Raw genomic sequence first — 42,222 nt, 5'->3', positions numbered from 1 at the left:
TCGCTGTCGGAACGAAGAGCAGTCGACTAACAGTCGACTCTACGCAGTCGACCGCATCCCAGCAGGCGCACCGCCGTCGGCGGTCGCGCCTTCAATACGCCCCCGCCCTTCCGGACGGGGACAGGGGGATCAGTCGACGCTGATCCCGGCCAGGCGCTGCAGCGCCTCGGCGTACTTGGCGCGGGTGCGCTCGATGATCTCGGCCGGGATGTTCGGGCCCGGGGCGGTCTTGCCCCAGTCCAGCGTCTCCAGGTAATCGCGCACGAACTGCTTGTCGTAGCTCGGCGGGCTGGTGCCCACTTCGTACTCGTCGGCCGGCCAGTAACGCGAGGAATCCGGCGTCAGCATCTCGTCCATGATGTACAGGCGGCCATCGGCGTCGGTACCGAACTCGAACTTGGTATCGGCCAGGATGATGCCGCGCTCGCGCGCGTAATCAGCGGCGAACTTGTAGATGCGCAGGGTGGCGTCGCGCACGCGCTCGGCCAGGTCCGCACCGACCTGCTTCACCATCGCATCGAAATCGATGTTCTCGTCATGGTCGCCAACAGCGGCCTTGGTCGAGGGGGTGAAGATCGGCTCGGGCAGCTGCTCGGCCTGGCGCAGGCCGTCGGGCAGGTCGATGCCGCTGACCTTGCCGGTGCGCTGGTAATCCTTCCAACCGCTGCCGATCAGGTAGCCGCGGGCGATCGCCTCCACCGGCACCGGCTTCAGCTTGCGGGTGACCACCGCGCGCTTGGCGTAAAGGGCCGGGTCCACGCCCTCGGGCAGCACGCTGGCCACGTCGATGCCGGTCAGGTGGTTGGGCATCAGGTGCGCAGTCTTGGCGAACCAGAAGTTGGAAACCTGGCAGAGCATCTCGCCCTTGCCCGGAATCGGGTCGGGCAGGACCACGTCGAACGCCGACAGGCGATCGGTGGCTACCATCAGCAGGTAGTCGCCCGGCGGGGTCCCTGCGGGCAGCCGCTCGCGCGGGATATCGAACACATCACGCACCTTGCCGCGGTGGCGCAAGGGCAGGCCGGGGAGATCGGATTGCAACAGCGTGGTTGGCACGGGCACTCCTGGGGCGTTGTCGATACGGCTGCCCAACGGACCCGGCGGGCCCGCTGACCAGCGGGCGGCCTAGTGTAAAGCCGTCCGGGCCCGCTGTGACGTAAAATGAGCGTCCATTTCGTCGGTCGACCCCGGAGCGCCATGCGCTGGTACGGAAAACTGCTCGGATTCATCGCCGGCGCCCTGCTGTTCCGGCCCAATCCGCTGTTTGGTGCAGTGGTCGGCCTGCTGATCGGCCATGCCTTTGACTCGGACTGGTTCCGCCTGAACAAGGAGAACCCATACCGGGAGCTGGGGCTGACCTCCGAGGCTACCGATGCCGAGGTCGAGCGCGCCTACCGCAAGCTGATCTCGCAGTACCACCCCGACAAGCTTGGCGGCGCCGCCCCCGAGCTGCAGCAGCAGGCCGAGCAGAAGTCGCGGCGGATCAATGCCGCCTACGACCGCATCAAGACCCTGCGCAAGCGCTGACCTCTTTCCCCTCGTTGCAAGGCCCGGCCATGTCCCACTGCCTCATTGCCCCCTCCATCCTGTCCGCCAACTTCGCCCGCCTCGGCGAGGAAGTCGACAACGTCCTCGCCGCCGGCGCGGACTGGGTCCACTTCGACGTGATGGACAACCACTACGTGCCGAACCTGACCATCGGCCCGATGGTCTGCCAGGCGCTGCGCAAGCACGGCGTCACCGCCCCGATCGACGTGCACCTGATGGTCGAGCCGGTGGACCGCATCATTCCGGATTTTGCCGAGGCCGGTGCCACCTACATCAGCTTCCACCCGGAGGCCAGCCGCCACGTGCACCGCACCATCCAGCTGATCCGCTCGCTGGGCTGCAAGCCGGGCATCGTGCTGAACCCGGCTACCCCGGTGGATATCCTCGACTGGGTGCTCGACGACCTGGACCTGGTGCTGCTGATGTCGGTCAACCCGGGCTTTGGTGGCCAGGCCTTCATCCCCTCGGCGCTGGACAAGCTGAAGGTGGTGCGCAAGATGATCGATGCCAGCGGCAAGGACATCCGCCTGGAGATCGACGGCGGCGTGAAGGCCGACAACATCGGCGAGATCGCGGCTGCCGGTGCCGACACCTTTGTCGCCGGCTCGGCCATCTTCAACGCCAAGACCAGCTACCAGGACGTGATCGCGCAGATGCGTGCGAACGTCGCCGCGGCACGCTGACAAAAAGGGGACGGAGGGGATTAATCTCGTTTAATTCCCTCCGTCCCCTTTATCTGCGCATGGCACTGTTGAACATCCGTCCGGCCACCGAGGCCGATGCTGGCCTGATCCTGCATTTCATCCGCGAGCTGGCGATCTACGAGAAGGCCGAGCATTCGGTGCAGACCGATGAGATCGGCATCGCCGAGAGCCTGTTTGGTCCCGATGCCACTGCACGCGCACTGATCTGCGAAGCCGACGGCGAGGCCATCGGCTACGCCGTGTATTTCTATAACTACTCGACCTGGCTGGGCCGAAAGGGCATCTACCTGGAAGACCTGTATGTCAGCCAGGAAAAGCGCGGCGCCGGCGCCGGCAAGGCACTGCTGAAGTACATCGCACGCCAGGCCGTGGCCGAGGGCTGCGGTCGTTTCGAATGGTCGGTGCTGGACTGGAATACCCCGGCCATCGAGTTCTACACCGCCGCCGGCGCGAAACCGCAGGATGAGTGGACCGTGTACCGGCTGCAGGGCCAGGCGCTGCACGATTTCGCCAACGGGTGAGATGACGTGCATCCACGCATGGCGTGGATCTACTGCTGGGCAAAAAAAGCCACGCCAATCACTGGCGTGGCCTCGCTGCATGCGTGGGAGGCTGATCCTGCCTCCATCAGTCGTCCCTGCTATGGCCTCCCATTCTCCGGTAGCTGAATGACATCTGCGTGACATTCACTGCGGACAAACAGCGCATTGCTAGCCTGTGCCACCGCATCCTTGGAAGCTCTGCATGACCACCCCGCGCTGGCGCCTGATCCTCAACGGTAAATCCGCCGGCGATGACGCCCTGCGCGACGCCGTCGGCCATTGGCGCGGGCAGGGCGTGCAACTGGAAGTGCGGGTGACGTGGGAGGACGGCGACGCCGAACGCTACGTGGCCGAGGCGATCGATCATGGTGTGGACGTGATCGTGGCCGCCGGTGGCGATGGCACGCTCAGTGCGGTGGCCGAGACCCTGGCGCACCGTGAGGAACCAGCGGATGCGCTGCCATCACTGGCACTGATTCCGATGGGGACCGCCAACGACTTCGCCACGGCCGCCGGCATTCCCACCGAGCCGAGGGAGGCCTTCGCCTTGATCGGGCAGGCGACGCCGCATGCGATCGATCTTCTGCGCGTGGACGCCGATGGCACGCAATGGTGGTGCGCCAATCTCGCCAGCGGTGGCTTCGGCACGCAGGTGACGGTGGAGACCGATGCCGGCTTGAAGAAGATGCTGGGCGGGCTGGCCTACGTGATCACCGGCATCGCCAAGCTGGGGCGGATCGAGCCGATCCACGCGTGCCTGTCGGGCCCGGATTTCGCGTGGGAAGGCGATTTCATCGCGCTCGGCATCGGCAACGGTCGCCAGGCCGGTGGCGGCCAACAACTGTGTCCGCAGGCACTGATCGATGATGGGCTGCTGGATGTGACCGTGCTTCCGGAGCTGGAGGGTGAAGTCACGGCCACGCTCGGCCAGATGCTGAAGTCCGGCACCCAGGCCGCGCTGGAACAGTTGGCAACGCGCGCGCGGCTGCCGTGGCTGCAGGTGGAGTCCGAGCGCCCGTTGACGCTCAACCTCGACGGTGAACCTGTGCAGGCCCAGCGGTTCCGGATCGAGTGCGTACCGGGCCGGGTACGCATGCACCTGCCGGCCGGTTGCCCGTTGCTGGGTGGGTAGGGAGGTAGAGTCGACTGTTAGTCGACTGCTCTTCGTTCCGACGGCGTAAAACCCCGCGCTACGCGCGCAAGTCGACTAACAGTCGACTCTACCGGTCCGCGTCGTCGGTTCCCGTGGCTGGCCCCGCCCGTCCCGTGGTTCAGTTTCCCAGGGTTCCCCTCCCGCCGATCCTGCGATACAGTCAAGGGGTGTCCAGCCTGACGACCCCGCATACCCTTTCTTCCGCACGCCGTTGGTGGCGATGGTGGCCCGTTGCCGTCGTCCGGCCCCATAACGCTGTGTCCCGGAAGGAAAGTCGTCTTGAACTCGCACGCTCAGTTTCAGCAGCAGGCCGCTGAAGGCCACACCCATATTCCCGTCGTCCGTGAAGTGCTGTCCGACCTGGACACGCCGCTTTCGGTCTATCTGAAGCTCGCCGACGGCCCCAATACCTACCTGTTTGAATCCGTCGAAGGCGGTGAGCGCTTTGGTCGTTACTCGATCATCGGCCTGCCGGCGCGCCGCGTGTATGCCTTCCACGGCCACACCCTGACCGTGCGCGAGGATGGCCAGGTGGTGGAAACCCGCGAGGTGGCCGACCCGTTCGCCGAGGTCGAGGCGCTGCGCAGCGCCCACTCGGTGCCGAAGCTGGAAGGCCTGCCGGGCTTCACCGGTGGCCTGGTCGGCTGGTTCGGTTTCGAGTGCATCGGCTACATCGAACCGCGCCTGGCCCCGCCGGCCGGCCGCGATGAGCTGGGCACGCCGGACATCCTGCTGCTGGACTCCAACGAGCTGGCGGTGTTCGACAACCTCAAGGGCCGCCTGTACCTGATCGTGCACGCCGACCCGCGGGTCGAGGGTGCCTTCGAGCAGGCGCAGGCGCGCCTGGATGCACTGACGGCCAAGCTGCGCGCACCGGGCGCCGGTTATCCCGCACCGCTCAACAGCGACGTGCTGGACGAGTCCGATTTCGTCTCCGGCTTCACCCGCGAAGGCTTCGTCGATGCGGTCCAGCGCAGCAAGGAGTACATCCGCGCCGGCGACATCTTCCAGGTGGTGCTGAGCCAGCGCCTGAGCGTGCCGTTCAAGGCGCGCCCGGTGGATGTGTACCGCGCGCTGCGTGCACTGAACCCGTCGCCGTACATGTATTTCCTGGATGTGGGCGACCTGCAGGTGGTCGGTTCGTCGCCGGAAATCCTGGTGCGCCTGCAGGATGGCGAAGTGACCGTGCGCCCGATCGCCGGTACCCGCCCGCGCGGTGCAACCGTCGAGCAGGACCTGGCGCTGGAAGCCGAGCTGCTGGCCGATCCGAAGGAGCGCGCCGAGCACCTGATGCTGATCGACCTCGGCCGCAACGATGCCGGCCGTGTCTCGAAGGCCGGCACCGTGGAAGTGGGCGAGCAGTTCGTGATCGAGCGCTACAGCCACGTCATGCACATCGTCAGCGAAGTGACCGGGCAGCTGCAGCCGGGCCTGAGCTATGCCGACGTGCTGCGTGCCACGTTCCCGGCAGGTACCGTCAGCGGCGCGCCGAAGATCCGCGCGCTGGAAGTGATCCGCGAGCTGGAACCGATCAAGCGCAACGTCTACGCCGGCAGCATCGGCTACATCGGCTGGCACGGCGACGCCGATACCGCGATCGCGATCCGCACCGCGGTGATCAAGGACGGCCGCCTGTACGTGCAGGCCGGTGCCGGCATCGTCTACGACTCGGACCCGGACAAGGAATGGGACGAGACGATGAACAAGGGCCGCGCGTTGTTCCGCGCCGTCGCCCAGGCCGCCAAGGGCCTGTGATCCTCCCCGTGCCGTGGCCTGCGCCGCGGCACCGTCCGCTGTTCCCATTCAAGACAAGGAGTACCGCATGAAGCTGCTGAGCGCATTGCTGTGGTCGTCACTGCTGGCCACGATGGCGCCGTCTGCGTGGGCGCAGGCCAATACCATTCCCTCGCAGCCGCACCTGCTGGTGAAGGGTGAGGGCGCGCGAACGGTGATGCCGGACCGGTTCGCGGTCGAACTGCTGGTCAAGTCCACCGATCTTCAGCCGGATACAGCGCGCTCGCGCGTGCAGGGCAATGTCGATGCAGTGTTGAGTGCGTTCAAGCGAAACCATGCACTGCCGGAAAGCGTGGTAGCCGACAACCTGACCATCCAGCCGGACTACCGCTATAGCGTGCAGGGCAAGCAGGAATACCTGGGCACGCGGGTGAGCCGGCGCCTGAAGGGCAGCTTCGGCACCACCGGTGACCTGCAGGCCTTCCTGCGCGCGGTCGATGCCAGCGAGGACCTGCAGATCAGCAGCATGCGGCCTGGCTACTCCAGGGAAGCCGCACTGCGTGGCGAACTCAAGGCCGAAGCGGCAACGCAGACACGCGCCTCCGCCAAGCACCTTGCCACGGCCTACGGCGCGCGCATCACCGGCCTCTACAGCATCTCCGACGTGGCCCCGAACTTCGCCTACGGCGTGCAGGCAGGCAGCTGGCCCCGCGGTGGTGACATGGTCACGCCGCCCAGCCCGCCGGCTCCGGCGCAGACCAGCATCGAGACAACCGGCGCGCGCGCGCGCGAATCCATCGAAGCCGGCCCCATCACCTACACCGAAAACGTATACGCCATTTTCCTGATAAGCGACGGAACCTGACCATGTTGTGGATGATCGACAACTACGACAGCTTCACCTACAACCTCGTGCAGTACCTGCAGACGCTGGGCGCCGAGGTCAAGGTGGTGCGCAACGATGCGATGAGCGTGGACGAGATCGCCGCGCAGAAGCCCGAGCGCATCGTCATTTCGCCCGGCCCGTGCACGCCCAACGAGGCGGGCGTGTCGCTGGAGCTGATCCAGCGCCTGGGGCCGACCACGCCGATCCTCGGCGTGTGCCTGGGTCACCAGGGCATCGGCCAGGTCTACGGCGGCACCGTCATCCGTGCCGGCAACATCATGCACGGCAAGACCTCGCCCATCCGCCATGAAGGCAAGGGCGTGTTCGCCGGCCTGCCGGACCGTTACCAGGCCACCCGCTACCACTCGCTGGTGGTGGACAAGCACAGCCTGCCCGACGCGCTGGAAGTGACCGCATGGACCGAGAACGAGGATGGCTCGATCGAAGAGATCATGGGCCTGCGCCACCGCCAGTTCCCGGTGGAAGGCGTGCAGTTCCACCCCGAATCCATCCTCACCGAGCATGGCCACGCGCTGCTGCGCAATTTCCTGCAGCGCCCGGCTGCCTGATCCAAGGAGTATTCCGATGAGCTTCTCCCCCCAGGAAGCCCTGCAACGCACCATCGAGCATCGCGAAATCTTCTTCGATGAAATGGTCGACCTGATGCGGCAGATCATGCGCGGCGACGTGTCGCCGATGATGACCGCCGCCATCCTCACCGGCCTGCGCGTGAAGAAGGAAACCATCGACGAGATCGCGGCCGCGGCCACGGTCATGCGCGAATTCGCGCTGGCGGTGCCGGTGGCCGACAGCACCCACCTGGTCGACATCGTCGGTACCGGTGGCGATGGCTCGCATACCTTCAACATCTCCACCTGCGCGATGTTCGTGGCGGCCGCAGCCGGTGCGCGCGTGGCCAAGCACGGCAACCGCAGCGTGTCGTCCAAGTCCGGCAGCGCCGATGCGGTCGAAGCACTGGGTGCGGCCATCGAGCTGCAGCCGGCCCAGGTGGCAGCTGCGATCGAGCAGACCGGTATCGGCTTCATGTTTGCGCCGATCCATCATCCGTCGATGAAGGTCGTCGCGCCGGTCCGCCGCGAGATGGGCGTGCGCACCATCTTCAACATCCTCGGTCCGCTGACCAATCCGGCCAGCGCGCCGTCGGTGCTGATGGGCGTGTTCCATCCCGATCTGGTGGGTATCCAGGCACGCGTGCTGCGCGAGCTGGGTACCGAGCGCGCCATGGTGGTCTGGGGCCGCGACAACATGGATGAGATCTCGCTGGGCGCCGGCACCCTGGTGGGTGAGCTGCGCGACGGCAAGGTGCGCGAATACGAGATCCACCCGGAGGACTTCGGCATCGCCATGTCGGCCAGCCGCAACCTGCGCGTGGACAGCCCGGAGCAGTCCATCCAGATGCTGCGCGCCGTGCTGGACAACGAGCCGGGCCCGGCACTGGACATCGTCGCGCTGAACGCCGGCGCCGCCCTGTACGTGGCCGGCGTGGCCAGCGACATCGGCGATGGCCTGGCCCGGGCCCGGGCCGCCATCGCCAATGGCAGCGCCCGCCAGCGCCTGCAGCAGTATGTGGAGACCACCCGCGCGCTGGTTGCCTGAGCGCGCGGTTCAGCCTGACCCCGTCGATGGCCGATAATGGCCCTCCTCACCGCCCCCGCACCGAACCGAAGACGATGAGCGACATCCTGCAGACGATCCTGGCCCGCAAGGCCGAAGAAGTGGCCCAGCGCCGCGCCCAGCGCCCGCTCGAGGAGCTGCAGGCCGCCCTGGCCAGCGCCCCGCCCGTACGTGGCTTCGTGCGCGCGCTGCAGGCGGCGGTGGCCAACGGCGACCCGGCGGTGATTGCCGAAGTGAAGAAGGCCAGTCCCTCCAAGGGCGTCATCCGCCCGGATTTCCGCCCGGCCGACATCGCCGTCAGCTACGAGTTCGGCGGCGCCAGCTGCCTGTCGGTGCTGACCGACGTGGACTTTTTCCAGGGCGCCGACGCCTATCTGCAGCAGGCCCGCGAGGCGTGCACGCTGCCGGTGCTGCGCAAGGACTTCGTGATCGACGCCTACCAGGTGTACGAGGCGCGCGTGCTGGGCGCCGACTGCATCCTGCTGATCGTCGCCGCGCTGGACGACACCCAGCTGGCCACCCTGTCCGAACTGGCGCTGTCGCTGGGCATGGACGTGCTGGTGGAAGTGCACGACATCGACGAGCTGGAGCGTGCGCTGCAGGTGCCGGCGCCGATGATCGGCATCAACAACCGCAACCTGCGCACCTTCGAGGTGTCGCTGCAGACCACGCTGGACATGCAGAAGGCGGTGCCGCGTGACCGCCTGCTGGTGACCGAGAGCGGCATTCTCGGCCCGCAGGACGTGGCGCTGATGCGCGACGCCGGCATCCATGCGTTCCTGGTCGGCGAGGCCTTCATGCGCGTGGAAGAACCGGGCGAGGGCCTGCGTCAGCTATTCTTCGCGGCATGAAAACGCACTATCCGACGCCGCGCGATGATGCGCCGCTGGTGGTCTTCGATTTCGACCACACCCTCTATGACGGCGATTCGGGCACCCATCTGTTCGCCTCGCTGATCAAGCGCAACCCGTTGCGGATGCTGGCCGCGCTGCTGGTCACGCCGATCGCCGGGCCGCTGGTGGCGATGCTGCCGACCCGTCGTACCGGCATTTCGGTCTATGTGTGGATCGGCAGCTTCGGCCTGCACCGCGCGCGTGATTTCAACAAGGTCATCGACGCCTATGTGCTGCGCAACGAGGCGCAGATGCGTGCCAAGCTGCTGCCGCAGGCGCTGGAGGTGTTCGCCGCGCACCGAGCCAAGGGCGACCGCGTGGTGGTCGCCACCGGCGCGCCGCCGGAGCTTGCACGCGCGATCCTGACCTTCGTTGCCCATCAGGACGTGCCGGTGATCGGCACCGAGGTCGGCCCACGGCTGGGCGGCGTCGGCCCGACCCGCCACTGCCACAATGAAGAGAAGATGCGCATGCTGCGCGAGCGCGGCTACGGCGACATCGACATCGCCTATTCCGACAGCACCGCCGACCTGCCGCTGCTGCTGGCTGCCAAGGCGCCGGTGGTGGTGAACCCGAAGCCGGGCAGGGTGGACTTCTTCCGCCGCGTGCTGCCGGCGGGCACCCGCATCCTCAACTGGGGCTGCGTGGACCGCGGTGGCGACAAGGCCTGATTCGAGCCTGTTGTAGAGTCGGGCCATGCTCGGCTGCCTTTGTAGAGTCGAGCCGTGCTCGACTGCTTTCCCGCCAGGAGCAGCCGAGCATGGCTCGGCTCTACAGGTCCTTGCGCTCAGCGGTACAGGTGCCCGTACACCGCGTGGCCGATCTGGAACAGGCTGATACCCAGCACCAGCACACCAACGGCCACCAGTACCCAGCGCTCCTTCACCCGCTTGACCAGGATCGCCGCCACCGGCGCGGCCATCATGCCGCCGATCAGCAGGCCGGCGACGATCTGCAGGTGCTGCACGCCCATCGACAGCAGGAAGGTCGCCGACACCGTCAACGTGACCACGAACTCGGCCGCATTGACCGTACCGATGGTGGTACGCGCCTGGCCGCCACGGGCGAGCAGGGTGGACGTGGCGATCGGCCCCCAGCCGCCACCGCCGCTGGCGTCGAGCAGGCCCGCGAAGAAGCCCAGCACCGGTACCCGGCGGATCTCGCCCCTGGGCATCCAGCGCCCCGCGGCGCGGGCCAGGATGATGATCGCCAGCACCAGCAGGTACAGATAAATGAGCGGGCGGATGATGTCACCGGGGATCTGGGTGAGCACGTACGCGCCCAGGGCGCCGCCCACCGCACCGGGCAGGGCCAGCCGCAGGAACAGGCGTTTATCGACATTCCCGGCTGCAAGGTGCGACACACCCGAGGCACCGGTGGTGAACACTTCAGCGGTGTGGATGCTGGCGCTGACCTGGGCCGGGGGCAGGCCCATGCTCAGCATCACCGACGAGGAGACCAGGCCGAAGGCCATGCCCAGTGCGCCGTCAACCAGCTGTGCGCCCAGGCCGATGAGGATGAACCACCAGTATTCGCTGCTCAGTTCCATGCACCGAGCCTAGCGCGCGAAGGAGTGCGGACCAAGGTCCGCACCCACCAGGTGGTCAACGGTCAACGGGTGCCGTACAAAACCACAGTCTTGCCGCGGGCGTGCAGCAGGCCGTCGGTCTGCAGCTTCTTCAGCACGCGGCCGGCCATTTCGCGCGAGCAGCCGACCAGGCGGGCCAGTTCCTGGCGCGAGACGCGCAGCTGGCTGCCCTGCGGATGGCTCATCGCCTCCGGCTCCTGCGCCAGGTCGTGCAGGGTGCGCACGATCCGGTCGGTAACGTCCAGGAATGCCAGGCGGCTGGCCTTGCGGCTGGTGTCGAGCAGGCGCTTGGAAATCTGCTGTCCCAGCGCGTACAGCAGGCGCGGGGCATCGGCCGACAGCGGGCCGAGGAACAGCTGATGCAGGCGCTCGTAGCTGATCTCGGCCAGTTCGCAGGCGGTACGGGTCCGCAGGATCACCTCGCGGCGGTCCGATTCGACGAACAGACCCATCTCACCCACGAACTCGCCGGCGCCGAAGTAACCCAGCACCAGCTCGCGATCGTCATCTTCCTCGGCCATGATCGAAACCGAGCCGCTGATGACGTAATACAGGGTTCCCGCCGGGTCACCGGGTCGGAAGACGTCGGTACGGGTGGGGTATCGCCGCCTGTGGCTGTGCGCCAGGAAACGATCGATTGTGGCGATATCCAGGGCCAGTGGACTGCTAGCTAGGCGCACGGTTGACACGATAGGAGCGCTCCCTCTGCGCATGAACGGATTCACGGGGTCGATAGCGGAGCTTAACCAGCGCAATTGTTAAGGGCAAACAGTGTGCCAGATGTGAGCGATCTTCACGTTCCCCCCGGGGACAGTTTGCCCCATAATTCCCCCTTTCTCTTCTCACACAGGAATCGACCGCCGTGGTCAAGCCGTTGCCTCGCCTGAGGCTGCAGGGTTTCAACAACCTCACCAAGGCGCTGAGCTTCAACATCTATGACGTGTGTTACGCGCGCACCGAAGAGGAGCGTCAGCGTTACATTGAATACATCGATGAAGAGTACAACGCCGACAGGCTGACTCAAATCTTGACCGATGTCGCCGAGATCATCGGCGCCAACATCCTGAACGTGGCCCGCCAGGACTACGATCCGCAGGGTGCCTCGGTGACCATCCTGATCTCCGAAGAACCGGTGATCGACAAGAAGCAGGCCGGCAAGGAGCTGATTCCCGACGCAGTGGTCGCGCACATGGACAAGTCGCACATCACCGTGCACACCTATCCGGAAACGCACCCGCAGGAAGGTATCGCGACCTTCCGCGCCGACATCGATGTGGCTACCTGTGGCGTCATTTCGCCGCTGAAGGCGCTGAACTACCTGATCGAGAGTCTGGAGTCGGACATCGTGATCATGGACTACCGCGTCCGTGGCTTCACCCGCGATGTGAAGGGCAAGAAGCACTACATCGATCACAAGATCAACTCGATCCAGAACTTCCTGGCCAAGAACATCAAGTCGCGTTACGAGATGTTCGACGTCAACGTCTACCAGGAGAACATCTTCCACACGAAGATGCACCTGAAGGACTTCGACCTGGACCAGTACCTGTTCGAGGAAAAGGCCAAGAACCTGTCGTTCAAGGAACGCATGAAGATCGAAGCGCTGCTCAAGCGCGAGATCGAAGAGCTGTTCCACGGCCGGAACCTGTCCGAGTAAGCCCCATGCGCGATGCCCGCAGGCATCGCCGCCCAGGCGGGACGACCCGCCCCGTGGAACTGGTGTCGCGCAGGCGACATGGTTCCACGGTGATGTACCGACCCACGGCCCGGTGTGAAAACACCGGGCCGTTTCGTTTTTCTCAAAAAAGGTAAGGAGCCCCCACCCATGCCCTGGATCTACCTGCTGCTGGCCGGTCTGTTCGAGATCGGTTTTGCCCTCGGAATGAAGTACTCCGAAGGCTTCAGCAAACCCCTTCCCACCGTTGCCACGGTGGTGTCCGCGCTGATCAGCCTGTACCTGATGAGCCAGGCGATGAAGAGCATCCCGGTCGGCACGGCCTACGCGATCTGGACCGGTATCGGCGCCATGGGCGTGGCGGTGCTGGGCATCTACCTGTTCAACGACAGCGCATCGCCGGCCCGCCTGGCCTGCGTGGGCCTGATCGTGGCGGGTGTGATCGGCCTGAAGCTGGTCTCGCCGAACTGATTGATGGCCCGACCAACGGTCGGGCCCCACCGCACCTCTTGGTAGGCCCGCACCGTTGGTGCGGGCAACCCTTCAAATGCGGTAGGCGATGGTCTTCATCACCTTGGAGGCCACTGCCATCACGCCGGGGATCGGGAATGGCAGGCGGCGTGCGCCGGCCTGTTCGGCGTGCTCCGCATGGCGGGCCTCGTCGTCCTTCATCACGGCGATGACCGCGCGGCTGCGCAGGTCACCGGCCGGCAGGTCAACCAGATGCTCGTCCAGGTGCGCCTCCACCTGGCGCTCGGTCTCGACCACGAAGCCCAGGTTCCAGCCGTCGCCACGCAGCCCGGCCAGGGTGCCGATGGTGTAGCTGCCGGCATACCAGAGCGGGTTGAACAGGCTGGGCCGGCTGTCCAGTTCGCCCAGCCGGGCGGCGCACCAGGCCAGGTGGTCGGTCTCTTCCTGGGCCGCTTCCAGCAGGTGTTCACGCGTGGCCGGGTCGCGGGCCACGGCGGCCTGGCCGAAGTACAGGCCCTGCGCGCAGACCTCGCCGACGTGGTTGATCCGCATCAGCCCGGCCGCGTGGCGACGTTCGGCGCTGTCCATGCCCGGCTCACCCGTGTCCGCGGCCGGGTAGGGGCGGGCCGCCGGCGGGTTGCCGAACACCGTGTCCAGGGCGCGCTGCGCCTCGGTCAGCAGGTGGTCCAGCGGGGTGATCTGGCGGGGCACGGTCATGGCGGTACACGGTGGGGCGGAAGACCCCCGATTCTCGCCCGGCCCCGCGCCCCTGCCAACCCGGCCTTGGGTGCGGGTTGCGCGAGCCCTGCAAGGTGAGTACAATCCCACCTCTTACGCTTCACCTTTTCACAACGCGTGGCAGAGTTCCGGCGAGCCTTTCGCCGCAATGAGCCCGACCTAACCTAGAGTTCTTCATGAGCACTTTCACTGCCAAGAACGAGACCGTCCAGCGCGACTGGTACCTCGTCGACGCCGAGGGCAAGACCCTGGGCCGTCTCGCCACCGAGCTGGCCCGCCGTCTGCGTGGCAAGCACAAGCCGGTCTACACCCCGCACGTTGATACCGGCGACTACCTGGTCGTCATCAATGCAGAAAAGATTGCCGTCACCGGCAAGAAGCTGCAGGACAAGATGTATCACCGTTTCACCGGTTACATCGGCAACCTGAAGACCGAATCCCTGGCACAGGCGCTGGAGCGCCACCCGGAGCGCGTGATCGAGATCGCCGTCAAGGGCATGCTGCCGAAGGGCCCGCTGGGTCGCCAGATGTACCGCAAGCTCAAGGTCTACGCCGGCACTGAGCATCCGCACGCCGCACAGCAGCCGCAGGTTCTGGATATCTAATCATGGCTATCACTCAAAACTACGGCACTGGCCGCCGCAAGTCCTCCACCGCTCGCGTGTTCCTGCGCAAGGGTTCGGGCAACATCACCGTCAATGGCCGTCCGCTGGACGAGTTCTTCGGTCGTGAGACTGCGCGCATGATCGTGCGCCAGCCGCTCGAGCTGACCAAGAACACCGAAAGCTTCGACATCCTGGTCACCGCCGCTGGCGGCGGCACCACCGGCCAGGCCGGTGCGATCCGTCTGGGCATCGCCCGTGCTCTGGTCGAGTACGACGAAACCCTGAAGTCCGAGCTGCGCAAGGCTGGCTTCATGACCCGTGACGCCCGTGAAGTCGAGCGTAAGAAGGTCGGTCTGCACAAGGCCCGCCGCGCCACCCAGTTCTCCAAGCGCTGATTTACCGCGCCTGGTTGGGCTCCTTCGAGAGCCCGCTGGATGGAAAAGCAAAAGCCCGGCTTCGGCCGGGCTTTTGTCGTTTCGGGGGGATGCATTTCCGGGTTGCCGGCCAGCGGCCGGCACTACCCATGGTTTCGCATCTCGGAAGGGGTGGGGTCAGAGCCCTTTCCTTTGGAAAAGGATCCGACCCCGGGCCTCTCTCTGGAGGGGAGCCCCCTTGATGTTCAAGGGGGTGCGCCGACAGGCGCGGGGATAAGGTGGAATGCGCGACCAGATTAAAAGCAAAAGGCCAGATCTTTCGATCTGGCCTTTTGCTTTTAATTTGGCTGCCCCGGATGGATTCGAACCACCGAATGCCTGAGTCAGAGTCAGGTGCCTTACCGCTTGGCGACGGGGCAAAACGTGCAACTATTTTCTCACTTTTCACACTGGAAAACAACTTGATTTTCAGTGTGGTGGCTATGGGTGGACTCGAACCACCGACCCCAGCATTATGAGTGCTGTGCTCTAACCGGCTGAGCTACATAGCCTTGGTGAGCCCGCTATTCTGCGGATGTGTATCGTCCCTGTCAACACTTTTGTGTCGTGCTTGTGGGCCGACAGAGGGCATGGGATAGTCCCAACCAGTAGATTTTCTTAGGAGTCCGCATCGTGATCGATCCGGACGGCTATCGACCGAACGTCGGCATCGTGCTGATGCGGCAGGACGGCCAGGTGTTCTGGGCACGACGTGTGCGCCGGGACGGTTGGCAGTTCCCGCAGGGTGGCATGAACACCGACGAGACGCCTGTCGAGGCCATGTATCGTGAACTGCAGGAAGAGACCGGCCTGCTGCCTGAGCATGTGGAAGTGCTCGGGGCGACGCCCGGCTGGCTGCGCTACAAGCTGCCGGCGCGCGCCATCCGCCGCAACGAGCGGCAGGTCTGCATCGGCCAGAAGCAGGTCTGGTTCCTGCTGCGCCTGACCGGCGATGAATCGCATGTGCAGCTGGACCATACCGATTCGCCCGAGTTCGACCACTGGCGCTGGGTGGACTTCTGGTACCCGGTGGAGCACGTGGTGATGTTCAAGCGTGGCGTCTATGCGCGTGCCCTGCGACACCTGGCGCCGTTGGCGCGCGGGGTGGCCGGGCAGGGCGTCAGCGCGATGCCCAAGAGCGCTGCCGAGGCCTGGATGCCGGGCCACGCGGCCGGCCACGACAGGCCCCGCAAGCGCACGCCCAAGCGTGGTGGCTACTGGCCGCGCAAGGCCAAGGGTGAGCCGGGGGCGGTTTGATGGGGGCGCCGCGCAGACCACGGGCCGATCCGTTGAAACGCATCCCCTGAAACGCATCCCCGCTGACTATGTCCAGCAGAACCTGGCTGTCCGACTGGTCAGCCTGCCCTGGATGACGATGGGCGTGGTGATGTTCGGTAGCAGCGCAACGATTCCGCTTGAGCTGGGTGTGGTCCTCACCATTGCGAATTGTGCCGCTGCCCTGTACCTCGCGGACTACCTGCTGCGCTTGAGGGCGGCAGGCGGCGGCCTGTACTGGCTGATCATTTTTTTCAGCACGTCGGTGCTGGCGCTGGTATGTGCAGTCGTACTCTGAACGGTATCGAGAATGGTTCAGGTCTCTGATTGACAACCATTCTCGTTTCCATTGGAATAGCCAACAGGCCACTCCTGGCCTGTCAGCCCGGTTCACGCCTGTGTACGTCTGCATCTGCAACGGAGTCACCGACCACCAGATCCGCGAAGCCGCCAGCCATGGCGTCAGCACGGTGGCCGAACTGACCATGCGTACCGGATGTGGCGCTACCTGCGGTTCCTGCCTGGACATGGCTGGCGATCTGCTGGCCAAGGCGCGTGCCACCCACGATCTGCCGTTGCCGGTCCTCGGTCTGGCCCAGGTCGCCTGATCGTCTCTTTCGTGCCGCGTTGACGGCGCGTTTTCGCATCCTTCACGTGCGGCCGCACAGGCCAATGCGCACGATTCGCGTTCCTTCAAGCCCGCACGCAAGGCGTTAAAGTGCCTGCGTTTTCAGCGTGCAGGAGCACCCCCCATGAAGGGCGACACCAAGGTCATCGAATTCCTCAACAAGGTCCTCTACAACGAGCTGACCGCGATCAACCAGTACTTCCTGCACGCCAAGATGCTGAAGAACTGGGGCATCAAGGAACTGGCCGAACACGAGTACAAGGAATCGATCGACGAGATGAAGCATGCCGACATGCTCGCCGACCGGATCCTGTTCCTCGAAGGCCTGCCGAACTTCCAGGCGCTGGGCAAGCTGCGCATTGGCGAGAACCCGACCGAGATCCTGCAGTGCGACCTGTCGCTGGAACGCGACGGCGTGGTGACCCTGCGCGAGGCCGTGGCCTATTCCGATTCGGTCGGCGACTACGTCAGCCGTCAGCTGTTCGTGAAGATTCTGGATTCGGAAGAAGAGCACATCGACTGGCTGGAGACCCAGCTCGACCTGATCGAGCGTATCGGCGAGCCGAAGTACCTGCTGAGCAAGCTGGAAGAGTGATGTAGCGTCGAGCTTGCTCGACTGTGATCAGCATGGCGATAGTCGAGCAAGCTCGACTCTACCGATGCTGTGCCAGGTAGCCCGTCAGTGCCACGCGCGCACGGGCGAATTCGGCCACCAGCAGCGCCACCGCCACCGCGGGGCGCTGCAGGCTTCCGCTGCGGGCCTCGTGCTCGATCCGCTGCGCGATTGCCGACAGCGACAAGGCCCCCACGTTCGCACTCGATGATTTCAGGCTGTGCGCGACCGCCTTCAGGCGTGGTCCGTCGCCGCTCTGCGCAGCCTGCTGCAGCTGCTGCACCATCGCCGGGGCGTCGTCCAGGAACACCGAAAGGATCTGGAGTGCGGAGTCGCCGATCACCGCGTGCAGCTCGTCCAGCACATCGCGGTCGAGTACCGGCTGTGGCTTGGAGCCGACTCGGCTGTCGTCGTCTTGTAGAGCCGAGCCATGCTCGGCTGATGGAGCGCGACTGCTATTGGCCGTCAACCGAGCATGGCCCGGCTCTGCAGAAGGCCGTGCAGGTGATGCAGCCTTACCGTCCCCCCAGCGCTTCAAAAGCGCATGCAACGTGGCGCGTGCGATTGGCTTGGACAGGTAGTCGTCCATGCCGGCCTGCAGGCAGCGCTCGCGATCCCCGGCCATGGCATTGGCGGTCATCGCGATGATCGGCAGCCGCGCGCGCCCGGTTTCTGCTTCTTCCGCACGCCAGTGGCGCGTGGCGGCGTAGCCGTCCAGCACCGGCATCTGGCAATCCATCAGCACCACGTCCACGCCGCCTTCGCGAAGGGCGGTCAGCGCCTGCTCGCCATCGGTGGCGTTGCGCACCTCGCACTGGAACACGCGCAGCAGATGCTCGGCCACCATCCGGTTGACTGTGTTGTCCTCCACCAGCAGCACCCGCAGGTGCAAGGGCGGCAGCGGGGGCGTGGGCTGCCCCTCTTCGACATTGGCCAGCAACGCGGCAGGGCGCGCAGGCGCGGCCGGTGCAGCCAGCAGCGCATGCAGTGCGGCGTCATCAAAGTGCGCGGGTAGCTGACGCTGGCGCGGGCGTGCCGGAAGAGCATCGTCCTGCAGCCACAGGACCTGCAGCGCGTCGTCCTCGCCACGCTCGGCCAACGCCTGCTGCAGGGTCACTTCGCCGATGCGGCGCGCGCGTGCATCGACCAGCAGCCAGGCCGGAGCCGGCTGCGCCGGCCGTGGTGCCGCGCGCAGGCGCTCGACCACGGCGTTGGCCTGCGCCAGCGCATGCACCTGCAGTCCATGATGGGCCGCGATGCGCTCGATGCGCGCCTGCAGGATCGCATCGGTACTGAACAGCAGCAGCGGGGCCGGCGTGCGCGCCATTGCCGGCAGGTCGCCGGGCACCTTCAACAGCGGGATCTCGAACCAGAATGTCGCACCGTGGCCCGGCGTGGACTGCACGCCGATGCGCCCGTGCATCAGGTCGATGATGCGCTTGCAGATGGCCAGGCCCAGGCCGGTGCCGCCGTAGATGCGGGTGGTGGAGGCGTCGGCCTGGCTGAAGGACTGGAACAGGCGAGCCTGCAGGGCCGCATCGATGCCGATGCCGGTGTCGATGATCTCGAAGCGCAGCTGGTGTTGTGCAGGACCTTCGCCCAGCCGTTGCACGCGCAACTGCACCTGGCCGCGCGCGGTGAACTTGATCGCGTTGGCCAGCAGGTTGCTCAGCACCTGGCGCAGGCGCACCGGGTCGCCGCGCACCGGCAGGCGCACGGAGGGATCCAGCTGCAGGTCGAGCGACAGGCCCTTGGAATCGGCCGCGCGCTGCATCAGCTGCACGACGCCATCAAGCAGGTCACGCAGATTGAAACTGGTGATCTCCAGTTCCAGTGCCTGCGCTTCCAGCCGTGAGTAATCGAGGATGTCGTCGACGATGCGCAGCAACTGTTGCGAGCTGGCCGAGGCGGTAGCCAGCATCTGCCGCTGGTCCTCGCCCAGCGGCCCACGCGCGATCAGCTCCAGCATTGGCAGGATGCCGTTGAGCGGCGTGCGGATCTCGTGGCTCATCGTGGCCAGGAACTCGCCCTTGGCCAGCACCGCCGCTTCGGCGGCCTGCTTGGCCTGCAGCAGCTGTTGTTCCAGCTGGCCCTGGCGTTCGGTGGTGTGGCGCAGCTGGTCACGCTCGGCGGCCAGCGCGCTGTGCTCGCGCCGCAGCTGGGCCAGTGCGCGGCTGCGCGTGCGCAGGCGCAGGCCCAACAGCAGCGCCATGGCGGCCGCAGCAAGGGCAACCAGCAGCGCGCCCCACAGCGGCATGTCAGAGCACCGCGTTGTGGAAGTCGAAGTTCAGGTCGCTGCCGGCCGACTGCACCATGTTGCCCTGGATGTAATCGACCCCGCCGACCCACATCGCGGCTGCAGCCTGCGGATCCTCGATCTGCTGGCCGATGATCTGCAACCCTTCTGCATGTGCCCGTTCGATCGCCTTGCGCAGTTCTTCGCGTGTGGCGGGGTTGGCATGGCTGCTGGAGAAGCGTGCGGCCATGCGCACGAATGACAACGGCAGCTGGCCCAGCAACGCGTCAGCCTCGCCCCCGGGCTCGAACTGGCTCAGGCAGAAGCGCACGCCGGCGCCGGCCATGCGCTGGCAGAACTGCTGTAGCGGCACGGCATGGATCAGCGCGTCGGGCAGGCGCACGTCGATCACCAGCGCGCTGCCGGGCAGGTCGCGCTGCTGCAGCGATTCCAGCAGCCAATCCGCGAACGCATCGCGTTGCAGGGTGCGCAGTGACTGCGAAACGAACAGGTTCAGCGGTTGCGTCGCGTGCCGGTACAGGTCCAGCAGGCCCAGCGCATGATCCATCACCTGCTGGTCAAGGTCGGCGATGCGCCCGGCGGCTTCCGCGGCCGGGATCACCTGGCCGGCTGCCAGCACCGTGCCGTCAGCCTGGCGCAGGCGAAGCAGCAGCTGGTACTGCGCGGTGTTGCCACCGGCCACAGCGACGATCGGCTGGTAGGCCAGTTCCAGCTGGCCTTCCAGCAACGCCAGGTGCTCCTGCTCACTGATCACGTCGCGGTGCACGTGGCCTGCCACGCCGGCGCTGAGCAGGCGTGCCTGCAGCGTGGTGCGTTCGACGGCCTCCAGCGCACTGTTGGCATCCTCGAAGCCGGACGACAGCGGCGCGTAGCCGACCACGCCGCGCAGGTGCACGGATTCGTCGTCGCGGATCACGAAGGCGCGCGCCGACAACTGCTCGCGCAGCGTTGCGGCGACGCCTTCCAGGCTGTCCTCGTCGGTATTGCGTACGAGCAGCAGGAAACTGTTGTCATTCAGGCGTGCCAGCAGGTGCGGGTGGCCGGCTTCCGCCAGGCGCTGCCCCGCCTGCACCATCAGGCGCTCGAAGGCTGCATAGCCATAGCGCTCGCGCAGTCCCAGCGCGCTGGACACCTCCACGAACAGCACACCGCCCCGGTCGCGGTGGGCGAGTGCGGCGTTGAGCTGCTGCAGCACGTGATGACGCGTCGGCAACCCCGTTTCCGGGTTGCTGGTGGCCGGTGCGCCGGTGGCACCGGGCAGGGTCGCGGCCTGCGCACGTGCGCGGCGGATGCGGTTGGCCACGGCGGCGATCAGGTGGCGCGGACGGATCGGCTTGCTCAGGTAGTCATCGGCGCCACTGTCGAGCACCTCGAACTGGCGTTCCGGGTCCGGGTCCCCGCTGAGGAACACGATCGGCAGCAGCTGCAGGCCGGGCTGCTGGCGGATCAGCGCGGTCAGACGCATGCCGTCCAGGCCGGGCAGGTGCAGGTCCATCAGGATCAGGTCAGGGCGATGCTCCTTGATCGCCTGCAGCGCACCGTCGGCATCGCTGTGCACGATCGCCTGCATGCCGGCGCCGTGCAGCACGCTCTGTGCGAACAGGGCCTGCGCGCGGTCGTCCTCGACGATCAGCACGCGATACGGTGAATCGGACGGCGGCGGCGCCTGGTCGTTGTTGCCGGCCTCGGCCAGCACCACCGGACCGGGAAGCGGCGGTGGTGCGCTGTGGATGGCCGGGGCATCGGCGGCGGCACCCTGTGGCGTGACTGCTGCGGGTGCGGCCGGAGCGCTGCTGGCCGTCTCGGCGCTCCAGCGTTGCCAATGATCGGCCGGAGGGGTTTCAGCGCGTCCCGGGCGGGCGCCCGCGGGGGATTCGTTTGCGGCCATCGGTGCTCCTGGTGTTCGCGTCCATTATGCGACAAGCCCGGTGCTCAACCGGTACCGGTGTGCCCCGGCGGTGCTGCCGATGCGCCGCGCGCCAGCCAGCGCACGCCTTTCCACAAGGTGCGCCAGACCAGCCACACCAGCAGCGCGCCGGCCAGGCTGCAGGCCAGCACCACGATCAGCGCGATCCACGGGTGCGCCAGCGCCAGTGCCAGGCCGCCGATCACCACGGTGTCTTCGGCAGCGGACGCGACCCAGTTGCTGGCCGGTTCCGGCGAGGTGTTCAGCAGGGCGCGGGTGCCGGCCTTCAGGCCATGACTGGCCAGCGCGACACCGGCGCCGGCGGCAAGCGCACCGGTGCCCAGCTGGCCGTCCGGCGACAGCGTGGCAGCGGCAAGGAAGGCGCCGGCAGGCACGCGCGCGAGTGTCTGTACCAGATCCCAGACCGAGTCCACACCGGGGATCTTGTCGGCAAAGAACTCGGTCACGGCCAGCGCCGCCGAAGTGCCCAGCACCCACCACGACTCAGTGGCCTGCAGGGCCGGCGGCAGGTCGACCCAGCCGAGCAGGCCGGCCAGGCCGACGCCGAACACGGTGAGGTAGACGCGGATGCCGGCCAGCCAGGCCAGCAGGATGCCGATCACGAACAGATGGGCTTCGGTCATGGCGATGCTCCGGCGACGGAACTGTGCAGGGGGCCACACTATCGACGATGGCGTGCCTGAACGCCACAGACGGTGGCTCGCCATTGCGCAGGAAACCCACCCGTCCTGTCATACACTAGCCCGTCGTTTGCCACAGGGGCCGTATCGGTGTCGCCCTCGCGATGCCCCGGAAACCACCCATGACCAACCGTCCTCCCATGCGCGTGCAGGTCCGCCTGCCCGGCGCGCCGCAACCGCCGGCCGACCGTCGCCGCCTGCTGGTGATCGGCGGCATCTGGCTGCTCAGCCTGGTGCTGGCGGTGCTGGGTGGCTGCTGGATGGCCACGCCGCGCGACGCCCAGGGCCAGCGCCTGCAGGCCGCCGAGAAGCGCGCCGAGACGCTGCAGGCGCAGCTGACCGAACTGCGCCAGAAGCAGGCCACGCTGGAAGCCTCCGACCGCATCAGCCGCGCCGCCAACACCGAGGTGCAATCCTCGCTGGCCGAGCGCGATGAAGAGATCGCCGGCCTGCGCGCCGACGTCGCCTTCTATGAGCGACTGGTGGGCTCCACCAGCCAGCGCAAGGGCCTGAATACCCATTCGATCGAGTTCAGCCCGGAAACGGCCGGCACCTGGCAGTACACCGCCGTGCTGACCCAGAACCTCAACCGCGGCGCCATCAGCCAGGGGCAGATGCGTTTCACCGTGGAAGGCGTCAAGAACGGCAAGCTGGCCACGATCAGTTGGGATGATCTGCACCAGCGCAGCAAGGTACCGGGACAGGATTACTCGTTCCGGTACTTCCAGCAGCTCACCGGCAGCGTGATGCTGCCGGCTGACTTCACCCCGCAACGCGTGCGGGTGACATTGGGGAGTGGTACGGGGGGTACCACCCAGGTATTCGACTGGAAACAGGCCGGTGCGCCGGCCGCCAAAGGGGAGTAGGCAGATGTTCGGAAGCAGCAAATCCAACCGTGAAGGCCAGCTGGTGGTGGATGCCCTGATCGGCAACCAGGTGGTGATCCGGGGTGATGTGGAATTCAGTGGGGGCCTGTATGTGGAAGGCCGCATCCACGGCAAGGTGATCGCCGCCGAAGGCGCCAGTGGTGCGACCCTGACGGTCGCCGAGCATGGCGTGATCGAGGGCGAGATCCGCGCCCAGGTGGTGGTCATCAGTGGCCGCCTGGACGGCGACGTGCACGCCACCGAGAAGGTCGAGCTGACCCCGAGCGCACGGGTCAATGGCAACGTCCACTACCAGGTGGTGGAGATGAATGCGGGCGCCCAGCTGAACGGCCGCCTGATCCATGCCAGCGCCCCGATGGCTGCCCTGCCGGCCCCGGAAGGCGATGAGGCCAATGGCAGCAAGGGTGACACCGCCGCACGCCGCAAGCTGGCCGAGGCGATGGCTTGAAAGCCATCGTCGGCACCCCCATGCTGACGGCATGAGCACGCTAGTCTCCCTGCCCGGCGCCACCCCGGTTGCCGCGCCCGATTACCAGTCGCTGGAGCGCCCGCTGAACTTCACCGAGTCGGCGGCCGCCAAGGTCAAATCCCTGATCCAGGAAGAGGGCAACCCCGACTTGGCCCTGCGCGTGTATATCGAAGGCGGTGGCTGTTCGGGCTTCCAGTACGGGTTCGAGTTCGACGAGAACCGCGCCGAGGATGACCTGGCGGTACAGACCAGCGGGGTGACCCTGCTGGTCGACCCGCTGAGCCTGCAGTACCTGATGGGCGCCGAGGTGGACTACACCGAGAGCCTGACCGGTGCCCAGTTCGTGATCCGCAACCCGAACGCGAAGACCACCTGCGGCTGCGGCAGCAGCTTCAGCATGTAAGAGCCCTGTGGCCAGGATGTGCCAACCACGGTTGGCACCTACCAGAGCGGATCAGTAGATCCACGCCATGCGTGGATGCTCTGTGCCTCCATGCCCACAACAGCAGATTGCGCACAGCGCCGACCTTGCCACCCGCATCGATTGGCGGCACGCTTGGCGGATGCCCAATACTCCTTCGCCGCTTTCCGGTTTCGCCTTCGTTGGTGAACCGTTGGAGCGCGCCGATGCCCTGCGCGAAGATGCCGATGCACTGGCGCGCCTGTGGCCGGGCGCGCGCATTCTCGTGCTCGATCAGGACGGCAGCGCCTTCACTGGCGATGACGACCAGCCGCTGGCGCTGACCGGCGCCGACATCGGTGGTGGCCCGGGGGCCGCGATCTTCCTCGGCCTGCGTGGCGAGCAGGCCTGGTTCTCGGTCGAAGCCACCAATGTCACCGTCACCGCTCCGCGCCGCCTCGACCTGCGCCAGGCCGCCCTGCTGTGGTCGATGGCCGATGCGACCGCCTTCAGCTATGCCCGGGGCATGTCCTACTGGCATTCGCGCACCCGCTTCTGCGGCGTGTGCGGTGGTGCTGTGGCATTTGCCCGTGGCGGCTTCGTCGGCCGTTGCGCGCAGTGTTCCACCGAGCACTACCCGCGGGTCGATCCCGCCGTGATCGTCGCCGTGGAAAACCAGGGCCGGCTGCTGCTGGGCCGGCAGTCGAACTGGGCACCGCGTCGTTACTCGGTGCTGGCCGGTTTCGTCGAACCCGGCGAGACCTTCGAGCAGACCGTGGTGCGCGAAGTGCATGAGGAAAGCAAGGTACGCGTGACCGCCTGCCAGTACCTCGGCTCGCAGCCGTGGCCGTTCCCGGGCGCGCTGATGGTCGGCTTCCGTGCCCAGGCGCAGGACGACCTGCCGACCGTGGACGGTGAGCTGGAAGACGCGCGCTGGTTCAGTGCCGACGAGGTTGGCGCGGCGCTGGCCCGCGATGTCGAGGACGATGGCCAGGGCATCCGCCTGTCACCGCCGATCTCGATTTCGCGCGGGCTGATCGAACACTGGTACCGGCAGCAGAAGGGCTGAGCCTGGCCGGCGGCGGCGCCTGTATTGCCGCCACCTGAACACGGCCCGGGTTACAGTGCCGGTCACCGCGGAGGGCGTTGCTGCGACAGGTAAGGTAGCGACGCCGAGCGTTCTGTTTCGTAGGGAGACCTGCCATGTTCACCACTCTGGCCGCCGTGCTGGTGGCACTGGCCCTGGGCCATGTAGCCCCGGCCGCTGCCGCCTCGCTGCGCCGTTTCGACGGCTTCCGGCGATGGCTGGGCTGGCTGGATGCGCGCGGTGGCAAGGCTTGGCAGGGACCGGTAGGGGTGGCGCTGGCGCTGCTGCCGCCGCTGCTGCTGATGGCGCTGCTGGCGTGGTTGCTGCGCGGGGTGCTGTTCGGCCTGCCGTCGCTGTTGCTGGGCGTGGCGGTGCTGGCCTGGTGTTGGGGACCGCGCGACCTGGATCGCGATATCGAAGCGATCATCGACGCCGATGATGCAGCGACGCGGCAGGCAGCGGTGCGCAACCTGCAGGCGGCCGGTGGCAGCCTGCGCGAGGATGTGCCGTCGCTGGTGGAAGCAACGGTGTTCAACGCGCTGCGGCGCTGGTTCGCGGTGCTGTTCTGGTTCCTGCTGCTGGGCCCGGTCGGTGCGCTGGGCTATCGCCTGTTGGCATTGATGGCGAAAAGCCCCATGCGCGCACGCGTGCCGGTGGAGCCGCTTGCGCTGGCACAGCGCCTGCTGGGCTGGATCGAGTGGCCGGTGGCGCAGCTGATGGCGTTTTCGATGGCGCTGGTGGGCAATTTCGATACAGCGTGGAAGGCCTGGCGCCAGGCCCATGGCGAACGCCTGGCCGGTGGCATCGGTTTTCTCGGCGCGGTGGCGCGGGCCAGCGTCAACGCCGAGCTGCGCGAGGACGCGCACGATTACACCGAGGCCGGATTGCTGCCGGTGTGGCAGCGCCTGCCGGACCTGCGCGATGCGATGAGCCTGGTGTGGCGGATGCTGCTGCTGTGGCTGGCGATCCTCGCCCTGCTGGTGATTGCAGGCTGGGTGACGTAGTTGCTTTGCAGGGCTTGCAGCCCTGCACCTGCAGAGTCGACAGCAACAGCAACGGCAGGATTGCTGCGGGTTGGCGGGGTGGGTCGGATGGCGGGGGACGCCGTGAATCCGTCCATGGAGGCTTGGTCGCCGCATCCATGCGGCTCACACCCCCGCTATCCGACCCACCCCGCCTTCGACAGTTTTCCGCGCACTGACGTTCTGTAGAGCCGAGCCATGCTCGGCTCCGAGCGAGCGCCGCGATCCGCTTTTGATCTTCATTTTCTTTTCCGTGGTGGACGCACACGGAAACTGTCCGTGGCCGGGCGGGATGGGTTTGCGGGGGTGTCCGCGGCATGGGCCCGAGGCATGCCTCGGGCGGGTTGGGCAGGAGGCTCAACCCCGGTCTTGCCGTGTGCGCAGGACAGCGCACACGAGCAAGCCGCGGCCAAGCCTCCACGGACGGATTCACGGCATCCCCCGCAAACCCGTCCCGCCCGGCCAACCCCAAGGCTTCTGCCTTCAAACGCCGCCCACCACGAGGGGCTGCGCCGTTGGCTGGAAACCTAGATCGGTGCCAGTGCAGTGAACGGTGCCCACGGCAGGTTGCGCAGCAGCGCATACCCGGGCAGTACCCAGAGCCAGAACACAGGATTGGCCAGCACCCGCATCAGCGGATCGAGCACGCGTGGGCGGATGCCGGCGATGTTCAGCAGCATCAGCAACAGGAACGGCAGGCTGATGACCAGCAGCGGGTTCATCGCCATCGCGCCGGGCAGGTCGAAGTGGACCAGGGAATACAGGCAGCGCGTGCTGCCACAGCCCGGGCAGTACAGGCCGGTCAGGGCGTACAGCGGGCAGCTCGGCAGTGGATTGCCGGCGACATACGGATTGACGTTGCGCAGGACCACCGCGGCACCCACGGCCAGGCCGGCAGAAACCAGCAGCGGCGCCCATCGGGCGAGTCGGGAACGAGCGGGAAGCGCGGACATGCGACAACGGACCCGGCGCAGGCGCCGGATCCGTCCAGGCGTATCAGTAGCCGCTGTTGCTCATCGCGCCCATGCCGCCGAGCACAACGAAGAACAGCACGTACAGCACGACCACGACGACCCAGGCGATGGCGGACCAGATGGCCCACTTCTTGGCCTTGGCGGCCGAATCCTGGGCGCCGGCGATGTCGCCAGCGGCCAGCTTGCCGTTGACCTGGGCGGCGTAGACGATCGACACGATGCCGGCCGGCAGGCAGCAGAACAGGGTGGTCAGGATCGCCCAGACCAGGTTGTTCGGGACCTGCGGAGTCGCAGTATTCATGGGTTCAAGCTCCTTGATGGGTGGTGGTGGTAAATCATTGGTCGGAAAGAGCGCCCAGTACGGCCAAGCCGCCGAACAGCCCGAACCACAACAGCAACAGGACCGGCAGGGCCACGGCCGAAGCCACCGCCCACCAGCCCGCCTTGCGCGACGCACTGTAGGCCCCCGGCAGGTCGCCGGCCGCGCGGCGGCCATCGACCTGGGAGGCATAGACGATCGACACCACGCCCAACGGCAGGCAGCAGAACAGCGTCGTCAGGATCGCCCAGACCAGATGGTTGGGGATGTAAACCGGACGGCTGAGCGGTGGTGGCTGATTCAAAGCAAGACTCCATTCCTTGGTGGCCAGCCGTGATGTATCGGCCGGACCTCCCCCCTGTGGGTGCGTAATCTACCGCAACCAACGTTGCATGTATGCGTTTACAGTCAAGACATGTCGCGTACGTCACCGGACGGTGGCCTATGCGAGGGAGGCTGCCGGGCCCGCCTGGCGGGCCGGGTCCGTCAGGCGTGATCGCCGCGCAGGGCCCGCACCTGGGCCTCCAGCACCGGGGCACTGGTGCTGTGGCCATCCACGGCCGGTGCCGCCACCACCTCGACGGTGGCGCGGAAACGGCGCGGCACGCGCATGCGGCCAAGGCGGCTGTCGCGGCGGCTCCACATGCTGGACCACATGCCGCGCAGCGCCATCGGCACTACCGGCACCGGCCGCCGTTCGAGGATCTTCTCGACACCGGACTTGAACGGCGCCATCGCGCCATCCTTGGTCAGCGCGCCTTCCGGGAAAATGCAGACCAGCTCGCCTTCGGCCAGCGCGGCGTCGATCTCGTCGAACGCGCGCTGCATCAGCGCCGGGTCTTCGCGCGCACCGGCGATCGGGATCGCCTTGGCGGTACGGAAGATCCAGCGCATCACCGGGATGTTGAAGATCCTGTAGTACATGACGAAGCGCACCGGGCGCGGAATCGTCGCCGACAGGATCAGTGCGTCCATGTAGCTGACATGGTTGCAGACCAGCAACGCGGCGCCCTCGTCGGGCACGTTGGCCTCGATGCCGTGTGGGCGCAGCCGGTACAGCGTGCGCACCATCAGCCAGCTGAGGAAGCGCATCAGGAATTCGGGGACGATGGTGAAGATGTAGATCGCCACCAGTGCGTTGGCGATGGCCAGCGCCAGGAACTGCTGCGGGATGCTCCAGTGCAGCAGCTTGTGCGCGGCCAGTGACAACAGGGCTGCGCCGACGATGAAGCCGGAGTTCTGGATGTTCAGTGCGGCGAACACGCGCGAAATCTGCGCCTTCGGTGTGCGGCTCTGGATCAGAGCGAACAGCGGCACCACGAAGATGCCGGTGAACAGACCGATGCCGATCAGGTCGATGACGATGCGGATGCTGCCGGGCTGCTGCAGGAAGGTGCCGATGGTCAGCCCGTGCACCGTCGCCTCGCCGCTGCGGGCGAAGTACAGGTCGAGCAGGAACGCGGTCATGCCGAATGCACCCAGCGGCACCAGGCCGATCTCCACCGTGCGCGCCGATAGCTTCTCGCACAGCAGCGAGCCAACGCCGGTGCCGACCGAGAACAGGGCCAGCGCGAAGATGTACAGGGTCGGTTCGCCGCCGAGGTTGGTCACCGCATAGGCCGGCAGCTGCGAGGTCAGCACGGTGCCGACGAACCAGAACCAGGATACGCCCAGGATTGAATTGCGCACTGCCTTCTGCTGGCGCGCCATGCGCAGCACCGCCAGCGATTCCGGCAGCGGGTTCCAGTTGATTTTCAGGTCCGGGTCGCCGGCGTCGACCTTGGGAATCAGGCGCGCGGCGACGTTGCCGCAGATCGCCAGGCCGATGATCGCGCAGGCCGCCACCACCGTGCCGTGGCTGCCGGCCACGGTGAACACCAGTCCGCCGACGATCATGCCGGACAGGATCGACATTGAAGTGCCCATTTCAACCAGACCGTTGCCGCCGGTCAGCTCTTCGGGCTTGAGCACCGAGGGCAGCACCGAGTACTTCACCGGGCCGAACAGCGTGGATTGCATGCCAGTGCAGAACAGGGCGACCAGCAGCACCGGCAGGCTCTGGGTGAGGAAGCCGGTGGCCGCCAGCGACATGATCACGATCTCCATGGTGGTGGTGATCACGATCAGCCGCGACTTTTCCAGTTTGTCGGCGATCTGCCCGGCCAATGCCGAGAACAGGAAGTACGGCAGGATGAAGATGGCCGGCGCCAGCGTGGCATACAGCCCCAGTTCTTCCTCTGGCACGGCCATGAACAGCAACATGCTGATGATCGCCTGCCGGTACACGTTGTCGTTGAACGCACCGAGCGCCTGCACGACGAAGAACGGCAGGAAACGGCGCTGGCGCAGCAGGGCGAACTGGTTGTGACCGGACATGGGGCCTCCTTGACCGGCGCAGCCTAGCATTCCTTCCCATCTGCTGTGGGTGCGGACCTGTGGGTGCGGACCGTTGGTCCGCACACGTTGAAAGGTCTCAGACGATATCGTCGACCACGCCGCCATCCACCCGTAGTGCCGCACCGGAGGTGGCGGAAGCCTGCGGCGAGGCCAGGTACACCACCATGTTGGCCACTTCCTCGACCGTGGCGGTGCGCTGGATCACCGAAGACGGCCGGTGCGTCATCACGAACTCGCGGCCGATCTGCTCCAGTGGCTTGCCGCTGCGCTGGCGTTCATCTTCGAACATCGCCGCGAAGCCGTCGGACAGGGTCGGGCCGGGCAGCACTGCGTTGACGGTGACGCCGCTGCCGGCCACTCGCTTGGCCAGGCCGCGCGACAGCGACAGCTGCGCGGTCTTGCTGACCCCGTAATGGATCATGTCAGCGGGAATGTTGCGGGCCGATTCGGAGGAGATGAACAGCACGCGGCCCCAGCCGGCATCGACCATCGCCGGCAGCAGTGCCCGTGACAGGCGCACGCCGGACATCACGTTGGTCTGCCAGTAGCGCTCCCAGGTGGCATCGTCGGTCTCGAAGAAGTCCTCGGGGCCGAATATGCCGGCGTTGTTGACCAGGATGTCGACCTGGGGAAGGCCCGCCAGCAGCGTGTCCACGCCGGCCGCATCGGAGAGGTCGGCGGCGACGCCGATCACCTCGGCACCCGGAACGGCGGCGAGCAGGCGCTGGCGGGCCCGTTCGACACTGTCGGTGCTGCGGCCATTGAGAATGACCCGCGCACCTGCGCTGGCCAAGCCCTGGGCGATCGCCAGGCCGATGCCGGCGGTGGAGGCGGTGACCAGCGCGGTGCGGCCACTGAGTTCGATTTTCATGACGATGATTCGGAGCGGGGGATTGCCCAGTATCCGCGTGGCGGCGTGATCGAACTGCAGCGCCAGGCGCAACGCGCCGTTGCACACGGCGCAGTAGATCCACCCCGTGCGTGGATGAAATGCCTGATTCAGCGATCGGGATCAGGTCAGGCTGCGCACCGCCTCATTGGCCGCGGCCCGCACCTTCGGCAGCATCCGCAGCACCAGCGCCATCTGCGTGCGGATCAGCTGCAGCTTCGGCGGCATCGCCTCGTCGATCTGCTCCAGCTCGGCCGCCACCGCGCGGTCGGCGTCGTTGTCGTCCTCACTGACCGGTTGCCGTGCGGTCAGGGCCGAGGCCAGCTGCTGCAGCGCCTTGCGTACGCGCTCACCGGCGGCCAGCGCCAGCGGATCGCCGGCGTAACTGTCCACCTGGTCGCGGTGCGCACCCAGCGCCGAAAGATGGCCGAGCAGCATGTTGGACAACGCCAGGAAATGGAAACCGGCATCGAGGTTGCGGCGCACGTGGCCCGGCTCGCGCAGCATGTTCGACAGCGCGGTGGACAGCGCGGCATCGGCGTTGTGCATGTCGCGGCGGGCGATGCGGTAGGCCAGGTCATCACGCATGCCACTGCGGTACTGGCCCAGCACCGAATCCAGGTAGCGCGCGGCGGTGTCCAGCACGCGCGCCAGCACCAGGTGCAGCTGGCGGCCCTGCCAGTCGGGCAGGATCAGGAACGCGGCGGCGGCGGCGATCGCGCAGCCCAGCAGCGTATCGACCATGCGCGGCACGATCAGCACGAAGCCATCGCCGATCAGGTTGAAGCAGGTCAGGGCCATCACCGTGATCGCCGCCGACGCCACCAGATAGCGGTCGGTGCGGGTGAAGAAGAACAACAGCGCCGACAGCAGCGCGATGAGCAGTTGTACGTGCAGTTGCGGGAACAGCTGCAGCAGCGCCCAGGTCAGTACCAGGCCGGCCACGGTGCCGACGATACGTTGCGCCAGGCGCTGGCGGGTGGCACCGAAGTTGGGGCGGCACACGAACACGATGGTCAGCAGCACCCATGAGCCGTTCTGGGCATTGAACAGGCGGATTGCCGCGAAACCGGCGATCAGCGCCAATGCCATGCGCAGGCCGTGGCGGAACAGGACCGATCCGGGCGTGAGCTGCTGGCGGACGCGCACGCCCATCTCGCTCAGGGTGTGCGGGTTGCTGTCGCGCAGGCGCGTATCGACGTTGTCCAGGCTGGCTTCGGAGCGCTCCGCATCCAGCAGGCGGCGCTCGATGCTGCGCAGGTTGTGCACCAGCAGGTCCAGCGAGCCAAGCAGTCGCTGCCACTGCGGCCGTTGCTGGTCGCGCAGGTAGGCCAGCGCATCGGCCAGGTCGCGTCCGGCCTGCTGGTTGCTTTCGCCATACACGAACGGACGGCGCAGGCGGATCGCCTCGCCCAGCCGCGCGCAGGCCTGGCCCTGCAGGTCGAGCAGGCGCTGGCAGCGGTACAGCACATCGCTGTGGAAGAAGGCGTCGACCAGCGCACCGTACGGGTAATGCGAGGAGCTGGCGCGCTCGTGGAAATCCTGTGCCATGTAATAGAGGCGCAGGTAAAGGCCGGAGTTCACGCCGGGCCGGCCGGAGCGGCCGAAGCGGGCGAGAATCGCGGCCTTGGCCTCGTTCAATGCACCGACCACGCGCCGGTTCTGCTCGGCCAGGTCGAGCTGGCGACGTTGCAGGTCAGCCTCGCGCACCGGCTCGAACAGTGTTGCCTTCAACTGCAGGTAGCGGCCCAGTTCAACGTACAGGCGCGCCACGCGTTCGCGAACCGGACGGTTGGCGAACAGTGCGGTCCACAGGATCGACAGCAGGCCGTACCAGACCGCACCGGCCAGCAGATGGCTGACCGCGTCCAGCGCGCTGTGCAGGTCGCTGGCGCCATGCTGCTCCAGCCCGATCATGGTGTAGATCGCCAGCGTCACCGTGGCCTGGGCGATCGACGCATAGCGCTCGCCGAGCGCACCCAGCAGGGTCAGCCCGAACGTGGACAGCGCCAGCGCACCGATGAAGATCCATGGCCAGGGGAACAGCCAGATCACCGAGGCGGCGGCGAGGCAGAAGCACAGCAGCGACAGCAGTACCGCCTTGGTACGGCCCCACCAGTTGTCATCGGTCTCGGCGATGGCGCTGGCGATGATGCCGAGGAACACGCCGGGCAGGGCGGTGAGCGCATCCAGCTGCCAGCACACGGCAAGCGCTGCGGTCAGGGCGATGAACACACGCAGGCCGTAACTGGCCTTTTCGTGGGCCCAGAGACGGCTGAGGCGGGATTCGCGGGCGGACATGCAGGCTCGGTGGAAGGGTCTTCCACCATTATTGCGGGCTGCGCGTGAAATATGGAGTGCGGACCAACGGTCTGCACCCACCGTCCGCACCCACGGTAGTGCCGGCCGCTGGCCGGCAGATTCGCGATAAGGAGAAAGCCGGCCAGCGGCCGGCTCTACCCGTAGAACCACGCCATGCGTGGATGGGCCCTTCTACGCCCGCTGTGCGCGCTTGAGCAGCTTCGCTTCGCGCTTGCGCGCGCGACGCGCCCGCCAGCGCTCGGCCAGGCAGGAGAAGATCACGTACAGCGCCGGCGTGCTGAGCAGGGTCAGGCTCTGCGAGAACAGCAGGCCGCCGATCATCGCGATGCCCAGCGGGCGACGCAGTTCGGACCCTTCACCCAGGCCGATCGCCAGCGGCACCGCCGCCAGGATCGCCACCATCGTGGTCATCATGATCGGGCGGAAGCGCACGATGCTGGCCTCGCGCGCAGCATCGCGTGGTGCCAGGCCATGCTCGCGCTGCGCGACCAGCGCGAAGTCGATCATCATGATCGCGTTCTTCTTGACGATGCCGATCAGCAGTACCAGCGCGATCATCGAGATCACCGACAGCTCGGTGTTGGTGCCAAACAACGCCAGCAACGCACCGACGCCCGCCGCCGGCAGTGTGGACAGGATGGTGACCGGATGGATCAGGCTCTCGTAGAGCATGCCCAGCACCAGGTACACGGTCAGGATCGCGGCGAACACCAGGATCAGCATGTCGCTGGGATCGGAGTTGAAGCCGAAGCCCGCGTCGTCGGCCAGGCGGATGTCGCCGGGCATGCGCATGCCGGCCACCGTCGCGTCGATGATTGCCTTGGCCTCACCCATGCTCACGTTCGGAGCCAGGTTGTAGCTGAGGTCCATCGTCGTGTACTGGTTTTCGTGGGTGATCTGAGACGGTGCCAGCCCCGGGACCTGGGTGGCCACCGCGGTGATCGGCACCATGTCGCCGTTGCGCGCACGCACGTACACCTCATCCAGTGCCGCCGGGGTGGCGGTCTGCGAAGGCAGCGCATTGACCACAACGCTGTACTGGTTGATGTCCGAATAGATGGTGGAGATCTGGCGCTGGCCGAACGCACCGTACAACGCACCGTCGATGGCGCCGACCGTGATGCCCAGGCGCGCGGCTTTGGCGCGGTCGATCTGGATGTTCTGGCGCAGGCCTGCATTGTCCACGTCGGTGCCGACGTCACGCAGCTTCGGGTTCTTCTTCAGCTCTGTCTGCAGCTTGGGCAACCATTCCTGCAGTGCGGCCAGATCATTACCCTGCAGCGAAATGCGGTACTGCGCGCCCTGGCTGGAACCACCGCCATCGTTGCTGGGCAGATCCTGGATCGCGCGCAGGCGCAGCTGCAGGTCAGGGTAGCGGTCGGCCTTCGCACTGAGGCGCGCCAAGGCATGCGCGGTTGTTTCGCGGCGGCCGTCGCTGCGCGACTTCAGCTCGATGTTGAACTGCGCGCTGGAGCCCTGGCGGCCGCTGCCCAGGCGCACACCCACGGTTTTCACCGCCGGGTCGGCCATCAGCATGTCGGTGATGCGGCGCTGGCGGGCGACCATGTCCTCGAAGGACACCGTGGCACTGGAGTTGGCGCGGCCCCAGATCAGGCCGGTGTCCTGCGGCGGGAACGCGCCCTTCTTCACCGCCCCGAACAGGAAGATGGTGACGCCGATCAGGATCAGCGGCGTCAGCGACAGCAGCAGCGCGTGGCGCAGCGAGAAGTCCAGGAACACGGTGTAGATGCGCAGCATGCGCTCGTGGCCGGCATCCAGCCAGCGGCCGAAGCGCGACGGCGGCGCGCTGTGGTCGTGGGCGCTGAGGAAGCGGCTGCACAGCGCCGGGGTCAACGTAAGCGAGACGATCATCGAGACCACGATGGCCGCCACCAGAGTGACGGTGAACTCGCGGAAGAACGCGCCCATCATGCCGCTGGCGAACAGCAGCGGAATGAACACCGCCACCAGCGAGGCGGTGATCGAGACAATGGTGAAGCCGATCTCGCGCGCGCCGGTCAGCGCCGCCTGCATGCGCGGCATGCCCTCGTCGAGGTGGCGCATGATGTTCTCGATCACCACGATCGCATCGTCGACCACGAAGCCGATCGCGATCACCAGCGCCAGCAGGCTCAGGTTGTTCAGGGTGAAGCCCATCACGTACATCACCAGCGCGGCACCGGCCAGCGACAGCGGTACGGTCACCGCAGCGATCAGCGTCGGTGCCAGCCGGCGCAGGAACAGCGCCATGGTCAGCACCACCATCGCCAGGCTGATCAGCAGGGTGATCTGCACCTCATGCAGCGACGAGCGGATGGTTGGCGTACGGTCGAAGTACGGCGTCATCGTGGTGCCGGGTTGCAGATAATCGCGCAGGGTCGGGATCTGCGCCTTGACCCGGTCCACGGTCTCCACGATGTTGGCGCCGGCGCGGGTGAACACGTACATCACCACCGCTGGTTTGTGGTCGAACCATGCGGCCTGGTAGGCGTCCTGCTGGCCGTCGTAGACGTTGGCGATGTCCTTCAGTCGGATCACCCGGCCGTCGCCCTGGGTCTTGACCACCAGGTCGGCGAAGTCGGCGGCGCGTGCCACCGAATCGTTGGCGATGATCGCGGTGGTGGTGTTGCCATCGCTGAGGAAGCCGGTGGGCGAGGTCACGTTGGCCGCGCGCACGGCATTGCGCAGGTCATCGGCGGTCAGGCCCAGTGCGTTCATCAGGCGCAGGTTGACGTCCACGCGTACCGCCGGCGTCGACGCACCGGCGATATCGACCGAGGCGACGCCGCTGATCTGGCGGATGCGCTGTGCCAGCAGCGAGTCTGCGACGTTGTACAGCTCGTCGGCCGACTGCGTCTGCGAGGTCAACGCGATGGCGATCACCGGATCGTCGTTCGGGTTCGCCTTCTGGTACATCGGCGAGCCCATGCCCGAGGGCAGGTCGGCCTGTGCCGAGTTGATCGCCGTCTGGACGTCCAGTGCGGCCGAATCGATGTTGTGGCCGCTCTGGAAGATCATGAACACCAGCGAGCTGCCTTCCGAGCTCGACGAGCGCATGCGGTCGATGCCCGGCAGCTGGCCGAGATGGCGTTCCAGCGGTGCGGTGACCGTGGAGGCCATGGTCGCCGCATCGGCACCGGACTGGCTGGCATGCACGAAGATCACCGGGATCTCGATGTTCGGCAGTGCCGATACGCCCAGGCGCAGGTAGCAGATCAGGCCGACCATGAACAGGCCGATGGCCAGCAGGGCGGTGCCGATCGGGCGGCGGATGAAGGGGCCGGACAGGTTCATCGTGCGGCCCACCGCAGCAGCGGGGCGTGGATCATGCCTGCGGCTCCTGCAGCGAACCGTTGCGCAGCGCGCGCTGCTCGCGGCGGCGGGCAAGCCATTCGGAGAAGCGTTCCATGTACAGGTAGATCACCGGCGTGGTGTACAGGGTCACCAGCTGCGACAGCAGCAGGCCGCCGACGATGGCGATACCCAGCGGGCGGCGCAGCTCCGAGCCGATGCCGGTGCCCAGCGCCAGCGGCAGTGCGCCGAGCATTGCCGCAGCGGTGGTCATCATGATCGGGCGGAAGCGCAGCAGGCAGGCGCGGCGGATCGCTTCATGCGCGTTGGCACCGGCGCGGCGCGCCTCGATCGCGAAGTCCACCATCATGATGCCGTTCTTCTTGACGATGCCGATCAGCAGCACGATGCCGACGATGCCGTCCACCGACAGGCTCAGGCCGCACAGCATCAGCGCCAGCAGCGCGCCGACACCCGCCGGCGGCAGCGTGGAGATGATCGTGATCGGGTGGATGTAGCTCTCGTACAGCACGCCCAAAACGATGTAGATCACCACCAGCGAGGCCAGCAGCAGCCACACCACGTCGGTCTGGCTGCCGGTGAACTCGGCGGCCTTGCCGATGAATTCGGCATGCAGATGGGCCGGCATGTCCAGGCTGTCCTTGGTTTCCTGGATGGCACGTACCGCATCGGACAGCGAATAGCCGGGCGCGACGTTGAACGAGACCGTCACCGCCGGCAGCTGCTGCTGGTGGCTGACCAGCAGCGGCGCACTGCTGACCTTGCCTTCGGCCAGTGCCGACAGCGGGATGATGTTGCCGGCGCCGACGGTGATGCCGGTGTTCTGCGCGCCGATGCCGGTGGCGGTCGACGAGTTCGACGAGGTGACCTGGCCGAAGCTGGTGGCGTTGGTGCCGGTCAATGCGCCGGCACCGTTGGACGCCACCGCCAACTGCTCCATCAGCGCCGTGCTGGTGCGGAACTCCGGCGCCACTTCCAGTACCACGCGGTATTGGTTGAGTTCGGTGAAGATGGTCGAGATCTGGCGCTGGCCGAACGCATCGTAGAGCGTGTCGTCGATGGTCTGCATCGGCACGCCCAGCACGCTGGCCTTGTCGCGGTCGATGTTCAGCTCCAGGGCGCGGCCCTGGTTGGACAGGTTGTTGTCCACGTCGGCCAGTTCCGGACGCTTGCGCAGCGCTTCGGTCAGGCGCGTGGCCTGGGTCGCCACCGTTGCCGAATCCACGTCCGACAGCGAGTACTGGTACTCGGTGGCGGCCACACGGGTATCCAGGGTCACGTCCTGCACCGGCTTCAGGTACAGCGCCACGCCGGGAATGCCGGCCACTGCCTTCTGCAGGCGCGGCAGGATCTCGTCCAGGCCATCGCGCTGGCTGCGCTCCTTCAGCACGATCGACAACTGGCCCTGGTTGAGCGTGGGGTTCATGCTGCCGGCACCGATGAAGGCCGAAACGCCCGTCACATCCGGATCGTGGCGCAGCGCTTCGGCGACCTGCTTGGTGCGCTGCTCCATCTGCGGGAAGGCGATGTTCTGGTCGGCCTGCACCACGCCGGTGATCAGACCGGTGTCCTGCTCGGGCAGCAGGCCCTTGGGAATCAGCACATACAGCAGCACGGTCAGCACCAGTGCGGCGCCAGCCACAACCAGGGTCAGTCGCTGGTGGCCCAGCACCCAGTCCAGGCTGTGCTCGTACAGGCCAACGGTGCGCGTCCACAGGTTCTGCTTGCCGGCGGCGGCCGCGCGTTCGTGCGCGTCCTCACCCTCGGGCAGGGCGTCGGGCTTGAGCAGGTAGGCGCACATCATCGGGGTGAGCGTCAGCGAGATCAGCATCGACAGCACCACGGCGATGCTCAGCACCCAGGCGAACTCGTGGAACAGACGGCCGGTGACGCCAGGCATCAGCAGCAGCGGCAGGAACACCGCCACCAGCGAGACCGTCAGCGACAGCACAGTGAAGCCGATCTGGCGCGCGCCGATCTCGGCTGCTTCCTTGCCACTCTTGCCCTGCTCGATGTAGCGCACGATGTTCTCGATCATCACGATCGCATCGTCGACCACGAAGCCGGTGGCCACCACCAGCGCCATCAGCGACAGGTTGTCCAGCGACATGCCGGCAAAGGCCATCACCGCGAAGGTGCCGGCCAGCGACAGCGGCACCGCCACCGAGGGAATGATCGTGGCCCACAGCCGGCGCAGGAACACGAAGATCACCGCTACCACCAGGCCGATGGTGAGGATCAGGGTGAACTGCACTTCATGCACCGAGGCGCGGATGGTCTCGGTGCGGTCGTTGAAGATTTCCAGGTGCACGTCGGCCGGCAGCACGCCCTGCAGCTGCGGCAGGATCGCGCGGATGCGCTCGACGGTCTGCACGATGTTGGCACCGGGCTGGCGGCGCACTTCCAGCAGTACCGCCGGCTTGCCATCGGCCCAGGCGGCCAGCTGATCGTTCTCCACGCCATCGATCACCTCGGCCACGTCCGACAGTCGCACCGGGCGGCCGTTCTTGTAGCTGATGATGGTGTCGCGATACTCCGCGGCGCTGGCCAGCTGGTCGTTGGTGCCGATGCTGTAGGACTGGGTCTTGCCGTTCAACGACCCCTTCGGCGCATTGACGTTGGCCTGGGTCAGCGCGCTGCGCAGCTGCTCCAGGGTCAGGCCCATGTTCGACAGCTGCGCCGGATTGACCTGGATGCGCACGGCCGGGCGCACGTTGCCGGCGATCGAGACCAGGCCCACGCCCTGCACCTGCGACAGACGCTGGGCCAGGATCGAGTCGGCGTAATTGTTGACGTCGCGCAGCGGGCGCGTGTCAGAGGTCAGTTTCAGGGTGACGATGGCTGCGTCGGCCGGATTCACCCGGTTGTAGACAGGCTGGTAGGGCAGCGACGAGGGCAGGGTGGCCTGGCGGATCGCCGCCTGCACGTCCTGTGCGGCGATGTCGATGTCGCGGTCCATCGAGAACTGCAGGATGATCGTCGACAACCCGGCCGACGAGTCGGAGGTCATCAGTTCCAGCCCGGAGATCTGCCCGAACTGGCGTTCCAGCGGCGTGGTGACCAGCGACGCCATGGTGGTGGCGTTGGCGCCAGGGTACTGGGTGGTGACCACCAGGCTGGGCGCATCGATTTCCGGCAGCGCCGACACCGGCAGCTTGCGGTAACCCAGGATGCCCAGCAGCAACAGGCCCGCCATCAACAGCGAGGTGGCGATGGGACGGCGGATGAAGATCGTCGAAAAGCCCACGGACTGATCCTTGCTGGCACTTCAATGTCGGCGCCGGCAGGTTCGCCGGCGCGAGGGAGATCAGTGGCCTGCGCTCAGCGCGGGCCACCACCGCGACGGCCACCGCCGCCCGCGTTCTTCTGTTCGGCGGCCTTCAGTTCGGCCTCGGTCGGCGCGGCCGGGGTCTCGCCAGGCTTCAGCGCGTTGACCTTGCTGCCCGGCTTCAGGCGGAACTGGCCTTCACTGACCACCCGCTCGCCGCCCTTCAGGCCTTCGGCGATCTGCACCTGGCTGTCGCCCACTTCCACACCGCTGCGCACGGTCTGCATCTTTACCGTGTTGTCGCCCTGCACGACGTAGACGTACTCGCCATCCGGGCCACGCAGCACCGCCTGGGTCGGGATGACCACACCACCTGCGATCGTGCGCAGCTGCATGCGCACGTTGACGAACTGGCCCGGCCACAGGCCGTTGTCGGTGTTGTCGAAGATCGCGCGCGCCTTGAACGTGCCGCTGTCGGCGCTGATCAGGTTGTCGACCACATCGAGCTTGCCATCACCTGACAGCACGTGCGAATCGGCACGGTCCAGCGCGGCCACCGGCACCGTGCCGGCGGCCTGCGCCTGGCGCACGTCGCCGAGCTGGCGCTCGGGCAGGTTGAACAGCACGTGGATTGGATGGATCTGGGTCAGGGTGACCAGTGCGGTGCCGGCGTTGACGACGTTGCCTGCGTCGACCGCACGGATGCCGGCGATGCCGGAGATCGGTGCGGTGACCTTGGTGTACTGCAGCTGCACCTGCGCCGAGCGCATGCTGGCCTCGTTCGCCGCGACTGCGCTTTCGTACTGTGCCACTTGGTTTCGCTGTGTATCAAGATCGGTCTTGGCGACGTACTGGCGATACTCCGGCGCGTTCGAGCGCTGGAAGTTGGAGCGCGCGGTGGCCAGCAGGGCTTCGTTCTGGCGCTTGGCCGCGGCGGCCTGGTCATAGCTGGCCTGCGCGGTGCGCGGATCGATCACCGCCAGCACATCCCCCTGCTTCACTTCCTGGCCTTCGCGGAAATTCAGGCTCATCAGCTGGCCGCCGACCTGCGGGCTGACGGTGACGGTATTCATCGCGGTCACCGTGCCCAGCGCGCTGGCATACACCGGCACGTCCTGGCGTGTCGCATCGACCACGGTCACCGGCACCGGGCCGGCATCCGGATCTTCACCGCCCTGGCGCGCACCCGCTGCGGGTTTTCCAGCCTTGTCCTTGCCGCCACCGACGACGCGCAGGCCGACCACGGCCAGCACCAGCACTGCCACGACCAGCAGCACGATCTTCCAAACACGTGACATTACGAGGACTCCGAGAGGGCTGGACCGGGCGGGACGCCGGGGGCAATGCGCAAAGCATACCTGTGCCACATCACGTTTCCTGCATGACGGATGGGACGGGCGCTAAGACCGGATCCGGCGCCGGAGGTTCCCGTGGCGGCGGTGTTGCCCTACATTCAGCCGGAACCCCCTTTGTTGTGGAGATCGCGATGCGCCGTTCGCTGCTGCTGTCCGCCCTGCTGCTGGCCCTGCCGGCCCTCGCCCACGCCCAGGACGGGCAGCGCCCCGAAGTGACCGCTGCCGCGCAGCGCCTGCAGGCCAAGGTGGTCGAATGGCGCCGTGACTTTCATCAACACCCGGAGCTGTCCAACCGCGAGGAGCGCACCTCGGCCGAGGTGGCCAAGCGCCTGCGTGCGATGGGACTGAAGCCGAAGACCGGCATCGCCCATCACGGCGTGGTGGCGATCATCGAGGGCGGCAAGCCGGGGCCGAAGATCGCCCTGCGCGCCGACATGGACGCGCTGCCGGTGACCGAGCAGACCGGCCTGCCGTTTGCGTCAAAGGCCACCGCGCAGTACCGCGGGCAGACCGTGGGCGTGATGCACGCCTGCGGCCACGACGCGCACACCGCCACGCTGCTGGGCGTGGCCGAAGCACTGGTGGCGATGAAGAAGGATCTGCCGGGCCAGGTGATGCTGATCTTCCAGCCGTCCGAAGAAGGTGCACCGCCACCGGAGGAGGGCGGCGCTGCGCTGATGCTGAAAGAGGGCCTGTTTGCCGACTTCAAGCCGGAAGCCGTGTTTGGCCTGCATGTGTTCTCCAGCGTGCAGGCCGGGCAGATCGCCGTTCGCGGTGGCCCGCTGATGGCGGCGTCCGATCGTTTCGGCATCAAGGTGATCGGCCGCCAGACGCATGGCTCGGCGCCGTGGAACGGGGTTGATCCGATCGTCGCCACTGCCGATCTGGTTGGCACCGCGCAGACCATCGTCAGCCGCCGCGCCAACCTGTCCAAGCAGCCGGCGGTGCTGACCTTCGGTGCGATCAACGGCGGCATCCGCTACAACATCATTCCCGATGAAGTGGAGATGGTCGGCACCATCCGCACTTTCGATGAAGGCATGCGCCAACAGATCTTCGCCGACCTGCGGAATGTGGCCGAGCACACCGCCGCCGCGCATGGTGCCAAGGCTGTGACCGAGATCTACGAGGCCGATGGCAACCCGGCCACGGTGAACAACCCGGCCTTGACCGCGAAGATGCTGCCGAGCCTGCAGGCGGTGGTGGGCAAGGACAACGTCTACGAGCCGCCGCTGCAGATGGGCGCGGAGGATTTCTCGCTGTACGCGAAGGAGGTGCCGGGCATGTTCTTCTTCGTCGGCTCCACCAGCGTGGGCATCGACCCGGCGACGGCGCCGGCGAACCATTCGCCGAAGTTCCTGCTGGATGAGAAGGCGCTGGATGTCGGGTTGAGGGCGTTGCTGCAGGTGAGCCTGGATTACCTGCACGGTGCCGGCACCCCGGCGGGGTGAGGGTTTCCGGCAGGGCTTGCAGCCCTGCACCCGCCGAAGCAACGGCAACATCAACGGCAGAAGCGGTGCTGGATTTCTGCTGGTTGGGCGGGGCGGTGTGGGCCT

Annotated in this window: 40 protein-coding genes and 2 tRNA genes; 24 read left to right on the top strand and 18 right to left on the bottom strand. The window is 66.6% G+C overall.

Features of this window, described 5'->3' with window-relative positions:
- Nucleotides 1-129: 129 nt before the first annotated feature.
- Nucleotides 130-1,056 (bottom strand): phosphoribosylaminoimidazolesuccinocarboxamide synthase, encoded by a 927-nt coding sequence (locus N5J73_RS16420; RefSeq protein WP_049448436.1) that lies wholly within the window; start codon nt 1,054-1,056, stop codon nt 130-132.
- A 141-nt stretch (nt 1,057-1,197) separates the two neighbouring features.
- Here N5J73_RS16420 and N5J73_RS16415 point away from each other — a divergent pair, with 141 nt between their 5' ends.
- The 10 genes from N5J73_RS16415 (at nt 1,198) to N5J73_RS16370 (ending at nt 9,766) form a co-directional block, all read left to right on the top strand.
- Nucleotides 1,198-1,527 (top strand): DnaJ domain-containing protein, encoded by a 330-nt coding sequence (locus N5J73_RS16415; RefSeq protein WP_005411327.1) that lies wholly within the window; start codon nt 1,198-1,200, stop codon nt 1,525-1,527.
- Nucleotides 1,528-1,556: 29 nt separating this feature from the next.
- Complete coding sequence (rpe, locus tag N5J73_RS16410; protein ID WP_005414702.1) at nt 1,557-2,231, top strand: ribulose-phosphate 3-epimerase; 675 nt, start codon at nt 1,557-1,559, stop codon at nt 2,229-2,231.
- A 59-nt stretch (nt 2,232-2,290) separates the two neighbouring features.
- The gene (locus N5J73_RS16405; protein WP_049448432.1) at nt 2,291-2,773 is read left to right on the top strand and encodes a GNAT family N-acetyltransferase; all 483 of its coding nucleotides are present in this window, start codon (nt 2,291-2,293) and stop codon (nt 2,771-2,773) included.
- Between the two features lie 223 nt (nt 2,774-2,996).
- A complete protein-coding gene (gene yegS, locus N5J73_RS16400) occupies nt 2,997-3,926 on the top strand; it encodes a lipid kinase YegS (protein ID WP_154349767.1) in 930 nt (309 codons plus the stop codon).
- Nucleotides 3,927-4,226: 300 nt separating this feature from the next.
- Complete coding sequence (gene trpE, locus N5J73_RS16395) at nt 4,227-5,702, top strand: anthranilate synthase component I (protein ID WP_019338578.1); 1,476 nt, start codon at nt 4,227-4,229, stop codon at nt 5,700-5,702.
- Between the two features lie 67 nt (nt 5,703-5,769).
- Nucleotides 5,770-6,546, top strand: a complete 777-nt coding sequence (locus tag N5J73_RS16390) for an SIMPL domain-containing protein (RefSeq protein WP_154349765.1) — start codon at nt 5,770-5,772, stop codon at nt 6,544-6,546.
- 2 nt (nt 6,547-6,548) lie between these two features.
- Complete coding sequence (locus tag N5J73_RS16385; protein WP_049448425.1) at nt 6,549-7,136, top strand: aminodeoxychorismate/anthranilate synthase component II; 588 nt, start codon at nt 6,549-6,551, stop codon at nt 7,134-7,136.
- 16 nt (nt 7,137-7,152) lie between these two features.
- Nucleotides 7,153-8,184: an anthranilate phosphoribosyltransferase gene (gene trpD / locus N5J73_RS16380; RefSeq protein ID WP_049443905.1), complete on the top strand. Its 1,032-nt coding sequence runs from the start codon at nt 7,153-7,155 to the stop codon at nt 8,182-8,184.
- Between the two features lie 74 nt (nt 8,185-8,258).
- On the top strand, nt 8,259-9,053 hold the full coding sequence (trpC, locus tag N5J73_RS16375; RefSeq protein WP_049426871.1) for an indole-3-glycerol phosphate synthase TrpC: 795 nt from the start codon (nt 8,259-8,261) through the stop codon (nt 9,051-9,053).
- Nucleotides 9,050-9,766, top strand: a complete 717-nt coding sequence (locus N5J73_RS16370; protein ID WP_154349764.1) for a haloacid dehalogenase-like hydrolase — start codon at nt 9,050-9,052, stop codon at nt 9,764-9,766. Before trpC ends, N5J73_RS16370 begins: the two co-directional genes overlap by 4 nt.
- Before the next feature lie 116 nt (nt 9,767-9,882).
- Here the strand turns inward: N5J73_RS16370 and N5J73_RS16365 are convergent, their stop codons facing one another.
- The gene (locus tag N5J73_RS16365) at nt 9,883-10,644 is read right to left on the bottom strand and encodes a sulfite exporter TauE/SafE family protein (protein ID WP_279941198.1); all 762 of its coding nucleotides are present in this window, start codon (nt 10,642-10,644) and stop codon (nt 9,883-9,885) included.
- A gap of 62 nt (nt 10,645-10,706) precedes the next feature.
- Nucleotides 10,707-11,396, bottom strand: coding sequence for a cAMP-activated global transcriptional regulator CRP (gene crp / locus N5J73_RS16360; RefSeq protein WP_010482649.1), 690 nt, complete (start codon nt 11,394-11,396; stop codon nt 10,707-10,709).
- Between the two features lie 149 nt (nt 11,397-11,545).
- On the opposite strand from crp, the gene speD reads away from it, so the two are divergent.
- Both speD and sugE read left to right on the top strand, forming a co-directional pair.
- Nucleotides 11,546-12,340, top strand: a complete 795-nt coding sequence (gene speD / locus N5J73_RS16355; protein WP_014648662.1) for an adenosylmethionine decarboxylase — start codon at nt 11,546-11,548, stop codon at nt 12,338-12,340.
- Nucleotides 12,341-12,508: 168 nt separating this feature from the next.
- Nucleotides 12,509-12,829, top strand: coding sequence for a quaternary ammonium compound efflux SMR transporter SugE (gene sugE / locus N5J73_RS16350; RefSeq protein WP_005419816.1), 321 nt, complete (start codon nt 12,509-12,511; stop codon nt 12,827-12,829).
- A 72-nt stretch (nt 12,830-12,901) separates the two neighbouring features.
- Here sugE and coq7 read toward each other — a convergent pair whose 3' ends face one another.
- A complete protein-coding gene (gene coq7 / locus N5J73_RS16345; RefSeq protein WP_049448419.1) occupies nt 12,902-13,546 on the bottom strand; it encodes a 2-polyprenyl-3-methyl-6-methoxy-1,4-benzoquinone monooxygenase in 645 nt (214 codons plus the stop codon).
- A 197-nt stretch (nt 13,547-13,743) separates the two neighbouring features.
- On the opposite strand from coq7, the gene rplM reads away from it, so the two are divergent.
- Nucleotides 13,744-14,172 (top strand): 50S ribosomal protein L13, encoded by a 429-nt coding sequence (rplM, locus tag N5J73_RS16340; protein WP_005414692.1) that lies wholly within the window; start codon nt 13,744-13,746, stop codon nt 14,170-14,172.
- A gap of 2 nt (nt 14,173-14,174) precedes the next feature.
- Complete coding sequence (gene rpsI, locus N5J73_RS16335; RefSeq protein ID WP_005411311.1) at nt 14,175-14,567, top strand: 30S ribosomal protein S9; 393 nt, start codon at nt 14,175-14,177, stop codon at nt 14,565-14,567.
- A gap of 323 nt (nt 14,568-14,890) precedes the next feature.
- Here the strand turns inward: rpsI and N5J73_RS16330 are convergent.
- Both N5J73_RS16330 and N5J73_RS16325 read right to left on the bottom strand, forming a co-directional pair.
- Nucleotides 14,891-14,965: transfer RNA gene (locus N5J73_RS16330), tRNA-Gln, on the bottom strand.
- Nucleotides 14,966-15,020: 55 nt separating this feature from the next.
- A tRNA-Met gene (locus N5J73_RS16325) sits at nt 15,021-15,097 on the bottom strand.
- Between the two features lie 121 nt (nt 15,098-15,218).
- On the opposite strand from N5J73_RS16325, the gene N5J73_RS16320 reads away from it, so the two are divergent.
- The 4 genes from N5J73_RS16320 (at nt 15,219) to bfr (ending at nt 17,083) form a co-directional block, all read left to right on the top strand.
- On the top strand, nt 15,219-15,842 hold the full coding sequence (locus tag N5J73_RS16320) for an RNA pyrophosphohydrolase (protein WP_049448418.1): 624 nt from the start codon (nt 15,219-15,221) through the stop codon (nt 15,840-15,842).
- A 118-nt stretch (nt 15,843-15,960) separates the two neighbouring features.
- Nucleotides 15,961-16,158 (top strand): hypothetical protein, encoded by a 198-nt coding sequence (locus N5J73_RS16315; RefSeq protein WP_239684362.1) that lies wholly within the window; start codon nt 15,961-15,963, stop codon nt 16,156-16,158.
- Nucleotides 16,159-16,258: 100 nt separating this feature from the next.
- A complete protein-coding gene (locus tag N5J73_RS16310; RefSeq protein WP_005411309.1) occupies nt 16,259-16,468 on the top strand; it encodes a bacterioferritin-associated ferredoxin in 210 nt (69 codons plus the stop codon).
- Nucleotides 16,469-16,612: 144 nt separating this feature from the next.
- Entirely contained in the window at nt 16,613-17,083 is a 471-nt protein-coding gene (bfr, locus tag N5J73_RS16305) for a bacterioferritin (protein ID WP_005419804.1), read from the top strand.
- Nucleotides 17,084-17,141: 58 nt separating this feature from the next.
- Here the strand turns inward: bfr and N5J73_RS16300 are convergent, their stop codons facing one another.
- Genes N5J73_RS16300 through N5J73_RS16290 form a run of 3 tightly spaced genes read right to left on the bottom strand, consistent with a single transcriptional unit; the run spans nt 17,142 to nt 21,908 of the window.
- Nucleotides 17,142-19,358: an ATP-binding protein gene (locus tag N5J73_RS16300; protein WP_049448417.1), complete on the bottom strand. Its 2,217-nt coding sequence runs from the start codon at nt 19,356-19,358 to the stop codon at nt 17,142-17,144.
- Between the two features lies 1 nt (nt 19,359).
- Nucleotides 19,360-21,246 (bottom strand): EAL domain-containing protein, encoded by a 1,887-nt coding sequence (locus N5J73_RS16295; protein WP_049448415.1) that lies wholly within the window; start codon nt 21,244-21,246, stop codon nt 19,360-19,362.
- Nucleotides 21,247-21,290: 44 nt separating this feature from the next.
- On the bottom strand, nt 21,291-21,908 hold the full coding sequence (locus tag N5J73_RS16290; protein ID WP_049448414.1) for a DUF4126 domain-containing protein: 618 nt from the start codon (nt 21,906-21,908) through the stop codon (nt 21,291-21,293).
- A 179-nt stretch (nt 21,909-22,087) separates the two neighbouring features.
- Here N5J73_RS16290 and N5J73_RS16285 point away from each other — a divergent pair, with 179 nt between their 5' ends.
- The 5 genes from N5J73_RS16285 to ampE all read left to right on the top strand — a co-directional run bounded on the left by N5J73_RS16285 (nt 22,088) and on the right by ampE (nt 25,812).
- A complete protein-coding gene (locus N5J73_RS16285) occupies nt 22,088-22,831 on the top strand; it encodes a DUF6776 family protein (RefSeq protein WP_049448412.1) in 744 nt (247 codons plus the stop codon).
- Nucleotides 22,832-22,835: 4 nt separating this feature from the next.
- Nucleotides 22,836-23,300: a polymer-forming cytoskeletal protein gene (locus N5J73_RS16280; protein ID WP_049448410.1), complete on the top strand. Its 465-nt coding sequence runs from the start codon at nt 22,836-22,838 to the stop codon at nt 23,298-23,300.
- A 31-nt stretch (nt 23,301-23,331) separates the two neighbouring features.
- Complete coding sequence (gene erpA / locus N5J73_RS16275) at nt 23,332-23,724, top strand: iron-sulfur cluster insertion protein ErpA (protein WP_005419789.1); 393 nt, start codon at nt 23,332-23,334, stop codon at nt 23,722-23,724.
- A gap of 160 nt (nt 23,725-23,884) precedes the next feature.
- Nucleotides 23,885-24,790: an NAD(+) diphosphatase gene (nudC, locus tag N5J73_RS16270; RefSeq protein ID WP_049448408.1), complete on the top strand. Its 906-nt coding sequence runs from the start codon at nt 23,885-23,887 to the stop codon at nt 24,788-24,790.
- A 134-nt stretch (nt 24,791-24,924) separates the two neighbouring features.
- Nucleotides 24,925-25,812: a regulatory signaling modulator protein AmpE gene (ampE, locus tag N5J73_RS16265; protein ID WP_049448407.1), complete on the top strand. Its 888-nt coding sequence runs from the start codon at nt 24,925-24,927 to the stop codon at nt 25,810-25,812.
- A gap of 545 nt (nt 25,813-26,357) precedes the next feature.
- Here the strand turns inward: ampE and N5J73_RS16260 are convergent.
- The 9 genes from N5J73_RS16260 to N5J73_RS16220 all read right to left on the bottom strand — a co-directional run bounded on the left by N5J73_RS16260 (nt 26,358) and on the right by N5J73_RS16220 (nt 40,609).
- Complete coding sequence (locus tag N5J73_RS16260; protein ID WP_049448405.1) at nt 26,358-26,783, bottom strand: DUF2752 domain-containing protein; 426 nt, start codon at nt 26,781-26,783, stop codon at nt 26,358-26,360.
- A 43-nt stretch (nt 26,784-26,826) separates the two neighbouring features.
- On the bottom strand, nt 26,827-27,105 hold the full coding sequence (locus N5J73_RS16255; protein WP_006473644.1) for a CD225/dispanin family protein: 279 nt from the start codon (nt 27,103-27,105) through the stop codon (nt 26,827-26,829).
- Between the two features lie 34 nt (nt 27,106-27,139).
- Nucleotides 27,140-27,427 (bottom strand): CD225/dispanin family protein, encoded by a 288-nt coding sequence (locus N5J73_RS16250; RefSeq protein ID WP_005419784.1) that lies wholly within the window; start codon nt 27,425-27,427, stop codon nt 27,140-27,142.
- A 182-nt stretch (nt 27,428-27,609) separates the two neighbouring features.
- Nucleotides 27,610-29,499 (bottom strand): MFS transporter, encoded by a 1,890-nt coding sequence (locus tag N5J73_RS16245; RefSeq protein ID WP_049448403.1) that lies wholly within the window; start codon nt 29,497-29,499, stop codon nt 27,610-27,612.
- A gap of 97 nt (nt 29,500-29,596) precedes the next feature.
- Nucleotides 29,597-30,391, bottom strand: a complete 795-nt coding sequence (locus N5J73_RS16240) for an SDR family oxidoreductase (protein ID WP_049448467.1) — start codon at nt 30,389-30,391, stop codon at nt 29,597-29,599.
- Between the two features lie 141 nt (nt 30,392-30,532).
- Nucleotides 30,533-32,710 (bottom strand): YccS family putative transporter, encoded by a 2,178-nt coding sequence (yccS, locus tag N5J73_RS16235; protein ID WP_049448401.1) that lies wholly within the window; start codon nt 32,708-32,710, stop codon nt 30,533-30,535.
- Between the two features lie 192 nt (nt 32,711-32,902).
- Complete coding sequence (locus tag N5J73_RS16230; protein WP_049448400.1) at nt 32,903-36,025, bottom strand: efflux RND transporter permease subunit; 3,123 nt, start codon at nt 36,023-36,025, stop codon at nt 32,903-32,905.
- Nucleotides 36,026-36,056: 31 nt separating this feature from the next.
- Nucleotides 36,057-39,290 (bottom strand): efflux RND transporter permease subunit, encoded by a 3,234-nt coding sequence (locus tag N5J73_RS16225; protein WP_049448398.1) that lies wholly within the window; start codon nt 39,288-39,290, stop codon nt 36,057-36,059.
- A gap of 74 nt (nt 39,291-39,364) precedes the next feature.
- Nucleotides 39,365-40,609, bottom strand: coding sequence for an efflux RND transporter periplasmic adaptor subunit (locus tag N5J73_RS16220; protein WP_049448397.1), 1,245 nt, complete (start codon nt 40,607-40,609; stop codon nt 39,365-39,367).
- A gap of 188 nt (nt 40,610-40,797) precedes the next feature.
- Here N5J73_RS16220 and N5J73_RS16215 point away from each other — a divergent pair, with 188 nt between their 5' ends.
- Entirely contained in the window at nt 40,798-42,117 is a 1,320-nt protein-coding gene (locus tag N5J73_RS16215) for a M20 family metallopeptidase (protein ID WP_049448466.1), read from the top strand.
- Nucleotides 42,118-42,222: the final 105 nt, after the last annotated feature.

Origin of the sequence: Stenotrophomonas sp. GD03654, assembly GCF_029845105.1 — a bacterium.
Classification (GTDB): domain Bacteria; phylum Pseudomonadota; class Gammaproteobacteria; order Xanthomonadales; family Xanthomonadaceae; genus Stenotrophomonas; species Stenotrophomonas africana.
This window is presented reverse-complemented; position numbering and strand designations above follow the sequence as displayed.

Excerpts from the sequence above, each read along its gene's own strand:
- N5J73_RS16245 (WP_049448403.1), bottom strand. The coding sequence starts at position 29,499 with ATGTCCGGTCACAACCAGTTCGCCCTGCTGCGCCAGCGCCGTTTCCTG.
- yccS (WP_049448401.1), bottom strand. The coding sequence starts at position 32,710 with ATGTCCGCCCGCGAATCCCGCCTCAGCCGTCTCTGGGCCCACGAAAAG.
- trpD (WP_049443905.1), top strand. The coding sequence starts at position 7,153 with ATGAGCTTCTCCCCCCAGGAAGCCCTGCAACGCACCATCGAGCATCGC.
- sugE (WP_005419816.1), top strand. The coding sequence starts at position 12,509 with ATGCCCTGGATCTACCTGCTGCTGGCCGGTCTGTTCGAGATCGGTTTT.
- N5J73_RS16255 (WP_006473644.1), bottom strand. The coding sequence starts at position 27,105 with ATGAATACTGCGACTCCGCAGGTCCCGAACAACCTGGTCTGGGCGATC.
- erpA (WP_005419789.1), top strand. The coding sequence starts at position 23,332 with ATGAGCACGCTAGTCTCCCTGCCCGGCGCCACCCCGGTTGCCGCGCCC.
- rplM (WP_005414692.1), top strand. The coding sequence starts at position 13,744 with ATGAGCACTTTCACTGCCAAGAACGAGACCGTCCAGCGCGACTGGTAC.
- yegS (WP_154349767.1), top strand. The coding sequence starts at position 2,997 with ATGACCACCCCGCGCTGGCGCCTGATCCTCAACGGTAAATCCGCCGGC.
- N5J73_RS16220 (WP_049448397.1), bottom strand. The coding sequence starts at position 40,609 with ATGTCACGTGTTTGGAAGATCGTGCTGCTGGTCGTGGCAGTGCTGGTG.
- trpC (WP_049426871.1), top strand. The coding sequence starts at position 8,259 with ATGAGCGACATCCTGCAGACGATCCTGGCCCGCAAGGCCGAAGAAGTG.
- coq7 (WP_049448419.1), bottom strand. The coding sequence starts at position 13,546 with ATGACCGTGCCCCGCCAGATCACCCCGCTGGACCACCTGCTGACCGAG.
- ampE (WP_049448407.1), top strand. The coding sequence starts at position 24,925 with ATGTTCACCACTCTGGCCGCCGTGCTGGTGGCACTGGCCCTGGGCCAT.
- N5J73_RS16415 (WP_005411327.1), top strand. The coding sequence starts at position 1,198 with ATGCGCTGGTACGGAAAACTGCTCGGATTCATCGCCGGCGCCCTGCTG.
- N5J73_RS16285 (WP_049448412.1), top strand. The coding sequence starts at position 22,088 with ATGACCAACCGTCCTCCCATGCGCGTGCAGGTCCGCCTGCCCGGCGCG.
- N5J73_RS16280 (WP_049448410.1), top strand. The coding sequence starts at position 22,836 with ATGTTCGGAAGCAGCAAATCCAACCGTGAAGGCCAGCTGGTGGTGGAT.
- rpsI (WP_005411311.1), top strand. The coding sequence starts at position 14,175 with ATGGCTATCACTCAAAACTACGGCACTGGCCGCCGCAAGTCCTCCACC.
- N5J73_RS16315 (WP_239684362.1), top strand. The coding sequence starts at position 15,961 with ATGGGCGTGGTGATGTTCGGTAGCAGCGCAACGATTCCGCTTGAGCTG.
- N5J73_RS16290 (WP_049448414.1), bottom strand. The coding sequence starts at position 21,908 with ATGACCGAAGCCCATCTGTTCGTGATCGGCATCCTGCTGGCCTGGCTG.
- nudC (WP_049448408.1), top strand. The coding sequence starts at position 23,885 with ATGCCCAATACTCCTTCGCCGCTTTCCGGTTTCGCCTTCGTTGGTGAA.
- N5J73_RS16385 (WP_049448425.1), top strand. The coding sequence starts at position 6,549 with ATGTTGTGGATGATCGACAACTACGACAGCTTCACCTACAACCTCGTG.
- bfr (WP_005419804.1), top strand. The coding sequence starts at position 16,613 with ATGAAGGGCGACACCAAGGTCATCGAATTCCTCAACAAGGTCCTCTAC.
- N5J73_RS16240 (WP_049448467.1), bottom strand. The coding sequence starts at position 30,391 with ATGAAAATCGAACTCAGTGGCCGCACCGCGCTGGTCACCGCCTCCACC.
- rpe (WP_005414702.1), top strand. The coding sequence starts at position 1,557 with ATGTCCCACTGCCTCATTGCCCCCTCCATCCTGTCCGCCAACTTCGCC.
- N5J73_RS16260 (WP_049448405.1), bottom strand. The coding sequence starts at position 26,783 with ATGTCCGCGCTTCCCGCTCGTTCCCGACTCGCCCGATGGGCGCCGCTG.
- N5J73_RS16405 (WP_049448432.1), top strand. The coding sequence starts at position 2,291 with ATGGCACTGTTGAACATCCGTCCGGCCACCGAGGCCGATGCTGGCCTG.
- N5J73_RS16295 (WP_049448415.1), bottom strand. The coding sequence starts at position 21,246 with ATGGCCGCAAACGAATCCCCCGCGGGCGCCCGCCCGGGACGCGCTGAA.
- N5J73_RS16390 (WP_154349765.1), top strand. The coding sequence starts at position 5,770 with ATGAAGCTGCTGAGCGCATTGCTGTGGTCGTCACTGCTGGCCACGATG.
- crp (WP_010482649.1), bottom strand. The coding sequence starts at position 11,396 with ATGCGCAGAGGGAGCGCTCCTATCGTGTCAACCGTGCGCCTAGCTAGC.
- N5J73_RS16365 (WP_279941198.1), bottom strand. The coding sequence starts at position 10,644 with ATGGAACTGAGCAGCGAATACTGGTGGTTCATCCTCATCGGCCTGGGC.
- N5J73_RS16370 (WP_154349764.1), top strand. The coding sequence starts at position 9,050 with ATGAAAACGCACTATCCGACGCCGCGCGATGATGCGCCGCTGGTGGTC.
- N5J73_RS16230 (WP_049448400.1), bottom strand. The coding sequence starts at position 36,025 with ATGAACCTGTCCGGCCCCTTCATCCGCCGCCCGATCGGCACCGCCCTG.
- N5J73_RS16300 (WP_049448417.1), bottom strand. The coding sequence starts at position 19,358 with ATGCCGCTGTGGGGCGCGCTGCTGGTTGCCCTTGCTGCGGCCGCCATG.
- N5J73_RS16215 (WP_049448466.1), top strand. The coding sequence starts at position 40,798 with ATGCGCCGTTCGCTGCTGCTGTCCGCCCTGCTGCTGGCCCTGCCGGCC.